The organism is Marinomonas fungiae (assembly GCF_001418205.1).
Classification (GTDB): Bacteria; Pseudomonadota; Gammaproteobacteria; order Pseudomonadales; family Marinomonadaceae; genus Marinomonas; species Marinomonas fungiae.
In genome coordinates this window covers 1-57,671 of record NZ_LIQF01000009.1, presented here as the reverse complement: position 1 = coordinate 57,671, position 57,671 = coordinate 1, and the positions used below count along the sequence as shown (strand labels likewise).

The following is a 57,671-nucleotide window of genomic DNA, read 5'->3' as shown; positions in this document are numbered from 1 at the left end:
GGTAGGTTAAGCCTGAGGTGAGTGGTGTAATGTATTTGTTATCGATTTGAGCCAAGTTACCTAAGACAATGATTTTAGAGTTTGATCCTACTCGCGTGACAATAGATTTAAGCTGAAACTGCGTTAAACCTTGCGCCTCATCGACAATGATCAAGGCATTGTTGAACGAACGGCCGCGCATAAAGTTTAGAGATTTGAACTGGATGTTGGCTTTTTGTTTGACGTAGTCAATGCTGCTGACGGCATGCTCATCGCTGCCGTGTAAGATTTCTAGGTTATCATCAAATGCTGCCAACCAAGGTGCCATTTTCTCTTCCTCGGTGCCTGGTAAAAAACCAATGTCTTCTGCCAGTGGCGGCGTAGAGCGCGCTACAATAATTTTATTGAAACGTTTTTCTTCCATGGTGACATGTAAACCATAAGCCAGTGCTAACAAGGTTTTACCAGAGCCTGCTGGGCCCGTCATAATCATCATGTCACTGTTATCATGGCGTAATAGATAAAATGCCATGGCTTGTTCTAGATTGCGTGGCGTAATGCCCCAGAAAGACTGATGCATTAAGCTTGAGCGATGGATATCGAGTAGATAAGCGTACTTGTCATCCAGATTGACAACGAAACCGGTAAATTCTTCGTCATCTATCACGAACATGTTGAGATAGAGTTCTTGTGGTAGCTCTGCTTTTTGAATCTTATGGACGGTGTGTACACCATGAGTTTCGGTATTAACCTCTGTAATGTTGTCCCAAAAGCGTCCTTCAATAGCGATATAGCCTTTGTTTAGAAGATCCACATCATCGAGGACTTTGTCCTTTCGGTAATCTTCCACACGCTCAAGTCCAGAGCCTTTGGCTTTGATACGCATATTGATGTCTTTGGTCACTAGACAGGCACTTGCGCGCGGGTTGGTGGCTTGTAGGCTCAGTGCAACATTGATAATACGGTTGTCGTTAGCGTGATGATGGTTGCCGTTTAAAAACGGTACATTGTCCATATGGGTAATTTGTTGATCGGGGAATATCGCAAGAGTGCCGTGGGCTTTGGCGACTTGCTCTGATTCTGGGCCGTGAATCGGTACCCCATCTTGCAGTTCTTTTGGCGTGGCATCATTAACGATTTTATCGATGATGTTGATGGCTAAGCGGGCCTCACGGCTAACGTCTTTATCTCTGCGATCTTTAATCTCATCCAACTCTTCTAGGACGGTCATCGGAATGACGACTTTATGCTCCGCAAAGGCATAGATAGCCATTGGGTCATGAAGTAACACGTTGGTATCTAAAACATAGATCTTTTCCATAGTACTTCTCTCCTCTATTTAGAGATAAAAATCCTTTTGCTTGGCTTGTCGATAAGAGGAATGCGGCCAAGTGGTACATATGGTGAATGCGCGAGAAGGGAAGTGGGGCTGAGGTCTCTGAGTCATTAAGTATCACGCTTCCCGAGTGGATGGAGGTGTTTCTTGTGCGCCTTGTCGTTAACTGCATTCACTAACATAAGGACAAGCAAACTCTGTATTACCTTGAGCATATTTTCAGTGTATGACAAAAAGACGACAACTGTGAAGTGCTGATACAAAATAATACATGGGCTATTAGGTGGGATAGGCTATAAAAAAAGCCCTTTAGGGTATTACCATAAAGGGCTTTTTAAACAATGTGTTAGATAACTGATTAGTCGTCTAGGAAGCTACGCAGGTGCTCAGAACGGCTTGGGTGACGTAGTTTACGTAACGCTTTTGCTTCGATCTGACGGATACGCTCACGGGTAACGTCGAACTGCTTACCCACTTCTTCAAGAGTGTGGTCAGTGTTCATATCGATACCGAAACGCATACGTAGTACTTTCGCTTCACGAGCAGTAAGACCAGCAAGAACCATAGTCGTTGATTCTTTCAAACCTTCAATCGTTGCGGTATCACTTGGTGATACTGCGCCATCGTCCTCGATGAAATCACCTAGATGTGAATCTTCGTCATCACCGATTGGGGTTTCCATAGAGATCGGTTCTTTAGCGATCTTCAGTACTTTACGGATCTTGTCTTCAGGCATGTCCATGCGAACAGCTAGTTCTTCTGGCGTCGCTTCACGACCCATTTCCTGTAGCATTTGACGAGAGATACGGTTCAACTTGTTGATCGTTTCAATCATGTGCACAGGGATACGAATAGTACGTGCTTGGTCGGCAATCGAACGGGTGATTGCCTGGCGAATCCACCAAGTTGCGTAAGTCGAGAATTTGTAACCACGACGATACTCGAACTTATCTACCGCTTTCATCAGACCGATGTTACCTTCTTGGATCAAGTCCAAGAATTGTAGACCACGGTTGGTGTATTTTTTCGCGATCGAAATAACCAGACGTAGGTTGGCTTCCACCATTTCTTTTTTCGCACGACGAGCACGTGTCTCACCGATCGAAATACGACGGTTGATCTCTTTTAATTCCGCAATTGACAAACCAGTGTCTTTTTCAATGCCGCGTAGTTTACGCTGGCAACGCATAAATTCAGCTTCGTTAGCCTGTAAGCCATCTGCGTAATTGGCACCTGAGTCAATACGTTCTTGAATCCAGTTCTGGTTGGTTTCGTTGTTTGGGAACAACTTCAAGAACTCAGTACGTGGCATATTCGCTTTACGTACACACAGTTGCATGATCAGACGCTCTTGCTCACGCAATTTGTCCATGCGTGAACGAATACGCTCAATCAGGTCATCAAAAATCTTTGGTGACAGTTTGATCGGCGCAAACATGATGCTTAGCTCTTCTTGCTTAGCTGCTACTTCTGGGTGTGCGCGGCCATGTTGCTCAAGCAATGCAGCCAGCTCACGATGAGCACGACGAATCTCGCCAAAACGAAGTGCTGTCTCTTCTGGATCTGGACCGCTTTCTGTTTCATTCTCATCGCTTTCAGAATCGCCGTCTTCTTCGTCGGTATCTGTGTCGTCGTCGCTAGCAGCGTCTTCGTCTACTACATCAACCGCTTCTTCAAGCTCTTCAAAAACAGGCTCTTCGCCATCGCCATCGATAAAGCCGCTAAAGATATCGCTCAGGCGACCTTCTTCTTCAAGGGCTTTGTCGTAGTGATCAAGCAATACTTCTACGGCGCCAGGGTAGTATGACAACGCCGCCATGACTTCACGTGTGCCTTCTTCGATGCGCTTAGCAATGGCGATCTCGCCGGCACGAGTCAATAGTTCTACAGTACCCATTTCACGCATGTACATACGTACAGGGTCGGTGGTGCGGGTTACATCACCTTCTACAGCCGCTAGGGCTGCGGCAGCTTCTTCCGCTGCGTCGTCATCTGTTGAGTCACCTTCTTCCATCAGAAGGCTTTCTTTATCAGGCGCGTATTCAGAAACCACGATGCCCATGTCATTAATCATGGCAATGATTTCTTCAACCTGCTCTGGATCAGAAAGGTCATCAGGTAGGTGGTCATTAACTTCGGCAAAAGTTAAATAACCTTGTTCTTTACCTTTGGCGATCAGCTCTTTAAGACGTGACTGTTGAGTGTCTGGCATTCGACAACCTATCGTTTAGAAATTCGTTTGGGAGATTTGCAAGCCGCGTATTATAACAAAAATCTTGGATTTTATCCAGATATTCTATTCTTTATTGGGTAATAATTAGTCAGTAATTATGACTTCTTTTTACGCAACTGTTCCATTAAAGCGCGCAGCTCTTGTTGTGCTTCAGGATTGTTAATGGCGTCATTGCCACGGTTTTTCAAGCGCTGAATACTAGAATTTAATCCCAGTGCATCAGATTGAAGATTAACTAGATCGAGAACTTCTTGTTTGGCATTGCCTAATTTCTGTTTGGTGCTGGCATCTGGATGGTTTAATAATTCGTAAATCGTGTACAGCAGTTCTTGATTGCGTTCCTGATATAAAAAATGTCCAGCATTATGGGTTGGATGCTTAACAAAATAACGCCAGACGCGACTAAAGGCTTGGCGTTCAGGTGTGTCGCCAGATAAAAGTGGGTCGGGGACGTCTATTTCTTGTGCGATGGCAGGGTGCATAAGTAAACAAAGCGTGGCATGCGCTACGCGTCCTAGCTTTGGTTGCTGTGATAAAGGAGCGAAGTGTTCTCGCTCATTAGACTGCCATTTACCTTGCCACTTGCCTTGCCACTTGCCCTGATCCTTTTTACCTTTAAATAGGCCTTTTTGACCAAATCCGGATTTGTTGCCAGTGACCGGAGCATTACCCGCATCAGGATAAGGTGTGTAGCCTGCATCCTCGTAATCATGGGGCGTATAACCGACGTCCATTTGATCATAGCCGTAATCATCGTAATGCAGTTGATCAGAGGTTTGCGGAGTGTAGCTGCTTGGCTGCGAGTGATCGTAATGGCGTGCAACGGGGGCGTTTGCCGTCAGCGTCTCAGAGCTTAATCCGGACTGTTCCGACAGCTGTTTGATTAGTAATGAGCGTAGTGTAGCTTCCGCTGGAATGCTTTGGATTAGCGCCATAGCATTTTGAGTAAACTGGGCTTCGCCTTCTTCATCTGCTAACGTCACCAATGAGCGAGCATGCTCAAACAGTACATGGGCCAGAGATGAGGAATCGTCTAATAGATTTAAGAAGCCTTCGGTGCCTTCTTTGCGCACGAGGGAATCGGGGTCTTCGCCCTCGGGTAAGAATAGGAAGCGAACCTGTTTGCCGTTTTGAATCACGGGCAAGGTAGCTTCTAGACCTCGAATCGCGGCCCCACGGCCAGCTTTATCACCGTCAAAACATAGGGTGACTTTATCCACCAGCTTGAACAATTTTTTGAAATGTTGGCTGTTGACTGATGTACCAAGGGTCGCCACCGCATTGGTAATACCGTATTGAGCCAACACAATCACGTCCATGTAGCCTTCCACCACAATGATGTGATCCAGCACAGGTGTGTTTTGTTTGGCTTCGTAGAGGCCGTAAAGCTCTAAGTTCTTATGGAATACAGGTGTTTCTGGAGAGTTGAGATATTTTGGCTTTTCGTCGCCAAACGCTCGTCCACCAAAGGCAATTACACGACCACGAGAATCTCGAATCGGGAACATAATACGATCACGGAAACGATCGTAATAATGACCTGCTTGCTCTTTTTTCTCGACCAGCATACCGCCCTGTAGCAGCTGCTCTTGATGCTCGGCACGCGTGCCTAGCTTTTTGAGAAGATTGTCCCATCCAGGGGGTGCAAAGCCTAAGCCATAAGTTTTGGCAATTTGGCCAGTTAAGCCACGTTCATTAGCTAAATAATGCCGTGCTTTGTCCTTATGCGGACTTTGGGTCAGTTGCTCTTGGAAATAGGTCGCGCACTCGCTCAAACGTTTTAGGAGTTCGCTGTTTTGCTCATAACGATCTGGTACGCCTTGCTCTCGTGGAACTTCCATGCCTGCGTCTTTGGCCAGCACTTCGATGGCTTCAACGAAGTCGAGGTGATCATGTTCCATGACAAAGGAAATGGCGTTACCACCGGCACCACAGCCAAAGCAGTAGTAAAACTGTTTGTTCGGGTTGAGGCTGAAAGAAGGGGATTTTTCGTTATGAAACGGACACAGAGCAGAGTAATTTTGCCCAGTCTTTTTTAGGGTGATGCGAGACGCTACGACATCGGTAATGTCGGTACGAGCCAATAGCTCATCAATAAATTGATCTGGAATGCGTCCCGCCATGGTCTGTGTATTAGCCTAACAATGCTTTAACTTGCTTGCTCACTACAGACATATCGCCGCGGCCTTGAACCTGTGGCTTAACGATGGCCATTACTGCACCCATTTGTTGCATGCTGGTAGCACCTGTTTCTGCAATCGCTGCTTTGACGATGTTTGTAATTTCTTCTTCGGTAAGTTGCTGCGGTAGGAATTCTGCAATGACTTCCATCTCTTTCTTCTCAACTTCCGCTAAGTCTTCACGACCACCGTCCGTGAATTGCTGGAAGGAGTCTTTGCGCTGCTTAACCATTTTATCCAGAATCGCTAATACACGGTCGTCTTCAACTTCGATGCGTTCATCTACCTCCACGCGTTTGATCTCAGCTTGGATAGAGCGAATGATGGTCACACGCTCTTTTTCTTTAGCGCGCATAGCGGTTTTAAGGGTATCGGAGATTAGTTTTTTCAATTCTGACATGGTTGTCTTCCTTAGGAATGGGCAATCGTGTTATTGAAGCAAAAAAAATCGGCTAGTTGTACAACTAGCCGATTTTTTATCGTAAAACTTTCACTCTACTGCAATCGGTATTGCTTAATGAAAAGCAATCAACAATTGCTTAGTACAAGCGTTGGAATTTCTTCTGTTCGCGAGATACTTTCTTAGCGTGACGCTTAACAGCAGCAGCTGCAGCGCGTTTGCGTAGAGTAGTTGGTTTTTCGTAGCACTCACGGCGACGAACTTCAGCTAGGATACCTGCTTTTTCGCAAGAACGCTTGAAGCGACGTAGTGCAATGTCAAATGGTTCGTTATCTTTAACTTTAACTGCTGGCATATCTATTTACCTATAAGTAATTTAGTCGTTTGTATACACAAAACGGCGCGAATCATACCGATTTTTCAACATAAAATAAATTGGTACGAGCCGTAATGTGCGGCTTTCACAGTGTGTGTACCCAAATATTGTACAAAATTCTCTTTGGGTGCCCCTGACTTAGCGATCCCTAGCTCTAATTGTAGAGTCTTAAAGGGAGAGGGACGGAAAAAATCACCTGCCTTTTAATAAACGATCAAATCGGGCCGCATGGTACAGGAATTGAACGGCCTTGTCTAATGCTTTACAAACTTACCGGCATTTCGATGCGAATAGTGCCTACGTTGTCCAAACAGTTTGAGGTACAATGCCCAGCATTAGCGAATAGCGTAGGAATACCATGAAAGTTTTAGGCTTAGAGACATCTTGTGATGAAACCGGTATCGCCATTTACGATACGGAAAAAGGTCTTCTGACGCACAAGATTTACACTCAAATTGCACAGCATGCCGAGTATGGTGGTGTTGTGCCAGAATTAGCATCGCGCGACCACGTGCGTAAAACCTTACCTTTGATTGATGAAGTGCTTGCGGATGCCAATCTAAAAAAATCGGATTTGGATGCGGTGGCTTACACATCCGGACCGGGGTTAGTAGGGGCCTTAATGGCTGGTGCTACCATTGGTCGTTCCATGGCCTACGCATTAGGCATTCCAGCTTTGGGCGTGCACCATATGGAAGGTCATTTGTTGGCGCCGATGTTAGAAGAAAAACAGCCGAAAATGCCCTTTATTGCGTTACTGGTTTCGGGGGGGCACACCCAGTTAGTGCGCGTAGATGCCATTGGACAGTACAAACTACTAGGTCAATCTTTAGACGATGCGGCGGGTGAAGCCTTTGATAAAGCCGCGAAGATGATTGGCTTGCCTTACCCAGGCGGCCCTTATATCGCTAAGCTAGCGCAAGATGGCAACCCTGATGCAGGCATTAAGTTTCCGCGACCAATGACCGATCGTCCAGGTTTGGATTTTAGCTTCAGTGGCTTGAAAACCGCATTTTTAACGGCAGTGCACGATGCTCTGGATCGTGATGCTTTTAATGATCAATTTCAGGCTGATATTGCTTTAGCGTTCGAACAAGCGATAGTAGATACCTTGGTAATTAAATGTCGCCGCGCGTTGGAACAAGAAGGCCTAAAGCAATTGATCATTGCCGGTGGTGTCAGTGCCAATAAACGTTTGCAAAGCCAGTTGGAGATTCAATTGGCAAAAATTAACTCCAGTGTATTTTATGCGCGCCCTGAGTTCTGTACCGATAACGGTGCCATGATCGCTTATGCGGGGGCTCAACGTTTGCTTGCTGGGCAGCATTCGCCGCTTAATCTATCCATCCGAGCGCGCTGGCCGCTAGCGGATTTGCCTGATATTAACGAGGAAATTTAAGTATGCAGGACATCGTTTTTATTGAAGGTCTCCACACAAAAGCTGTCATCGGTGTATACGAATGGGAAAAGGTAATCTGGCAAGAGTTGGTGTTTGATATTGAAATGGAGCACGACAATCGTGTACCAGCAGCAAATGACGACATCAATAAAACACTGGATTATGAAGCGATTTCCAATGCCATTGTGGGGTTCTGTAAAGAGCACCAATTTGAGCTAATCGAAACCTTGGCAGAGCGTTTGTGTGCGGTGCTGATTGATCGCTTTGGTCTCACCACAATCACTATGACGTTACGTAAACCCGGTGCAGTGCCTTCTGCTCGCGCTGTTGGGGTGAAAATTCGTCGTAGCGCTTAGTTTAGTTAGCCTTTTAGCAGCAGCGGATTGCTAAGCCCTTCGAGGGCTTCAATTCGCGTTTGCTTTAATGCTTGTCCCAACTCCGCACCACTGTACCCCTGCTTAATCAGCACCTGAGCGTTGATCTTAGCGATCCCCGTGCGCAGGGCTAACCAATGTTCCACATCAGTTTGTGTTAAATGGGCGAGAATACTGACCAGCTTCTCAAAAGGTTGTGGCTTTTTGATTGCCGCGACACTGGTTAACCAAGGCTCCCAAACAGTGGCGGGTAATGGCAATGGGTTTGCCTCGACAAAGAGACGGCTTTGCTCACTAAACCAGCAGAATTGATTAGGCGCGCGCAAATGCGCATTTAACTCTGCTAACGCGACAATAGGGGTGTGCGCTGTGATCAAGCTCCAGCGTGCGTGCTTGTCCCAATCTTTTGCGAACACCTGTGTTTGGTATTCCAGTTTAGGGAACAGATGGGATAAAGCGCCAACTTCGGCTAAGACATCGAAATACACATGAGCGGTTGGACTTTGTAGTGCATTTTCCGTTTCTCGCCAGACTCGTTCTGGCGTCAGGCTGTCTAGTTCACCAGAGCTCGCGATCTCTGTCATTAAAGCCTTGGTTTCTGGTGCAATCTGAAAGCCAAAGTTTGCAAAGCGGGCCATAAAACGTGCCACCCGCAATACCCGAAGAGGGTCTTCAACAAAAGCTTCCGAGACGTGACGCAGGATGCGATCTCGTAAATCTTGTTGGCCATTAAAGGGATCGATCAAACGGTCATCATTACTTTTGGCGATGGCGTTGATGGTAAGGTCGCGGCGCTCTAGGTCTTCTTCCAAACGAATATCCGGAGCAAAGTCGCAGACAAAGCCGGTATAACCGACACCTTGCTTTCGTTCTTTACGGGCTAGGGCGTATTCTTCTTTGGTCTGAGGATGTAAAAATACAGGGAACTGTTTGCCAACTTGTTGATAGCCTTGCGCCAGCATTTGCTCAGGTGTGCTACCTGTGACCACCCAATCTCGGTCCTTTACCGGAAGGCCGAGCAGTTCATCGCGAACCGCTCCACCGACTAAGAATACGCTTTGCTCGTGTTGCATCGATTAGCCTTGTTCGCACTGATCTGGGTACATGGCGCTCCACTGACTAAAGCCGCCATTTAGCGAATAAACTTCTTCAAACCCTTGGCTAGCTAAAAATTCAGCGGCGCCTTTACTGCTATTACCGTGATAGCAGCAAACGATTACAGGAACGCTTTTATTAGTGCTAGCAATAAATGCTTGAACATTATCATTGTTCAAGTTGATCGCAGAGTTCATATGGCTTGATTGAAAACTAGCTTCGTCGCGGATATCGACCACAACTGCGTTTTCAATAATTGGAAGGGCGTCATTAATATCAATACAAGAATAAGTGCTCATGGTTCTCTCAGGCTAAGTTACAGGGAGTGCTAAAGCGCTGGTTATCGTCCAGTCTCAAGGCAGTCAAGGCGCCACCCCAAACACACCCAGTATCTAATGCGTAGATGTTAGGTGTATTGGTAATGCCTTCAAGTGCTGCCCAGTGGCCAAACACCACGCGTGTTTCTTGTGGCAATTTACTTGGTTGTAAGAACCAGGGGGCGTAACCTTTACGAGCGGTCGCTGGACCTTCTTTTGATTTTAAATCCAGTTTGCTATCAGCACGACAAAAACGCATACGGGTCAGATAGTTGGTGATCGCACGTAGGCGATCCATACCAGTAAGGTCTTCTGACCACGTATCCGGCTTATTACCATACATGACCTGAAGAAATTCCTCTAGCTGGTCTGAGCGCAGCACCGATTCAACTTCGCGACTGAGGCGTAGTGTCTGCTCAATATCCCAGCATGGGGGTACGCCTGCATGGGTCATGATGACCTTAAAGTCGGGGTCATAATGGCACAGGGGTTGCTGGCGTAGCCATTCCATTAGCTCATCACGATCACTGGCTTGCAGAATGTTCAGCAGGGTATCGCCGCGCTTTAACGTTGCAAAGCCATGGGCTACCGCTAATAAATGCAAGTCGTGATTACCTAAGACCACTTTTGCTTTAGCGCCGAGTGAACTGACGAAACGCAAGGTTTGTAAACACTCTGTGCCGCGGTTGATTAGATCACCTGCGAACCAAAGGGAGTCCGCATCGGGGTCGTATTGAATTTGCTCAAGCAATTTTAACAGTGGCGTAAAGCAGCCCTGTAAGTCACCAATAACGTAGGTAGACATAGTAAACCTTAATGAACTTGATTAGGCACCGCTAACGTGAAAGGCGCGATGGGCGCATCAAATTCCGTGCCGTCATCACTTAAAAAACGGTAGCTACCATGCATCACACCAACCACGGTTTCAAGTACGGTGCCACTGCTATAATCGTATGAGTCACCCGGTGCTAGATAGGGGTATTCACCGATGACACCAGCGCCTTTTACTTCCTGTACCTTCTCATTGCCATTGGTAATGATCCAATGACGTGATAATAACTTTGCAGATTCCGTACCACAGTTGGTGATAGTGATGTGATAAGCAAACACATAACGATCGTCTTCGGGCGTTGATTGCTCTTCTAGATACTCGGTACGGACGGTGACCACGATATCGTGCTCTGACTGCATGCTTAGTCCCTTTTACTCACATGATTGGCAATATTGACAAAGTCTTCTACGTCTAAACGCTCTGGGCGCAATGATGGATCAATACCCAATGCTGCGAAGTCTTCGTCGTTCAGGACGCCCTTGTAGTTATTACGCAGAGTTTTGCGGCGTTGCTGGAAGCCAATGCGAACCATGTCTTCTAGCATCTTAAGGTCACTTGCGACAAAAGGAAGCGTCTTGTGTGGCACCATGCGTACAATCGCTGAGTCTACTTTCGGTGGTGGATCGAACGAATCTGGCCCCACGATAAATAGTGATTCAACACGGCAATAATATTGTGCCATGACGCTTAGACGTCCATATAAGTTATCCCCTGGACGTGCGGCAAGGCGATCTACGACTTCTTTTTGCAGCATAAAGTGCATGTCATCAATTTTCTCAGCAAAGCTTAATAAGTGGAAAATCAATGGTGTAGAGATATTGTATGGCAAGTTGCCGACGACACGGATGTTGCCTTCTGTGGCTAGGCTTTCGAAGTCGAACTTCATCGCGTCGGCTTCGTGTACATTCAGCTCTGGGTAACGGAATAAGTTAACGCGCAAGATCGGAATCAAGTCACGGTCAAGTTCCACCACATCCATGCGTTTGGTGACACTGATAATGCCTTCAGTTAATGCACCTTTACCCGGGCCGATCTCAACGATACGTTGGCCTTCTTTTGGGGCGATGCATGCAACGATACGGCGAATAATGCCCATATCATGTAGAAAGTTTTGGCCAAAGCGTTTACGGGCTTTGTGGGGATGTGATTTGCTCATTTAATGTCTTTTTTGGGCGTTTGTTGCCATGGTGATAGCATTTTCAATGGCAACTTTTAAGCTGCCATCACTCGCTTGTCCGGTTCCCGCAAGATCGAGAGCCGTTCCGTGATCAACGGAAGTTCGGATAATCGGTAGGCCAAGGGTGATGTTCACCGCATTGCCAAATCCGGAATACTTTAACACAGGTAGGCCTTGATCGTGATACATGGCCAACACACAGTCGGCTTGCTCTAGATATTTATTTTGGAACAAGGTGTCGGCCGGGAGTGGGCCGATCAGTTTGATGCCTTCTTGGCGAAGCTCCTCTAGGGTCGGGTTGATTACTTCGATTTCTTCACGACCCAAGTGACCGTCCTCGCCTGCATGGGGGTTTAAACCACACACAAGAATGCGCGGTTCGTCACAGCCAAAGCGCGTTTTTAGGTCGTGGTGCAAGGCACGGGTGACCGTTTTGAGCGTCTCTGGCGTGATCGCCGCAGGAATGTCTTTTAACGGTAAGTGCGTTGTCACCAAGGCCACACGCATGGCTTGGCTCGCCAGCATCATGACCACTTGCGGGCTGTTGCATAGGTCTTGGAAAAACTCCGTATGACCAGAGAAATGTACCCCCGTTTCACACAACACACCTTTATGAACTGGCGGTGTCACCACTGCATCAAAGTTGCCATCCAAGCAACCTTGGCCGGTGATACGGAGTGTTTCTAGCACATAAGGAGCATTCGCTACATTCAGCTGTCCGCATTCAACCTCGGCGCTCAATGGTGTTGGCAAGATTTGTACCTCACCCGCTTGATGATCCGTTAACTCTGAAAGGTTGTTGCAGACCTTAATGTTCAGCGCTAGACCCAGCTGTTTAGCGCGTTGGCGGAACAGCTCAGGGTCGCCCACCACCACAAGTTGCGCGGCGAAGTTATCTTGCAACGCAGACAGGATAATATCTGGGCCAATACCAGCCGGTTCACCAGAAGTGATGGCAATACGTGGACTCACATTTCTCTCCTAAAGCTTACTCGCCTTTACGATCAATAAAGGCATCTGCGCGTAATTCGGATAACCAGTTATCCAGCACAAAGTCCTGTTTTTGGGTCATAATAGCGCGCTCAGCATTGCGTCGTTTTACTTGATCACTGATGTCATTTTGACGACGGCCATCGACTTCTAAAATGTGCCAACCGAATTGTGAGCGGAATGGTTGGCTGATTTGACCAACGGCTGTTTGGTCCATTTTGCTCTCAAATTCCGGCACCATAGTTCCAGGCGTCACCCAACCTAGATCACCACCTTGAAGGGTTGAGCCTTGGTCTTCACTGTATTCGCGGGCAATGCTGGCAAAGTCAGCACCATTTTTTAGGCGGTTGTAGAGTTGCTCTGCCAAGGCTTTCGTTTGTTCGTCGTTACGGATTTCATTGGGACGAAGCAGTAGGTGGCTAACCTTCGTTTGTTTCTGGATGGCGACGTCTTTCGCACGTTTATCCACTACCCACAATAAGTGGAAACCAGCATTACTTTGCAATGGACCAATCAGTGTGCCTTGTGGTTGGGTGTTGATGGCTTGAGTGAATAAGCGCGGCAGTTCATTGGCTTTGCGCCACCCTAGATCACCACCTTGAATGGCGAATTGGCCTTCTGAATTTGCAATGGCTTGGTTGATAAAGTCTTGCTCAGAGTGAATTTGGCTAGCAATGGCTTCGATTTTTGCGCGAGCTTCCGCTACATCCGTTGCTCGCACTACAAGGTGGCGTAGGCGGAACTCGGCTTGGTTCTGCCCATTGGCCGCTTGGCCTTGCAGATAATCGTCGATTTCTTGCTCAGTAACGGAAATGCGTGATTGTGCCACTTGTTGGCGTGCTTTACTGATCAGGATTTCATTTTCAATTTGCTGACGGTAGGTGCTGTAATCGACCCCTTGGCCCGCTAGCATTCGCTTCAGCCCTTCCAAATCTGTCTGGAAGTTACCCGCCACCGTTAGAATCGCCGAATCGACTTCCTGTGAGCTGGCGCGAATACCTTGCTTACGAGCGTAGTTGACCTGCAAGGCTTCATCAATCAGTTGGGTAACGATTTGACGATGGATGGTCGTCGTCAAAACGCCACCGGGGACACGGTCTTTTACTACCTGAAAGCGCGTTCTGACGTCGCTATCTAAGATCGGACGTGAGTCCACGATTGCTGCTAAACCGTCAATTTTTACTGGCTCAGCCAATACTGGAGTTGCAGTCCATACAGCGGAAGTCACTAACAGTGAGCAAATAAGCTTCTTATACATCATTAATATCCGACCTTGCCTTGGTTCCAGTAGTCGTCCGCGATGGTGTCGATGTCCGAGTTGGTACGACCCACGCCACTTAAACTACGTAAAATAAATTGTATGAAAACACCTTCGTCAAAGAGACCGTCGTTATCACGCCAACGCTGGTAACTGAAAGTGGTTTTGATACAGCAGTTTTCATAGCCAAATCCTTCCACTTGAGCGGTCTGCTCGCGATCAACCCAGTCATAGGATTGCTGATGGAAGAAATGCCAGTTGTCATTAATTGGGATGATGGTGCCAAAACTCGATTGCTTGGTCATATCATCTTCGTTGTCATCGTATAGATATGAGAAACTAAGATTAAACACAAAGCCACTGTCTGGGGTATATTTCAGCGCACTTTGCGCAAGATCTACACGATTTTCATCAAAATCATAGTTAAAGTGATTTGCTAGGGTGAAATTGTCACCGTTGTAGGCGGCCGTGGTGAGCACCGCACTATGAGTGCTGTCATCCACTACCTCACCAGTGTTGCCATCAATGCCGACTTTACGATCTTTTAAGTAAAACACTTGACCCCCTTGTAGGGTCCAGCGATTGACGTTGTTGTCATCGTAAATGCGACTCTCTAGGCCTAGAGCTACTTGTTCAGTATCACCGATACGGTCATTACCACTGAAACGACGGTGCGAGAAAGCTTGAGCATAAGTCATTTCCATTTCGTTCGCGTCAAAGTCAGGAATGTCCGACTGTGCTTCGTAGGGCGCATACAAGTAGCTCATTTGCGGTTCAAGTGTTTGACGCCAATTGCCATTGAAACGACGCTCGAACACCACGCTGGTATCTAAGTAATAGGAAAGGTGGTTAACACTGGCGCGGTTGTTTTGATCATTATCGTAATCGTGCAGTTGGTAATCACGATATTGATGCAACATACCTGCGGTGATTTCGCCCCACTCATTGCCAAAACGGGCGTTAAAATCTTGGTTTAATACCGCGCGCTGACCATCTTGACCTTCTTTGTCTGGTTCGAAGAAGTCGGTAAATTCAATATCTGGGCGATAGCTGTATTGCGTATCAGCGTAGCGATAAGAAGCACTCACACGCGGTAGCCATTCCAATGGCTTGTCTTCCGCTGGATCCGGGGTCTGGAAGCGACGCACTTGAACGTTGGAGCTGAAGTTACCGAGGTTATAACGTGCGTAGCCACGGCGTTCGTAATGGTCTTCTTCTTGAATACTGGTGTTATTTGCTTCTGGAACACGGTTTTCGGTCGGGTTATCTTCTAAATATGCACCAACACCAAAGGAATCGGTTAGACGCTGATCCGTGGTGAATTTTCGTAGCGTCGCTTCGTCACCGTTTTCATCGTAAAAGGTCGACTGTTCGAACTGAGTTTCGCCATAACGACTTAAGTGGCGCAGCTCAATATCGATCCCTTGCCCATTTTGGTCTTTATCATCTCGATCGGCTTCACCGATTGGCAGCACAAGATTCGGAGTGATGGTGGCATCATATTCCGGTGCAAGATTAAGGTAGTAGGGGGCAGATAGAGTGAAGCTTTTGCCGCTAATGCCGAAGCTTGGGAATAAAAAGCCGGATTGTCGTCGAGTATCTAGAGGAAAGCGTAACCACGGGAAATAAAAAACTGGGATATCATGGATTCGAATCTGTACATGCTTGGCCGTACCAAAGCCGCTGTCTGGATTCAATTCAATACTCGAACCGTATAACTGCCAACTGTTCTCACCCGGCTCACAAGTGGTGTAAAAGCCTTCTTTAATAAAGATTAGGCCATCTCGGGTACGAGAGATTTCACCCGCTTCACCACGGATGCGACTTTTGTGAGACAAGAACTTGGCGTTATCAAATTGGGCAGTTTGGTTGCCGTCCATTGAGCTGATATAAGCGTTGTCACTACGAATGATTTGTCCTTCAGCGCGCAGTGAGACATCACCTTTGGCTTGATAATACTCGCCAGGAACCCCTTTAATCGAATCGGCATCTAGCTGAGACAATGGTTGGCGCAGGGTCGCAGCCCCATCCATAAACAAGGTGCCTTGCTCATCCCGATAGATCATATCGGCCAGTAAGTGAGTATTGTCGCCATCAATAACCTGCCAGCTGTCGACGTAAGCGCCACGGCAGTATTGGCTAAGAGTCGCTTGCTGTGCTTCGCTCAGCGATTCCCTCGGAACCCAATCCCACTCATTTGCCTGAGCCATAGGCAAGATGAAAAGACTTTGAAATAATAGCGCGTAAGAGCGTAAATGCTTTGGCATGCGGAGTATACTAAATCTCTATTACGTGCTAGCGCGATCAACAGCGCGGCACATGTCGGTCCATAATGTCGACAAATAATAATCTATGCGCCCCCTAGGGGGCTACCGATTCGGAGAAATATCTTTATGTGGAAATGGGTTGGGGCAATCGTTGGGATGCTGTTTATGGGCTTTTATGGCCTGATCGGCGGTTTTGTGATCGGCATGTTGATTGACCGAGCAAAAGGCACCAGCACAGGCTACCGTCGCACAGGGGCGTCTTTATTTGAACAACAACAGGTGTTTTTCCAAACCTTATTCCAATTAATGGGGCGTTTGGCGAAGTCGGATGGTCAAGTTTCTCAAGCAGAAATTGAACTAGCCAAAGCGGTAATGCAGCGTTTGCGTTTGTCCACGGATGCCCAGCGTCAAGCGCAAGATCTTTTTAATCAAGGCAAAGCTGAAAGCTTTGATGTGGATGCTGCTATTAATCGCTTTAACAGCGTTGTGGGTGGTGGCATGATGCGCCGCTCTCTGGTCGAAGTGCTGCTGCTCTCTGCCTATGCGGACGGCTATTTTTCTTTAGAAGAAAAAAATCTGTTAAGCCAAATTTGCCTGAAGCTGGGTATGTCGGAAGCGGAATACAACGCTATCCATGAGCAAATTAAACGTCAGACGCATTTTCATCAAGGCTACCAGCAACAAGCCTCAGGTCAGTCTTCTCCTGATTTACTAAAAGCGGCATACGATGTATTGGAAGTTGAGCCCAGTATGAGTGATGCTGAAATCAAAAAAGCATACCGTCGATTGATGAGTCAGAATCATCCCGACAAGTTAAGCTCTCAAGGATTGCCAGACGAAATGATTGAGCTGGCAAAAGAGCGCACGCAAGAAATTCAGTCGGCCTATGAGCTGATTAAAAAATCCCGCAAATAACTTCGCCATCATTGATCGTCTCACCTGCGTGAGGCGATCAATCTAATGGACTTTTATAAAACAGTTCTTTCTCAAATTCAGGCAGCTCTTTTCGTTGACTTTGCTGATTGATATTTTGTTTTAGAAATCCCCATACCCGTTGCACTAAGCGCTTATTTCCCGTTGGGTCATAACGGGCATCAGGCAAGGCATCAATTTGTGTGTAGGCTTCTTGTCGATTGGTGCGTTTGTTGGCTGCGGCTTGGCGCTGGCGTGCGAAACGCTCATCTTGGGGTGTACGGTTAAAGTAATAATCCAACACCGGTAAGCGTAAACGCTCTATGTTTTGTGCCAGCTCGAATTCAGACACGGGTGAAAAAGAGCGTGGCTCAATCAGTATCAAAGCCTGATTGGTGGTGCCACGCTCTGCTGTGTAACGCAAGGCATAGGCTGCACCTGAACGGTAGCCCATATAAGCGACTTGGCTGTAACCTTTATCGCGAATCAACTGTGCGGCCGCATCAATTCTGGCAAATACCGTTTCTTCATTAGGTAAGGTTGGGTTCTCTTCCGGCGCTGCGCCATCGTTTTCGCCCGTTGTGATCGTTACGGGTGTCGCACGACCGCCAATATCGGGGACTTCAATGGATAGCGTACACCAGCTATGTATCGGCAGAGCTTCACGAAGTGGCTGGATTACTTGCGGCCAATCAGGGTGGCCATGGTCACCATGAAGCATGACTAGGCAGCCTTGCGGATCACCGCTTTCAGACTCGCGGAACAAACCTAAGAAGTCTGTGCCATCGGCATTTAAGGTTTCGATTTCATGGCTGTCATTCTCACTAAGTCGAGCAATCAGCCCTGCGATACGGGTTTGCTGTGGCGTCGGCATAACCCGCGGCACATCTGCTTGGACGGTATTGCTACCAGCAGCAGTGTCCGTTTCAGGAGCGGGTGGGTCTTCGGCCCAAACATTGCCTAGCGACAGTGTCAAAAGCCATGTTGTCAGAGTTAATTTCTTCATTGAATTCAATACTTATGTCACTGGCCTTGTTAGAATATTGCGCAAACAACATTCTGTCACTGCCGGAGACAAATATGAAAGATTTTCTTATTGCACCGTCTATTTTAGCTGCGGACTTTGCTCGTTTAGGGGAAGAAGTGGACAACGTATTGGCAGCGGGTGCCGACATTGTGCACTTCGATGTTATGGACAACCACTATGTGCCGAACCTAACCATTGGTCCTATGGTATGTAAAGCGTTGCGTAACCATGGCGTGACAGCGGACATTGATGTGCACCTGATGGTGAAACCAGTAGATCGTTTGATTGGTGATTTCATTGAAGCGGGCGCAAGCTACATCACGTTCCATCCACAGGGCAGCGAGCACATCGATCGTTCTTTGCAAATGATCCGTGACGGTGGTTGTAAGTCAGGTCTAGTGTTTAACCCTGCGACACCGCTAGATGACCTGAAATACGTGATGGACAAGGTGGATATGATTCTACTGATGTCGGTGAACCCTGGTTTTGGTGGTCAGAAGTTTATCCCTGGAACTTTGGATAAATTGCGCGAAGCTCGCCGCCTGATCGATGAAATTGGCTACGACATTCGTCTTGAAGTAGACGGTGGTGTGAGCGAGAAGAATATCGCGGAATGTGCGGCAGCAGGCGCTGATACCTTCGTGGCAGGCTCGGCTATTTTTGGTAAGCCAGATTACAAAGCCGTGATTGATCAGATGCGCGCCGAGCTGGCTGGCGTGAAGCGATGAGAACACCACAACATCTAAAGCGATTGTTTGAAGGTTGGCCTGAGTTAGTTTGTTTTGACTTAGATGGCACACTGGTGGACAGTGTGCCGGACATTGCTGCGGCGCTGGACCAAAGTTTGGTGGCCCTAGGTGGAGCTCCTGCGGGTGAAGAGCGAGTGCGTGGTTGGGTTGGCTATGGCTCCGCTAAATTGGTGCAACAAGCCCTAGAGTGGGCGAATTTGCCAGAAGCACGCATTGAAGAAGGCTATAAGATTTTCTTAAAGGCGTACTTTGAGAACTTAGCGGGGCGCTCGACCTTATATGCCAATGTCGAGCCTGTTTTGAAAGCGTTTAAATATCAAAAAGTACCAGTTGCTCTCATTACCAATAAGCCAAGTTTGTTTATTAAACCGCTGTTGGATCACTTTGGTATCTCTACTTACTTTAGTTGGATGCTCGGTGGTGACTCGCTAGAAGATAAAAAACCGTCACCAGTACCGTTATTGCATTGTATGGAAGACATTGAATCAACGCCGGAAAAGTGTCTGATGATTGGCGATTCACTTGCGGATTATCGCGCTGCCAAAGCGGCGGGCTTTAAATGTGCATTGGTCACTTATGGTTACAATCATGGTGTGGATCTCACCGAGCTTGAAGCCGATATATTGGTCGATGATCTGGCTGAGCTGTTAATGTGATCTAGCGCTAGCTTTATTTGGTAATTCTAATAAATGGGCAGGTAATTGTCGTAATGGACATGACCAGCCCATTTTTTTTGGCTAGAATCCTGCACGCTTAAACTTTGAGTGATGATGTTGTCGATGTTGCAAACTTTCCTAACCCGAGCAAACGAACTTGCGCGCATTGGCCTGTTGGCCATGCTGTTGCTGACGTTTGGCCCATTGGTAGGACAGATTAGCGCTGCATCCCATCAAGCGGCAATGGCCGATTGGGTTTGTGGTGATGAGGTGGCGACGAGCGCCATGTCTCACGGACATCATGGAGCCGATCATAATCACGCTTGGTATGAGCAGTGTGAGTACTGTTCTCTCGTTCAGCACTTTCCCTTCTTAAGTGTCTACACGCCTCAATTCACCGCTGCAAATAGCTTGGTGGAGGCTGGTCCAGTCGTACCGGTTCGCAGCGCCTTTCGTAATAAGGCCTTGTTTGCCCATGCCCCCAATCGCGCGCCACCTGCTCTGATCAGTTAACCGTTTTAATTTTTTTATTAACTGAATTAGAGATGTAACAATGAAGCAATTTTTTGTGGCTGGATACGCACGTCCAGCGAATACTGCACGTCCTCAACTTATCGCACGCCGCCCATTATTGGCATTGGCACCATTAACCATCGCAGTGGCCTTTGCCAATCATGCACTGGCACAAGAAGTCGCCTTATCGAATGCTATTGTGGTCAGTGCTCCACAAATGGAAGCACCAGTGATTACTCGCGTGAATTTACAAGAAACCCCTGTCCTACAGTCCGCGACTGATGGTGCGACAGTATTGGAACAAATTCCCGGTTTTTCAGCGATTGGTAATGGGGGAACTAATGGTGACCCGACGTTCCGGGGGATGTTTGGGTCCCGTTTGGCGATTTTGACCAGTGGCGCGCAGATGGCAGGAGCCTGCCCTAATCGTATGGATAATCCAAGTGCTTACATTAGCCCCTATTCTTACGATGAAGTGGAAATTATCAAAGGTCCTCAAACGGTACTATGGGGGCCTGGGGCATCGGCAGCCACAGTGCGTTTTGAACGAGCTAAAGAAGATTTTTCTGAGCAAGACTACCGTTTAAATGCTAGCGCATTAGTGGGCAGTAATAATCGCTTTGACCGCCATATTGATGGCGTCTTGGGTAATGAAAAAGGCTACCTCCGCTTAGATGCGAATGATTCACGAGCGGATGATTACGACGATGGTAACGGCGAGGTGGTGCCTTCTGAGTGGGATAAGTGGAACACCAGTGCGGCCGTCGGCTGGACGCCGGACGAAGACACTCTGCTTGAATTAGAAGTGGGTCGTGGTGACGGTGAATCCAAATACGCGGGACGCAGCATGGACGGAACTAAGTTTTTGCGTGAAACCGCAGCGCTGCGTTTTGAGAAACAAAATCTGGGCGAAAACTGGCGCAAGCTGGAAGCGCAATTTAACTACGGCTACGCCGATCATATAATGGATAACTTCACCTTACGAGAGCCGCCAATGATGCCAATGGCGATGGAATTAGACCGCCGTACGCGTAGCGGCCGTGTGGCCTCTACATGGGACTGGAGTGATTACTCATGGATCTTAGGGGTAGATGCTAAGGAAGAAGAGCATCGTCGTGGTTTAAACATGGCGAAAACCATGACGGACTACACCAGTGAGCAAGCTGGCCTCTTTTCAGAGTTAACTTGGTTTATGAATGATACTCAGCAACTGGTATCTGGTTTGCGTTTTGATCGAGTGAGCGCCACCGATGAACTGATGACGACGGCGACAGCAGGGCAGGAGCGTTCGGATAACTTGGTCAGTGGCTTCATGCGTCTAGAAACCGATCTAAGTAGTATGCCTGCAACGACGTATGTGGGCTTGGGCTATGTGGAACGTTTCCCTGATTACTGGGAGCTAAAACCAAGTAATGCTAGCTTATCTGGTGATGTAAATGCCTTCGCTGGAGTACAACCTGAGAAAACAGCACAGATAGATTTAGGGATCAACTACCAAGTAGAGGATCTAAGCTGGTGGCTGTCAGGTTATGCGGGAGTTGTGAACGACTATATTTTGTTTGATTACTCGAATGGCACGCAAGTAGGTAATGTAGATGGTTACATTGCAGGGGCGGAAGCCGGGGCTCGTTATCAGTTGAGCGATAACTGGAGTTCAAATGGCTCGATCGCTTACGCATGGGGTGAAAATCGAGACAGCAATGAAGCGTTACCGCAAATTGCGCCACTGGAAGCGAAACTGGGTTTAACCTATGAGCAGCAAGCGTGGGCAGTAAACTCGGTTGTGCGTTTGGTCGCTAAGCAAGATCGTGTGGCACTTGATCAGGGTAACGTGGTGGGCTATGACTTCGCCGAGTCGTCTAGCTTTGCCACCTTTGATATCAATGGTGAATACCGTTTGAATCGGGTGGTGACATTGCGTGCAGGGATCGACAACTTGTTTGATCGCACTTATAGCGAACACTTGAATAAAGCGGGTAGCTCAGCGTTTGGTTATGCTGCTGATACCGCGTTTAATGAGCCTGGACGAACGGTTTGGGCCAGTGTGAACGCCTCTTTCTAAGGCATTGAGCTTTGAGCTATGAATAAAAAACGGGGCATCACTTGATGCCCCGTTTTTCTAGATGGGTGAGTGTTGTTACTGGTTGGTTTCTTCGTCACCCACTTGGGAGGTATCCGCTTGGTTTTCGTTGCCGTTTTGGCGCGAATGCTTCGCGGAAATTTTTGGCTTAGCGGCCGGCTTAGCGGTGTTGGAAATGAACTCTTCCCCTGTGTCTTGCTGTTCATTAAATAAATGCAAAGTGCGTGTCGGGAAGGCGACTTCGGCTCCATGTTGTTCAATGATTTGCATGGCTTGGAATAAGACATCTTGCTTCACTTCGTGGTACTTCGCCCAGTTGGTAGTGCGCGTGTAAGCATAGATAAAGAAGTCTAAAGACGATGGGCCGAACTGGTTAAAGTTCACCATATAGATTTCGTTGTTATCAATCTCATCGTGCTTGCCGACCATTTCTTTGATGTCATCTAGAATTTGCGCTAGCTTGCTAAAATCATTGTAACGCACACCAACGGTTTCGTTGATTCGACGATGTGACATACGAGATGGGTTTTCTACCGAAATGGTGGAAAAGGTCGCGTTTGGTACATACAGAGGGCGTTTGTCAAAGGTGCGAATACGCGTTTGACGCCAGCCGATATGTTCGACTGTTCCTTCGATATTCTTATCTGGAGAGCGGATCCAGTCGCCGACTTTAAAAGGGCGATCTAGGTATACCATCAAACCACCGAAGAAGTTTGCTAATAGGTCTTTGGCAGCAAAACCCACGGCGATACCACCGATACCACCAAAGGCTAATACACCAGAAATACTGTAGCCGAGGTTTTGTAAAATCACCAAGGCAGCGGTAATGATCACGGCTGCGCGCAATAGTTTACTAATGGCACTAGCCGTCGTGTAGTCCACGGGCTTGTTGCTGGCGCGACCAGAAATCAAAGTGGTTTCAATGCCTTTTACACAGCGCAAAAGGAACCAAGCGATGATGGCGATCACACCAATCTGACGAATCTTTACGACAATTGCGGTAAATTCTTCATCCAGTTGGTTTTCTGAAATCTGTGCCGCAATGCTAAGGCCGATCAGCCAGATAAATAACCGCAGAGGCGGCATGGCTGCCTCGACGATCATGTTGTCCCAAGGCGTACGTGTACGCTGAAGTTTGTCGTCAATACGAAGTAATAAACGACCAATAACGAAGTTTAAGGTGAGAGTGACAAACACTACGATAAACACCTTCACGATCCAGTGCATCGGGCTATCACCAAAACCCAAGTATGGCTGAATGGTTTCCCAAGTCATGCTTGTTGATCCCTTTAAAGTTTAACAAGTAACAGTTTACAAGTTGCCTTATTACAAAAGTAGTAAGGTACCCAAGCCTAAGAAGGCAATGTAACCGGCAATGTCTGTCACTGTGGTCAGAATTACCGAGCCAGATAGGGCTGGGTCGATTTTCAATTTATCTAAAACCACAGGGATTATGACGCCAGAAAGTGCAGCCATTAAGATATTAATAACGATAGCCATCGCAATCGTAAAACCGAGCATTGGGTTTTGGAACCAGAATAACACGGCTGCACCGATACAAATTGACCAGACAATACCGTTTAAACCGCCTACCTGAAGCTCTTTCTTTAACAGGGAACTGAAGTTGGCGCGGGTAATCTGACCGAGTGCCAAACCACGCACAATCAAAGTTAAGGTTTGGCTACCGGCGATACCGCCCATGGAAGCCACAATGGGCATTAATACCGCCAACGCCACGACTTGTTCAAGTGTGGCTTCAAACAACCCTATAAATGCCGACGCCATAAAGGCTGTCAGTAAGTTAATGCCCAACCAAATACCACGGGACGCAGCGCTGCGTTTTACCGGCGAGAATAAGTCCGAGTCTTCGTCGAGGCCGGTATTCGACATCTGCACCGCTTCTTGCTCAAGGCGTCGGGCTTCAAGTGCATGCCCAGCGTGAAAGCGGCCAACTAATAATTGGTTTTTATCCAGCACTGGCAATGCCGATACTTCACTCTTTTCCAGTAAATCGGCCGCTTTGATAACATCTGTTTCGGCATCAATAAAGGGGTAATCTTCTTCCATTAAACCGGAAACATGCTCATGGGGTTGAGCATTGAGTAATGCATGAAAATGCACACAGCCGACCCAGCGCCCCGTACGGTTGACTAAATAAATAGTGTCTGAGTAGGGAGCCGAAGCGCGACGAAATAAACGCATGGCTTCTGAAACACGGATGGTTTGTGCGGCCACAACTAGCTCGTGATCAACCCAACGCCCCGCTTCATCTTCCTCGTAGGTAACACCCTGTTGGTAGTATTCGCGCTGCTTTGCATCCATTTTTTGCAAAGCAATTTCGATCATTTGATCGGGAAGCGAATCCGCTATTTCAAGCAGGTCTTCTGCATCCACGTCAGAAAACAGCTCAGCGATTTCAATATCGTTAAGCTCTTTTAAGAGCAGCAAGCGTGATTCACCACGCATCTCTACTAAGATGTCGAGTCGATTAGTCTGCTTAATACTGTCCCAAACAAAGCGGCGTTGGGAGACAGGGATGGACTCTAGGGCAAGGGCGACGTCATCCGGCGGCATCGAGCTGATGGCTTTATTGATGGCGTCGTTGGAAATGTTCTCTTGAGTCAATAGCTCAATTAGTTCTGCAATCGGGTTGGACATTGGCTTGCCCCTTATACGTCTTTATTAATGCTATCAGTTTGAGCGAATTCATCTTTAGAATCAATGAAGTAAGCATCGATAAAAGCGTTGGTTTACAGGGCTTTTTCAATTCCGAGAGCTATCTCGCTCACTAATGACGGTTAATTCATCAGGATTTCTTGGACTATTAATATAGCCCAGTGTCGCATTGGCGTGTTCGCGCATAATACCTTCTGCTCGAGAACCAAAGCCATTCACCATGGCATAAAATACATGATGGTGCTGCTGGTGGGCGAACTCGAAGCGCTTGGTTTCTTTGCTCATTTGTTTCTTATCAAACGCCAAAGCGCTCGATGAGGCAAAGGGTAAATGCTCATTACGGCTCAAGGCAGCTTGTATAGCGGGATTATGAGCGGCTTCGATGACAATGTCATGAAAGCGCTTGTTCATTTGTTGATAACGTTCAAGATCGGCTTCATTTAATTGATCACCCGCCAAAATCTCATCACCAAGATCTAATAAAGTCTGTAGCTCGCTTCGATGAGCTTCGCTTAGACCTCGCTCGGCGGCTTGGCGGGCTGCCAAGCCTTCTAATACGCCACGAACCTCTACTGCCCCTATTATTTCCGCCACGGACACCGAGCGCACCTCGTATCCTCTTCCCGGTAGCTTGGTTAGCAAGCCTTCTTGCTCTAGAGCACGAAAGGCGATCCGTACTGGTGTGCGCGATACCCCGAGTTTTTCTGCGGTGGGAATTTCTGCTAGGCGTGAGCCTGCGGCCAGTTCTCCATCCAGAATCATTTGACGTAGAGTGGTAACAACATTGCTCTGTGTTTTTTGCATGAGTACAGGTGGCCTTGTTTTGGATCCAATTATGTTCTTTTAATCAAAGTATAGAGTTAAAAAAGCGTTTTAAAAGGAGGTATATCTAGTTATTGGATCCATTTTTGCGTTTTTTTTATGGGCAAATCGGTGTCATTGCCGCTATATTGGATCCATTACAAAACAAAAATAACACATTAGGAGAAAATTATGAGCCAGTTAACTTTCCCAAAAAACACGTGGTATGTGGCAGCAATGTCGGATGAAATCGGTACGGAGAAGCCGCTAGGCCGTAAGATCTGTGGCGAAAGCATCGCTTTTTACCGTCCTTCTGCCAATGAAATCGCCGCGGTGCGTGATTTCTGCCCACACCGTGGCGCAGCCATGTCACTCGGTTATGTTGAAGACGGCCTTTTAGTCTGCGGCTACCATGGTTTAAAAATGGGAGCAGACGGCAAAACCAAAGAAATGCCATTGCAGCGTGTGCAAGCCTTTCCCTGTATGAAAGCGTTTGCGGTGGAAGAGCGCTACGGCTTTATCTGGGTGTGGCCGGGTGATCAAGATCTTGCGGATCCTGATTTGATCCCAGTGCAAGAATGGGCAATCAGCGATGAGTGGGCATACGGTGGTGGCTTGTATCACATTAACTGCGACTACCGTTTAATGATTGATAACCTAATGGACTTGACCCACGAGACTTATGTTCATGCTTCAAGCATTGGTCAAAAAGAAATTGACGAATCCCCAGTGGATACCAAAGTAAATGGTGATGAAGTTATCACCAGTCGTACCATGGAAAACATCACAGCGCCGCCGTTTTGGCAAGCTGCGCTAGAAGCGAATGGTCTACCAAAAGATGCCCCTGTTGATCGCTGGCAGCGTTGTCGTTTCACACCTCCTTCTCATGTCATGATTGATGTGGGCGTTGCTTTAGAGGGTAAAGGAGGGTTTGATGCGCCGAAAGAATTCAAAGCCAGCAGCATAGTAGTAGACTTTATTACCCCTGAAACAGAGGACACTATGTGGTACTTCTGGGGCATGGCGCGTAGCTTCAAAGCAGATGATCAAGCGCTCACTGATAAAATCCGAGAAGGCCAAGGCGGTATTTTTAAGGAAGATTTGGAAGTGCTTGAATATCAACAGGCCAACCTTAAAGCCTTCCCAGACTACGACTTGTTAAAACTCAATATCGACGCCGGTGGTGTGCAGTCTCGTCGTGTGATTGAGCGTCTGATCAAAGCGGAAAGTGCAGCCAAAGTGGCTCTAAAAGACGTGCCACTACAAACAATTTCTTTCTAAGGTGACGTTATGATCGAAGTTGTTGTACTGAATAAAGTAGAAGAAGCGGCCGCAGTCGTGCGCTTAGTGCTGGGCAAAGCTAATGACAGTGCTTTGCCCCCGTTTGAAGCGGGCGCGCATATTGATATCAAGTTACCGAGTGGTCTATTGCGTCAGTATTCTTTGTGCCGTTTGCAGTCGGATCCGCGTTTTTACGAAATTGCTGTGCTCAAAGACCCGCAATCCCGTGGTGGTTCAGAAGAAGTGCATGCTTTAGATATCGGCGATGTGGTTCAGATTAGTGAACCAAAGAATCACTTTCCACTGCGTAGCAAAGAGGCTAAGTCCTTGTTGATCGCGGGTGGTATTGGCGTGACGCCATTACTACCGATGGCGCAAACCCTGCAGTGCGCAGGCACGCCGTTTGAGTTTCACTACTGTGGTAAATCGCCCCGTACAGCGGCGTTTAGTAGCATCCTAAAGCAAGCCTCGTTTGCCGATAAAATGCATTTCCATTTTAGTAGTGAGCCGCAATCTTCTGGCCGTATGGATGTTAAATCGGTGCTGAGTCAGCATGTGGCGGATTCGGACTTGTATGTCTGTGGCCCAGCTGAATTTATCGCTAGCGTGCTGGAGTACGCTGAGGCGTTAGGCTGGCCGGAAGAACGCGTGCATCGTGAATTCTTCGCCGCCCCAGCCATGGATGTGGATCACGGAGATAACCATGCTTTTCAAATCAAGCTTGCTAGCACAGGGCAGATACTTGATGTCGCGGCAAACCAATCGATTACCGATGTGTTGGATGAACACGCTATTTTTGTCCCTGTCTCCTGCTGTGAAGGGGTCTGCGGTACTTGTTTAACCAATGTAATCAGCGGTGATATCGAACATCGTGATGTCTTCTTAAGCAAGCAAGAGAAAGCCGAAGGCAAGCAAATGCTGACTTGCTGTTCCCGTGCTAAAGAAGCGGGTGGCTTGATCGAACTGGATATTTAGTTATTTGTGGAGTGAAATGAAAATGCTAGATATCTATCTAGCATTTTTAGATCTTAGTAGTTATCTCAACATGGTTTTATTTTAATTAGGGGTGGAATAGTTTTAGTATAAAAATTTTAAAGCCTACTAAGGTATTAAATTTTGACTTTTATATTTTGGATTATATAATTCGATCAAAATTGCTTCGTCAAGCTTTCGCTAATGGAATAGAAAAGGAACAGTATGGAAGGGCTTGCTTCGTCAAAAAGCTACGCTATCGCCGTATCATTGTCTGGGGTTTTTGGTGTTGTAGGTATTCATCAATTTTACCTTGGGCGTTACGCTGAAGGCGTTATTGACCTCTCTCTTTTTTGCTTCACTCTATATTTCTATTTCACAGATCAGCTTCTTCTTGCGTTGCTATTTTTTGTTATTGATGCAATACATACTTTAATTGTAACTATTATGCTTATGACTGGGTCCATCAAGGATGGAAGAGGCAAGTACGTCTACTACCCAGGGCAAGAGTTGAACTAAAAAGGACTATAACATGAATGATTTTTCCATAGAGAAAAGTAATAAAGGCTTTGTGCCAACATTGTTGCTTTGTTTCTTTTTGGGCGGTCTTGGCGCGCACCGTTTTTACGCCGGAAAAATTGTAACAGGTATTTTAATGTTGATTACCCTTGGTGGACTGGGTATTTGGACAATTGTTGATTTTGTGATGATAGCAACAGGTAACTTTAAAGACGTTTTTGGGCGTCGAATTAAGTCATAAAACGTGTCATTGAAGTTTATTGACTGACTTTATGTTGTCTTTTTTATCTTTTCTTGAAAAGGTTTCTGCATTTCACTACTCAATTGATATCTTTTAATATGAAGTTGTTGTGCGTTGGATTACTGTATTATTGAATCTGGATATGCGCACAGCAGCTATCTTTTTACAAACATTGTTGCCCTTTAAATTGATTTTTCTCTGTCCAGAGGTCTAGGATAGATTTGAACGCTTTCCTTAAAGCAGTAGTTCTACTCGTAAGACTGCATGTTCCTTCCCTTTCAATTTTTCTTCGAAATAGCGCTCATTCTGACAATCATGTAGTATTGACCGAGCTCAAATTCCCTCTTTCTAATATGCTGCCAAAAGCATGGCGGATACCATTGGGCTGATTGTCTAAAAAGCTTTATATATCAGTGGTTTAAAATCTATGGTTTTGATGATCGATAACTACGACTCATTCACCTACAATTTGGTGCAATACATTCGTGAGTTGGGTTATGACGTGGATGTGCGTCGAAATGACACCTTAACAGTGGCAGATATTGAAGCTTTGGCGCCAAGCCATATTGTGATCTCGCCTGGACCTTGTACGCCCAATGAAGCGGGCGTGTCTTTAGAAGCGATTCAATACTTTGCTGGTAAAATCCCCGTGTTAGGTATTTGCCTTGGTCACCAGAGCATTGCTCAAGTATTTGGCGGAGATGTGATTCGTGCAAAAACAGTAATGCACGGCAAAACCTCTAAGGTGTACCATAAGGGAATCGGTGTGTTCCGTGATTTGCCAAATCCTTACAACGTAACTCGCTATCACTCTTTGGTGGCGAAGCAAGAAACCTTGCCTGAATGTTTGGAAGTCACCGCGTGGACCCAAAATGAACAGGGTGAGTTGGATGAAATCATGGGCTTACGACACACAACTATGAACATTGAAGGGGTGCAGTTTCACCCCGAGTCGATTTTGACAGAGCATGGTCACGCTCTGTTAGACAACTTTTTCAAACATTAGGAGTTGGCTGGTGGATATTAAACAAGCGATTGCCAAGGTTGTGAATAAAGAAGACCTAACTGGCGATGAAATGCGTGATGTGATGATGAGCATCATGACATGCCAAACAACCGATGCGCAGATTGGCGGATTTTTAATTGGTTTGCGTATGAAAGGTGAGACGGTCGAAGAAATCATAGCGGCAGCCCAAGTAATGCGTGAACTGTCCACTAAGGTTGACCTAGGCGGCGATGAGATTGTTGATACTTGCGGTACTGGTGGCGATGGCGGCAATCTGTTTAACGTTTCCACCGCAGCCTCTTTTGCGGCAGCGGCAGCGGGTGCGCATGTAGCGAAACATGGCGGTCGCTCTGTTTCATCTAAGTCTGGCAGTGCTGATGTGCTTGAAAAAGCAGGCGTGTACTTGGGTTTAAACAGTGAACAAGTAAAACGCAGTGTGCAAGAGCTTGGTTTGGGCTTTATGTTTGCTCCCAATTACCATTCAGCGATGCAATATGCGATTGCGCCACGTAAAGAAATGGCTACTCGTACTATCTTTAATCTATTGGGTCCTTTGACTAACCCTGCTGGCGCAAAGCGCCAAGTGATGGGCGTGTTTGCCAAAGAGTGGGTGCGACCCATTGCTGAGGCTTTAAAAGCGCTGGGCAGCAGCCATGTGCTGGTGGTGCATTCTGCGGATGGGTTGGATGAAATCAGTATTTCTGATAAGACTTATGTCGCAGAATTAAAAGATGGCGAAATTTCTGAGTACGAGGTTACGCCGGAAGATTTTGGTTTGGTGCGCCAACCTTTATCGCTAGTACAAGCTGAAGACGCTGATGCGAGCTTTGAAATGCTTAAGTTTGCTTTGGAAGGCAAGGGCAAAGAAAACGCGCCCCGTGATATTGTATCTTTGAATGCTGGGGCGGCAATTTATGTGTCTGGTGTAGCAGACTCCTTAGCTGAAGGGGTGGCGATTGCAGAAGATGTAATTTGTGGCGGCTTGGCAAAAATTAAGGTGCAAGAATTAGCGAGTTTCTCTCGTTGCTACATGCCTGATACTACTGAAACAGCGAATTAAGACAGAGAGTTAATATGCAAGTCGAAACTCCAACGATTCTGAAGAATATTATCGCGCGCAAGTACGAAGAGATTGCTGAGCGCCAAGCACGTACTTCTTACGCGAACCTAGAAATTGCGGCAGCGGCAGCGAATGCACATAATCCGACGCGTGGTTTTGCCGCAGCGTTACGACGTAAGATTGGTCAAGGTAAAGCGGGCGTTATAGCTGAGATCAAAAAAGCCTCGCCAAGCAAAGGCATTATGCGTGATCCGTTTTTGCCAAAAGACATCGCGGTATCCTATGAAAAGGGTGGGGCGGCTTGTTTATCTGTTCTGACCGATCATGATTTCTTTAAAGGTCATGAAGACTACCTAGTGGAGGCTCGCGCTGCTTGTTCGTTGCCAGTCATTCGTAAGGATTTTATTGTTGATCCCTACCAAGTGATGGAGGCGCGTTCTATCGGTGCTGACTGTATTCTTCTAATTGCCGCTTGTTTGACGGGTAAAGAATTACGAGAGTTGGATCAAATGGCCCGTGATTTGTCGATGGATGTGCTTGTGGAAGTGCATAATCGTCCTGAATTAGAATTGGCGCTAGAATATACCGAGACTGAGTTGTTAGGTATTAACAACCGTGACTTGCACACTTTTGAACTAAGTTTGCAGCATACCTTTGAGTTGATGAACGATGTGCCAAAAGACCGTTTGATCGTGACTGAGAGTGGAATCCATACTCGTGACGATGTGGCGGCGATGCGTGAAAATAACATTCATGCTTTCTTAGTGGGTGAAGCCTTTATGAAAGCTGACAATCCAGGCGACAAGCTTGCGGAATTGTTTAAATAAGATTTGAGAGATTAACACCATGAAGACAAGTGTTGCTTGGCAAGAAGACGTACATTTTACGGCAGAAACGGGTACCGGTTTTAAAGTTGAGATCGATGGCAATCAAACCGCTGGTCCACGACCAATGGAGTTGATCTTGGCCGGCCTAGGTGGTTGTACATCTTACGATGTCATCAATATTCTTAAGAAGGCACGCCAAGATGTGGTGTCTTGCGTAGCGCATATTGATGCAGATCGAGCTGATTCTGTGCCATCTGTTTTTACTGAAATTCGTGTGCATTTCGTTGTCACAGGACGCAATATCAAAGAGAGTCATGTCGCTCGTGCGGTGAAATTATCCGCTGAAGAATACTGTTCAGCATCCTTGATGCTTGAACGCGGTGGCGTCAATATTGTGCACAGTTACGAAGTGGTTGAGGTTGAATAAGCTATTGCTTAATAACTGAAAAAGTATCAAAAAGGCCTCAATTTGAGGCCTTTTTTACGTTTTTAGGTAGGTAAAGTAAGTATTACTGCTGGTTAGAGCGTTTACGGAAATTACTGGGTGCGACGCCGAAGTAGTCTTTAAAACAGTTGCTAAAGTGACTTGAGCTGACAAAACCACTGGCAATAGCTACTTCGATAATTGGCTTGTTGGTCTGTTGTAACAGGCGTCGTGCATAGGTGATTCTCAGCTCAAGATAGTAACGAGATGGACTGGTTTCTAAATGGTTTTGAAATAGTCTCTCTAGCTGTCGACGCGATACGCTCGCATAGTGTAGTAGTTCTTCTAAGGTGAGGGGTTCCTCGATATTGCTACGCATTAACTCCAGTACTTTTTTCAGCGCTTCTGGGTATTTTGCGTCATCTGTAGGCTGTGTGATCGGTGTGACGGTGCTTTCAGACAGTTGGTCGCATGTTAAAATTTCTTTTACTGCGCGTGCAATACGGTTACCTTGCAAGTGCTCTACCAGAACGAGCATCATGGCTAGGGCGCTCACAGGGCCAGAACAGCTAAGGATGTGACCATCCAGGACAGAGGTTTCCTTGGCAATGACGGTATCTTGGAAATGCTCACGGACATAGGGGTGGTTGTCTGGATGAACCGCTATACGGGTCTTATTTGTCAGTCCTGCGTGGGCTAGAGCGATGGCACCATTCCATAAGCCGCCTAAGTAAGCGTTCTGTTTATGATAAGACTTTAGGTATTCAGTTAACTTATGCTGTTCTGATAATTGGCAACGATATCCACCACAAACGATTAAAACATCGAACGGTTGAGTGGCGCTCTGTAATTGTTCTTCTATACTTGTGCCCGTTGCGATTTCAATACCTAAATCGCTTACAACGGAAGATCCTGAAAGGCTAAGGGTTGCATAATCAAACAGATTTTCTGTTTGTACTAGGTTAGCTGTGACGAGCGCATCAACAGCCCCTGTAAAGGCCACCATGGAGAAATGGTTTAGTAGCACGAAACCTATCGTGATCGGTTTGTTTTCATGCTCATGAGAGATAACATGAGCGTGATTATGATCTACGTTCGATGGGCTAAAGTGTTTCTTGTGATAGGTTTGGGTCATTTGTAACTGTGATTCCTGAAAGGGGATTTCGTCAGTAATTGTGCAAGTTTAAAAGAAACGGGAATCCAAGGTAAGGCTCTTGTGCGTATTTAACGTGAAAATGTTGATGCAACCTAGTAATTTAGCACATTTGGCATGGCTGGAAATGCTGCATTTTTACTGTCGTAAATAACCATCTATATGACGCATACGAGAATGTGGCAGAAGGGTGGTTTTCATAGTATTTCTCTCGTAAATTGTTTCTTCATAAAAGTAGCAATTATTGAGAGACAGTCGCAATGACGTGAACCTTCTTTGTCGGCTTTTGGGTCGCCTAGATAAAGCAGGTTTCAGACGGATCTAACTCTGTTGTTTCAATCATTGAGATAACCAGAAGAGAAAATCAACGCAGTGAAAGAGCAAGTAAAAGCGCCTCCCGCGCCGACTACCCAGTCTATCGCTAGTATTACCACTTTGTAATGCAGTCTTAAAATAGGCTGCCATGATAAGGAGCTGACACAATGCAGCAGTATTCCGGATTTGGCTTGTTAAAGCACAGTCTAAGCCATCATGAAAATTGGCAACGGGTTTGGCGCAACCCGACACCGAAGAAAAAATACGATGTCATCATCGTTGGTGGTGGTGGTCACGGTCTAGCGACCGCTTACTACTTAGCAAAACAGTTTGGTGTAACCAATGTTGCTGTAATTGAAAAAGGCTACCTAGGTGGCGGTAATACAGCACGTAACACAACAATCGTTCGTTCTAACTACTTATGGGACGAAGCGGCTCACCTATACGAGCACGCAATGAAATTGTGGGAAGGCCTATCTCAAGATCTTAACTACAACGTGATGTTCTCTCAGCGTGGCTGTCTAAACTTAGGTCACACGCTACAAGACATGCGTGACATCGAGCGTCGTGTAAACGCAAACCGTCTAAACGGTATCGATGGTGAAGTGCTAGATGCTAAGCAAGTTCAAGAAATCGTTCCTGCGTTGGATTGTTCTGAAAATGCTCGCTACCCAGTAATTGGTGCATCTTGGCAGCCTCGTGCGGGTATCGCACGTCACGACGCTGTGGCTTGGGGCTTCGCACGTGGTGCTGACATGCACGGTGTTGACCTTATCCAACAAACAGAAGTAGTTGATTTCATCATTGAAGACGGCACTGTTGTTGGTGTGAAAACTGACCGTTACGGCGACATCAAAGCAGACCGCGTGGGTTGTGTTGTTGCTGGTCACTCTGGTGTGATGGCGGCGAAAGCTGGTTTCGAACTACCGCTTGAGTCTCACCCGCTGCAAGCATTGGTGTCTGAGCCAATCAAGCCAATCCTAGATACAGTAGTCATGTCTAACCACGTACACGGTTACGCATCTCAGTCTGACAAAGGTGACTTGGTAATCGGTGCGGGTATTGATAGTTACCTTGGTTACGGCCAACGTGGTTCTTACTCAACGATCGAACACACAATCCAAGCGATTGTTGAAATGTTCCCGATCTTCAGCCGCGTACGCATGAACCGTCAATGGGGTGGTATCGTAGATACATGTCCTGATGCATGTCCGATCATTTCGGAAACGCCTGTTAAGAACCTATTCTTCAACTGTGGTTGGGGTACTGGTGGCTTTAAAGCAACACCTGGTTCTGGCAACGTATTCGCAGCGTCTCTTGCTAAAGGCGAAATGCACGAGTTGGCTAAGCCATTCTCTATGTTCCGATTCCACAACGGCGCGCTTATCGATGAGCACGGCGCAGCTGGCGTAGCACACTAACGGGGAGTTATTTCATGTTTCTTATTTATTGCCCGCACTGTGGTGAATACCGTGAAGAAGAAGAGTTTCAAAACCGCGGTCAAGCGCACATTGCGCGTCCACTAGACCCTGATTCTTGCACTGATGAAGAATGGGGTAACTACATGTTCTTCCGTAAGAACCCTAAAGGACTTCATCACGAGCTTTGGGTTCATGCGGCTGGCTGCCGTAAGTTCTTCAACGTTACACGTAACACTGCAACGTATGAAATCAAAGAAGTTTACAAAATCGGCGAGCAGCCAAAAGTGGTTGCGTAAAGGGAGCGGATCATGTCTCAAAAAAATCGTCTACAAAGCGGTGGCCGAATTGACCGTTCTAAGCCACTTACTTTTACCTACAATGGTAAGCAACTAGAAGGTTTCGCTGGTGATACACTAGCGTCTGCACTTCTAGCAAACGGTGTTGACCTTGTTGGTCGTAGTTTCAAATACAGCCGTCCACGCGGTATCGTTGCAGCAGGCGCAGAAGAGCCAAACGCAATCATGCAGCTTGGTGCGACTGAAGCCACTCAAGTACCTAACGTACGTGCAACTCAACAAGAACTTTTCTCAGGTCTTGTTGCAGGTTCAACTAACGGTTGGCCGAACGTTGAAATGGACTTGATGGGTCTTGTTGGTAAGATCGGTGGCAAGATGATGCCTCCAGGTTTCTACTACAAAACCTTCATGTACCCACAATCTATGTGGGAAACATACGAGAAAGTGATTCGTCAAGCGGCGGGTCTAGGTCGTTCTCCAAAAGAATACGATCCAGATATCTACGACAAGATGAACCAACACTGTGACGTGATGGTTGTTGGTGCTGGCCCTGCTGGTTTGATGGCTGCGTTGACTGCGGCACGTGGCGGCGCTCGCGTTATCATCGCTGACGAGCAAAACGAATTTGGTGGCAGCCTACTAAGCAGTAAAGAAACGGTTGACGGTAAAGCGGCAGCGGCATGGGTTGCAAGTGTAACGAAAGAGCTAGAAGCAAACGAAAACGTTTTGGTTCTACCACGTTCTACTGTGAACGGTTACCACGACCACAACTTCCTAACAATCCATCAGCGTATGACTGAGCACCTAGCTGACCGTGCTCCAAATGGTCAAGTGCGCGCTCGTTACCACCGTGTACGTGCGAAATGGGTTGTGCTAGCGACGGGTGCGCACGAGCGTCCACTAGTATTCGCTAACAACGACGTACCAGGCGTTATGCTTGCAGGTGCGGTGTCTACTTACATCAACCGTTACGGTGTTGTACCAGGCAACGAACTTGTTCTGATGACGACGAACGACAATGCTTACCGTACTGCACTTGATTGGCACGATGCGGGCCGTAAAGTACAGGCGATTGTTGATACTCGTAAGAACCCAACAGGTCCTCTAGTTGAAGCAGCGCGTGAGCGTGGCATCACAGTGATGGCTGGTTCTGCGGTAATCGATGTACAAGGCAGCAAGCGTGTATCGGGTGTATCGGTTGCTTCTATCAGCGAAGATGGCTCTAAAGTAACGGGTTCTGTTAAGAAACTAAGTGCTGACACAGTTGCTTCTTCTGGTGGCTGGAGCCCAGTGGTTCACCTATCTTGTCACACTGGTTCACGTCCTCAGTGGAACGACGAAATCATCGGTTTCGTACCAGGTGCAACAGTACAGAAACAACTTACTGCAGGTGCTATTAACGGTAACTTCACAACGTCTGGTGCGCTTGAGCAAGGTAAACAAGCAGGTGCTGATGCACTTGAGAAGCTTGGTCTTAAAGCGGCTGATGTTGCTGTACCAGCAACAGTGGAAATCAAAGAATCTAAGCCAATGGCTTTGTTCCACATTCCGCACACTAAACCGACTTCACAGGCGCCTAAGCAGTTCGTTGACTACCAAAACGACGTAACAGCTTCTGGTATCGAGCTTGCTTGTCGTGAAGGTTTTGAGTCGATCGAACACGTTAAACGTTACACTGCAATGGGCTTTGGTACTGACCAAGGTAAATTGGGTAACATCAACGGTATGGCGATCGCTGCGAAGTTCTTGAACCAGTCTATTCCAGAAACGGGTACAACGATCTTCCGTCCGAACTACACGCCAATCACTTTCGGTGCGATTGCTGGCCGTGATTGTAAAGAGTTGTTCGATCCAGAGCGTTACACTGCGATGCACAAGTGGCACCTAGAGCACGGCGCTAAGTTTGAGGATGTAGGCCAATGGAAACGTCCTTGGTACTTCCCGAAAGCGGGCGAGTCAATGCAAGAAGCATTGAACCGTGAGTGTCTAGCGACTCGTGAATCTGTAGGTATCCTAGACGCTTCTACACTAGGTAAGATCGACATCCAAGGTAAGGATGCGCGTGAGTTCTTGGGTCGTGTGTACTCAAACGCTTGGGCGAAACTACCTGTTGGTAAATGTCGTTATGGCCTAATGCTGAAAGAAGACGGCATGGTATTTGACGATGGTGTTACATCTTGTCTTGGTGAAAACCACTTCTTGATGACAACAACATCTGGTGGTGCTGCGACAGTTCTAACTTGGTTGGAGCTTTACCATCAAACAGAATGGCCAGAACTAGAAGTGTACTTCACTTCTGTAACTGACCACTGGTCAACAATGACTATTTCCGGTCCAAACAGCCGTAAGCTTCTAGAAGAGCTAACTGATGCGGATGTTTCTAAGGAAGGTTTCCCTTACATGGATTGGAAACCAATGACAGTTGCAGGCGTTCCTGCTCGCGTATTCCGTATCTCGTTCACGGGTGAGTTGTCTTTCGAGATCAACGTACAAGCGAACTACGGTTTACATGTTTGGGAAAAACTGTTCGAACACGGTGCCAAATACGATCTAACGCCATACGGTACTGAAACAATGCACATCCTACGTGCAGAGAAAGGTTTCATCATCGCTGGTCAAGACACAGATGGTTCTGTACACCCTTACGATCTAGGTATGGGTTGGGCAGTATCTATGAACAAACCATTCAGCTTCATCGGTAAACGTGGTATGAAGCGTGAAGACTGTGTTCGTTCTGATCGTAAGCAACTAGTTGGTCTGAAGACTATTGATCCAAACATTGTATTGCCAGAAGGTGCACAGGGTGTATTCGATCCTACTGCGCCAATCCCAATGCCAATGGTTGGTCACGTAACCTCTAGTTACTGGTCTGCAAACTTGGGTCGTTCTATCGCGATGGGCTTCGTTAAAGGCGGCCTAGACAAGATGGGCGAAAAAGTTTACTACCCACTAGTAGATGGCCGTATTGTTGAAGCAGAAATCTGCAGCCCAATTTTCCTAGATCCAAAAGGGGAACGTCAAAATGTCTGATGTTAAAACCGAAGCAGTGACTGTATCCGTTATCAATCAGTTGCCTGATGCGTCAATCCAAGGTCAGTCTCCACTGTTTCACGCTGACCTAGCAACCATTGCTAAGAGCGGTCCAAAAACGGGTGGTGTTACATTGAAAGAAGAAGCGTTGTTGGGTCACCTAACGCTTCGCATGAACCCAGAAAATGCTGACCAGCTAAAAGCTGCTGAGAAAGTACTAGGCGTGGCTCTGCCAACTCAGCCTCTTACTTCTGCAAGCAAAGGCGATGTGGTTGTTCGTTGGATTTCTCCTGACGAGTGGTTGATCACAGTTCCAGGCTTGAAAGCATTTGAAGTTGAAACTGCGTTCCAAAAAGAAATGAAAGGTCATTTCCAAGTGGTTAACGTAAGTGGCGGTCAAACGATTGTTAAACTTTCTGGCAAATACGCTCAGTACGTGATTAAGAAGTCTTCACCGATTGATATTCACCCAAGCGAATTCCCAGTAGGTAAAGTAGTAACTTCTGTTTTTGCTAAGAGCTCAGCGATTATCCGTCGCTCTGGCGAAAATGAATTTGAGTTGGTGATTCGCCGTAGTTTCTCAGACTACCTATGGCTATGGCTACAAGACGCTAGCCGTGAATACGGTTTGGTTATTGAAGCCTAAGTAATATCCCCTCCCATTTAAGCCGACCTGCGCAAGCAGGTCGGCTTTTCTTCCAGAGAGAACTTCCTATGAAAGCAACTACAAAACCATGGATTTTCACCGCCAGCTGTCCAAGTGTTATTGGTACAGTGGATGTTGTCACACGCTTTATGGCCGAAGCCGGTAACTATATTGACGAAATCCATTCTTTTGACGACCGCGAAGCGAATCGTTTTTTCATCCGTGTTGAGTTTTACCCACAATCTGCAGACTTTACTGCAGACGAGTTCACGGCTGAATTCATGCCACGTGCTAAGCAGTTTGAGATGGATTGGGAACTAACTCCGCCAAATCATCGTCCTCGCGTTGCGATCATGGTGTCAAAGTATGATCACTGTTTAAACGATCTACTTTACCGCTACCGTACAGGTCAGCTAAATATCGAAGTACCGGTTATTATTTCTAACCACCCAGATTTAGAGTCATTGGCTCAGTGGCATAATATTCCTTACTACCACTTGCCAATTACTGCCGACACGAAGCATGAGCAAGAAGCAAAAGTTCGTGAACTGATTGAACAATACGATGCAGAGCTTGTTGTGTTGGCTCGCTACATGCAGGTATTGTCTTCTGAAATGTGTCAGTACCTAGATGGCCGTGCAATCAATATTCACCACTCTTTACTTCCTGGTTTCAAGGGCGCACGTCCTTACCACCAAGCATGGGAAAAAGGCGTGAAAATGGTCGGTGCAACGGCTCACTACGTGAATGATGACCTTGATGAAGGTCCAATCATTGCCCAAGGTATCCAAACAGTGGATCATGCGCATTATCCTGAGGATTTGGTCGCAAAAGGGCAAGATGTTGAGCGTGTTACATTGTTTAATGCGATCAAATGTCATGTTGAAAAACGCGTATTCTTAAACGGTAAGCGTACGGTAGTATTCGGTCGTTAAGACTAAATTCCTTCCAAAATTTGCTGTTCTAATTATCTGCATTTAACCATGTCGTACATAGCTAAGGTGAGGTCGAGGTAAGTTACTCGATCTTGCCTTAATATGGATATACTTATAAAAATACATCTATATATTTCCGAAATAGGAATCTTCTGGAGGCTTTATGTCTATCAGTGTGTTTGACCTTTTTAAAATCGGCATTGGTCCTTCAAGCTCCCACACTGTTGGCCCTATGTCAGCTGCGGCAGATTTTGTGGACGCTTTGACAGCGAAGCAAGCAATACAAAATACCGTACGAGTCGTCTGTGATCTGTATGGCTCATTGAGTGCAACAGGTGTAGGTCACGGTACTGACAATGCCGTCATCATGGGTTTAATGGGTGAGCGCCCAAGTCGTATTGATCCTGAATGTGTATTAGGTCGTATCGAGACACTGAAAGAAAGCAATCGCATGCAGCTAGCTGGCGGCCATGAAATTGAGTTCATTTGGGGCCGTGATATGCTTCTTTTAGAAGAAGACTTGCCGTATCACCCAAATGCCATGCGTTTGACGGCATATGATGCGTCGGAAAATGTGCTGTATCAAAATACGTATTATTCGATCGGTGGCGGCTTTGTTATCGATGAATCAGAAGCAACTGCGGATGCTCGTTTGGTGCCTCAAGTAGATGTGCCTTACAAGTTTAAGAACGCGGTAGAGCTGCTTAAGCTATGTAAAGAGCATAATCTAAGTATCAGTCAGCTGATGATGGAAAACGAAAAGGTTTTGCGGACCGAGAAAGAGGTGCGCGAAGGCTTAATGGAGATCTGGGGAGCGATGAAAGAGTGTATCGCTAACGGTCTTCACAAAGATGGCAAGTTGCCTGGTGGTCTAAATGTTCGCCGCCGAGCAATGACGCTTCATAAATCTTTGATCCGTGCCACGCGTCCCAATATCATTAGCTCGACTTTGAGTGCAATGGACTGGGTGAACCTATACGCCTTGGCGGTGAATGAAGAAAACGCCGCTGGTGGTCGTATGGTGACGGCACCTACCAATGGAGCAGCCGGTATTATTCCAGCAGTACTAATGTACTACATGGAATTTATGCAAAACCCAACCGATGAGAACGTCGTCGACTTTTTCCTAGCAGCGGCTGCGATTGGTTCGTTGTGTAAGATGAACGCGTCTATCTCAGGTGCTGAAGTGGGATGTCAAGGAGAAGTGGGTTCTGCTTGTGCAATGGCAGCAGCAGGACTTTGTGAAATTCTTGGCGGCACACCAGCACAAGTAGAGAATGCGGCAGAGATTGGTCTAGAGCATAACCTTGGTCTGACTTGTGATCCGGTAGGCGGTCTAGTTCAGGTGCCTTGTATCGAGCGTAATGCGATTGCGGCGATGAAAGCAATCAATGCAACGCAGATGGCTTTGCGTGGTGATGGTGAGCACTTTATCTCTTTGGATAAAGTGATTCGTACCATGCGTGATACAGGTAAAGACATGCAAGACAAATACAAAGAGACCTCTCGAGGCGGCTTAGCGGTCAACGCCATCGAGTGTTAATGATTGCGAGAAATGACTGCTTAGTGAATGAAAAGGCCCCTTGCGATTGTGCGCAAGGGGCCTTTCTTATTGTCATTGCTAATAAGGCTCAATGTGTGGGTCAATAAACTGCTTATAAAGATTTATTTGCTAAACGCTCTAACGCATTGAGCAGCCACTGTTTTTCCTCATCGCCATCAAGGCACTTTGCCATTTCATTTTCATAGCAGCTAACGCGTTTTACCGCATTATCAAAGAAACGACCACCTTCTGCAGTCAGAAACAAAGCGTATGAGCGTCGATCATTAACGGCAGGACGGCGTTCTAGCAAGTTTTTACTTTCTAACTTATCTACTGCAGCAACCATGGCGGAACGATCATTCCCCAATGCTTGAGCGACAGCTGTCTGAGTTAATCCAGGGTTACGCTCGACAATCGCAAGAACGGCAAATAGTCCAGGGCTAATGCCTAAGTCTTCGCAAACTTCGCCGAACTTCGCAAAGAAGTTCATCTGAGCGCGACGCAAGCGATAACCCAAAAACTCGTCTAAAACCCCAAAATCAATGTCTTGATCCGACTTTTTTGGTTGATCTTGCATGTGTTGACTTCCTAGCATGGTCAAATTTAAAGCACCGTATTGTATACCAACGGGTAAGTTTGGTGAAAGCTATAACAATTTAGTTGTTTAACCTAAATATCATAGAAAGCGTAGCGTTAAAAAGAAGGGCTCAGAAGAGCCCTTAAAGTTCGACTACTACATTCATTCACTCGTAGAACTATCCAATGGCATGAACTAGCCACAGTGTGATACCTGGGAACATTACTAAAAGCGCAACGCGGACAAAGTCAGATATCAAGAAAGGTACGACTCCCCTAAAGCACTCTTTCAATGGTAGAGAGTTGTCAAATGACTTGATGATAAATATGTTCATGCCCACGGGGGGGGTAATCAAGCCTACTTCTACGACTACCAAGGCAATAATACCGAACCAAATACCTAAGTCAGCGGCAGGGATACCAAAATCCATCGCCATAATGATTGGGAAGTAGATAGGAATAGTCAGCAATATCATGGCTAAGCTGTCCAAAAAACACCCCATGATAAGATAGGTAATCAGCATGACTACTAGAATTGTGTAAGGCGATAGGCCTGAGCTGGTCAGAACTTCAACACCAATCTCAGGCAGTTTAGACAGTGCAATAAAAACACTGAATAAGTCTGCACCCAACACAATAAAGAATATCATGGCTGAGGATACCGCAGTACGGATTAGGCTTGTTAGTAAGCCGTCCATACGCATCTTACCGTGTGTGATCGCCAGTATTAGTGTTAGAACGACACCGACTGAAGCCGCTTCCGTTGGCGTGAAGATACCAAAGTAAATACCACCTAGTACAATCAAGAAGATTAAAGTGATGTGCCAAACATCTTTAGTAGAGCGAATTTTTTGTGCCCAAGTGGTTTTCTCGCCACGTGGTCCTGTATGTGGGTACAGGCGTACATAGATAGCAATGGTTAACATGTAACCTGCTGCCGCAAGGAAACCAGGGATAAAGGCGGCGATAAACATTTTAGAAATGTTCTGTTCTGTTAGTACCGCAAAAATGATTAGCACCATAGACGGTGGAATCAAAATACCTAAAGTACCGCCAGCTGCTAGGGCGCCTGCTGCTAAGCTACCGGCATAATTTAGACGACGCATTTCCGGCAATGCCACTTTACCCATAGTCGAAGCTGTGGCTAGTGATGAACCACAGATAGCACCAAAGGCAGCACAACCAGCCACGGCAGCCATAGCGATACCGCCTTTCTGGCGACCAACCCAAGTGTTACAGGTACGGAATAACTCGGTGGTAATCCCTGAGCGTGTCGCAAGCTCGCCCATTAATAGAAATAATGGCACCACAGATAAGTCATAAGTAGAAAACTTGGCCACTGGAGCTGTACCCAAATACTCGAGTAGGGCAGGTAAGCCACCAATCATGACATAGCCAAAGGAGCCACAGACCATCATCGATAATGCGATTGGGATGCGGATACTCATGAGGATTAGCAAGATCCCCATCATTAAGAATGCTAATTCAACGTTACTCATCACCTTCTCCCGAACGGCATGTAATTAGGCGATTGATGCCACATAGGGCACAAAGGCTAAAACAGATCACACCGACAACATAAACCCACCAGATTGGTAGTTCGAGAATCATGGTTTGTTCATAATAATCTTTTGATTCCATGCCGCTAAGCACCATTCGATATGCAAAGGCTATGGATACGAACGTGAAAATAAGGTTTCCTAATTGATCCAAAAGATAAAGCGTTTTAGGCTGACAGTTGGCTGTAAACAGATCAACAATGATGTGCCCTTTGCGTAAATAACATTCGGGTAAGAATAGGAAAACAGACATGGCGAGACCTAATTCGGTCAGCTCATAATCACCTTCAACAGATTGGCCAAAAAATGTTCTGCCGATGATGCTGGCGACCGTGATGATCGCCAGCGACAGCATGATTAGACCCCCAAGGAGAGCAAAACTGCGCGCTGTACGCTTTAGCCCACCTTCAACAACATTCATTACGGATAGCTTCATGCTTAATCACCGACCAACAGTTACATAGACTCGTATTTCTTAATCAAACTTTCAGCTTTCTCAAGTAAGCGTTCAGCCTCGTAATCATCGTCATTCATATCCTCAATCCATTGCTCGCGAACGGGTGCAAGTTTTTCTTTCCAAGCATTGTACTCAGCACCTTCGATGTAATCGAAGCTGTTGCCTTGCTTCACCGCGTAAGAGCGAGCATGTTGCTCATAGTTGTCGAACAGGTTGCCGATGTGGCCAGCCAAAGCGACACCAGAGTTGTCATCAATTACTTTTTGCAGGTCTGCAGGCAAGTTAGCATAGACATCTTTGTTCATGGCAAAGATAAAGAACTGGGTGTATAGGCCACGATCACCTTTGAACTCAGTATGATGTTTCACTAACTCATAGATTTTAGTTGGCAATACAACTTCATAAGGTAGGACTGCAACGTCCAGTACGCCTTTAGAGATTGCGCTGGCCATCTCTGTTACCGGCATGAAAATGGTGTTAGCACCGTATTCTTTGAAGCCCTCGGACATGATTTTATTTGGGGCGCGCACTTTCAATCCGTCCAGATCAGCACCTGTTTGAATGGCTTTGTCTCGAGAGTGGAGCGAACCGGGTGCGTGAGTATGCATCGCAAGCAAATGAACATCTTTCATTTCATCTTGCATTTCTGTTTCAGCGTATTCTTGCAGTGCCATACTGGTGGCTTGTGCTGAGCCTGGTATGAATGGTAATTCGAATACCGTTGCTTTTGGGAAGCGACCTGGAGTGTATCCGCCGACCGTCCAAGTGATGTCTGAGATGCCTTTGCGTACCTGGTCAAATAATTGAGGTGGTTTGCCACCCAGTTGCATGGCTGGATAGATTTCAATGTCGATACGGCCATTTGACTCCGCTTCAACTTTCTCTGCCCAAGGCTCTAAAAATTTGGAGTGTGCCATCGACATCGGTGGCAGCATGTGGTGTAGCTTTAGCGTGTATTCCGCTTCAGCCATTGCGTTGATCGAAAGTACTGCACCGGCGATTAGAGTCAAACCTTTGCGTCCTAGATACTTCATTATCCACCTCACATTGTTTTTTTTATTCGTGTTTTTATGGCTTTTAGTGCGTCTCAGAGATATCAACTGATGACGATTTATACATTTTTTGCACATATTGTTGAGTATTTCAACAATCTTGGTCATAGAATTTTCCGACTGCCCATCAGAAAAAAAGATAACTCTCGTTACATTTTTAGAATAATTAACAATGGGAATCAAAATTATTTGTAAAAATAATTGTTGTGTAGTACAACAAATAAAAATCTACGTTCAGTAGCGAATTTTTCAACACCGGAACAATGCTAAAAATAGAAGGTGAAACATGAGCAAGGTGATTTCTTTAGAGCAGGCGGCTAGCCTGATCCAAGACGGTGATTCGGTCGCTTGGTCGACTATCGGTATGTCATATTTCGCAGAAGCGGTGGCAAGCCAGTTAGAAAAACGTTTCCTAGAAACGGGTCAACCAAAGAACCTAACGCTGATCCACGATTGTGGCTGTGGCGATGGTAAAGATGCTGGCATGTCCCACCTTGCCCATGATGGCTTAGTAAAACGCTTAATTTCAGGACATACCGGTCAAGCACCTAAAATGGCGGGCATGGTGGTGGAAGATAAAATCGAAGCCTACCTTTTGCCACAAGGGGTGTTAACCACCATGTGGCGTCAAATTGCCGGCAACAAACCGGGCGTGATCACCAAAGTAGGGATGGGGACTTACGTTGATCCGTTAAACAGTGGCGGTAAGGTTACCTCTAAAGCAACCGAAGATCTGGTGAAACGCATCGATATCGAAGGCGAAGAGTGGCTGCTGTACAAAAAATTCCCGCTAAACGTTGTCGTGATTCGTGCAACGACGGCGGATGAGCACGGTAATTTGTCCGTTGAAGAGGAAGCGCAGTTAGCGGAGATCCTGCCAATGGCGCAGGCCGCACGTAATAGTGGCGGTATTGTGATTGCACAAGTTAAGTATCTAGCCGAAGCGAAAACCATCAAGCCAAAAGATGTCAAAGTGCCAGGCGTGCTAGTGGATTATATTACCGTGGCGCCTGCGGAGCAGCACAAGCAAACCATTACCACTGAGTACAACCCAAGTCTTGCGGGCAATGCTCGTATTCCTCTGAATGCCATTCCTCCAGTGCCTTTTGGTGAGCGTAAGATCATTGCCCGTCGGGCGGCCATGGAGCTTTATGATAATGCCATTGTAAACCTAGGAATTGGCATGCCTGATGGTGTGGCATCCGTTGCTGCCGAAGAGAACGTTGCCAGCCGATTTATGCTGACTACCGAATTAGGCACTTACGGTGGCATTCCTGCATCGGGGGGGGACTTTGGTGCGGCATGGAACGCTGAGGCTATTATCGAGCACGAAGCGCAGTTCGACTTCTATGATGGCGGTGGCTTGGATATTGCTTTCCTAGGTTTGGCTCAGGCGGATCAAAACGGCAACTTAAACGTCAGTAAGTTTGGTCCGAAAGTGGTGGGACCTGGTGGTTTTATTAATATTTCGCAAACTGCTAAGAAAGTTGTGTTCTGCGGCACTTTGGTTAATGGCGCTAAGCTGTCTTTTGAAGGTGGCAAGGTGGCAGTGCTTGAAGAAGGTCGTACACGTAAGTTCGTTGAGCAGGTCGATCATGTCACCTTCAGTGGTGAGTTTGCTCAAGCGAATAACAAGCCGGTGTTCTTTATCACTGAACGTTGTGTTTTAGAGTTACGCAAAGAAGGTATGGTGCTTACAGAAATTGCACCGGGTCTTGACCTAGAAAAAGACGTGTTAAGCATGATGGATTTCAAGCCAATCATTGCTGAGGATCTTAAAACTATGCCTGAGGCGATCTTCCAAGAAGTTTGGGGTGGCTTAGGTGAGTACATGGCTGGTACAGCAGAATAACAATAAGGGTGACCTAAATGACGATGCAAAATGTAGAGATTCCATACGGTGCTTATTGGAGTACGCCGTTCACCAAATGGCAGGGCTCATTGCAATACCTGCATTCGATGAAATTTGCGGCACACGTTGCAAAGCAAGAGTTGGCAAAGCGCTCAATTGAGCCAGCGGTGTTTGATTCGGGTGTGCTGGGGATGACCATTAACCAATACCAATCTTTCAACGGCGCGCCTTGGCCGCTTTATGAAATTGGTGCCGTTCATACGCCCGGTCATGCTGTGAATCAAGTCTGCGCGACCGGTGCTCGTGGTTTATTTGCTGCGGCCTCGGAAGTTATGTGTGGTATGGCAAGTGTGTCTCTGCTCATGGCGGCTGACCGTTGTTCAAATGGACCGCATATTTTCTATCCAAACCCACAAGGTATCGGTGGTGCAGGTCAGTCTGAAGATCAAGTGTTCTATAACATGATGAACGACTGCGTCGGTGGTCATTCTATGATGCAAACCGGTGAAAACGTGGCTAAGCGCTTTGATATCACTCGAGAAGAATTAGACACAGTAACCTTACGTCGCTATGAACAATATCAAGACGCGCTAAAAGATGAGCAGGCGTTCCAAAAACGCTACATGACGCTCCCGTTGTCAGTGCCGACACCTAACTTCAAAAAAGAAGCCTGCGTGATCACTGGTGATGAAGGGGTGTTTCCAACCACTGCTGAGGGGCTGGCTAAGCTTAAGCCTGTGATGGAGGGTGGCGTAATCACCTACGGTAACCAGACTCACCCGGCGGACGGTAACGCCGCGATGATTGTATGTCATGGTGATAAAGCTCAAGAGCTGTCTACAAATAGTTCGATCAAGATTGAAGTGCTGGGCTTTGGTCAAGCGCGTGATGATTTGGCATACATGCCTGCGGCGCCGATTGAAGCAGCGAAGCGCGCTTTGCAGATGGCAGGTATTGGTATTGAGCAAGTGGATGCAATCAAAACTCATAACCCTTTTGCTGTGAATGATGTGGCCTTTGCGAAAGCCATGGATATTGACGTGATGAAGATGAATAACTTCGGCTGTTCTTTGATCTGGGGTCATCCTCAAGGGCCAACAGGCTTACGAGCCATGATTGAAATGATCGAAGAACTGGCGATGCGTGGTGGTGGTTATGGTCTGTTTACCGGCTGTGCTGCGGGGGATACTGGCATGGCAACAGTGTTGCGCGTGTCAGACCGTTAAATGGTAGATGTCCCATATTTAGCCACACTGCGGTGTGGCTTTTTTTTGAGAAAAACTTAAATAGTTGTGTTTGACATTTGTTTAGTAATACAACTATTATATTTTCAATTAGTAGAATTACTCTTATTAAGGCGCCTCAGCCATAAACATAAAAACAAGAGGTAAGCGAATGACAACTTATCAGTTCATCGAATTCTCAGTAGATAATGGCATTGGACATCTTCGACTGAACCGACCTGAAAAGAAAAACGCCATCAATGATTCTCTATGTCTAGAGATCGAGCATGCGTTCATTAACCTTCCTGATGACGTCAACGTTATCGTCTTCTCTGGTGCTGGCCCTGAATTCTGTGCGGGTTTAGATCTTGCTGAGCACAAAGCTCGTGAACCATTTGAAGTGGTGAAACATTCCAACATGTGGCATCGCGTATTTGGTCATATTCAAAACTCTGGCGTACCTGTGATTGCGGCTATGCAAGGCGCAGTGATTGGTGGTGGTTTGGAGTTGGCGATCTGCGCCCACATTCGAGTTACGGAAAAGGGCACCTATTACCGCCTGCCTGAAGGGCGCCACGGTATCTTCGTTGGCGGTGGTGCATCTGTAAACGTCGCTCGCGTAATCGGCACTAGCCGTATGACGGAAATGATGTTGACAGGGCGCGATGTGGATGCCGAAGAAGGCTACCGCATTGGCTTAGGTCATTACGTTGTGGAAAACGGTGCATCCTTGGATAAGGCAATGGAACTTGCCGCCAGCATCGCGAAAAACTCGAAGTATTCAAACTGGGCCATGACGACAGGCTTAGCCCACATCAGCAACATGGCTGCTGATGACGGTTTGTACACAGAATCACTGATCTGCGGTATTACGCAAACCAGTGACGAAGTGAAAGCACGTATCGAGTCGTTCCTAAATCGTAAGAAAAAATAAGTCATTCCAGGAGTCTAATCATGCAAGTTCAAGGTCGTCATTTTGTTGTCACAGGTTCGGCATCGGGCATTGGCGAAGCGGTTGCACGTCGCCTACATGGTTTAGGTGCCAGTGTTTCGTTAGCGGATATCAATGAGCAAGGCTTAAAGCGCGTCGCTGAAAGCCTAGGTGAGCGTGTGCAGTACGCGGTAACAGATATTTCTGATGAAGCGTCTGTAAAAGCTTCTTTGGATCAAGCGGTCGCTACCTTTGGTGAAATCAATGGTTTGGTGAACTGTGCTGGCATTCCAGGTGCAGAGCGTGTGGTTGGCCGTGAAGGCCCTCATTCACTAGCTGGTTTTGAGCGGGCACTACGTATCAATCTTCTAGGTACGTTCAATATGATTCGTTTGGCTGCGGACAAGATGCAGCACAACGAACCTCAGTCAACCCAAGAGCGTGGTGTCATCATTAACACCGCATCGGTTGCGGCGTTTGATGGTCAAATTGGCCAAGCCGCTTACTCAGCTTCGAAAGGTGGCGTGACAGCAATGACGTTACCAATCGCCCGCGAATTGGCTCGCTTTGGTATTCGTGTAATGACCATTGCTCCAGGTATCTTTAAAACGCCGATGATGGATGTGCTACCAGAAGAAGTACAGCAATCTTTAGGTGCAGCGGTGCCATTCCCACCACGTTTGGGCGATCCAGATGAGTTTGCCATGTTGGCGCAACAAATCATTGAGAACTGCATGTTGAACGGTGAGGTCATTCGTCTCGATGGCGCGATCCGTATGGCGGCGAAGTAGGAGATCAATGATGAGCTACCAAGCCCCATACAAAGACATGCAATGGTTGGTTGAGCAAGCTTACCAAACGCAACAACTTGGCAATCTTGAATCTCTGCAGGATTTCGACTTAGACCTTGCTAATGCCATCATGGATGAAGCGAATAAATTCGCCAGTGGCGTACTCGCACCTCTAAATATGGTCGGTGACGAAGAAGGCTGTAAATTCTCTGATGGTCAAGTAACTACGCCAACCGGTTGGAAAGATGCCTATGCTCAATTCCGCGATTCCGGTTGGATTGGTCTCGCTCTGCCAGAAGAGTTTGGTGGACAAGGCTTGCCCAAGTACATTGCTCAGCCAGTCAATGAAATGTGGTTGTCGAGCAATCTGGCATTCGTCATGTTTGCGGCGTTGGCGCAAGGTGGTTCTGAAATCCTATTGAAGTTTGCTTCTGATGAACTAAAAGCTCGTTACCTGACTCAAATTGTCACGGGTGAATGGACAGTGGCAATGGCGCTGACTGAGCCAAACGCAGGCTCTGATCTTGGTGCATTGACGACAAAAGCTATCCCACAAGCGGACGGTACTTACCAAATTAAAGGCCAAAAAATTTATATCACCTACGGTGAGCATGATATGGCCGACAACATTGTTCACCTAGTACTTGCACGTACACCAGATGCGCCAGCAGGTAGCCGCGGTATTTCTTTATTTGCGGTACCAAAATACCGTGTCAATGAAGACGGCTCTTGCGGTGAGTTCAATGATATCCGTTGTACCGGTATTGAGCACAAAACAGGTCTACACGGTAGCCCTACTTGCTCGATTAGCTATGGCGATAACGATGCCTGTGTTGGTGAATTAATTGGCAACTTAAACCAAGGTCTGGTGGCGATGTTCGTATTGATGAACGAAGCTCGCTTAAGCTGTGGTATGCAAGGTGTTGGCCTAAGTGAATTGGCGTTCCAAAAAGCGCTGCAATACTCAAAAGAGCGTGTCCAAGGTGCCGGTGCCAACGGTCAACGCGTTGCCATTATTGAACATCCAGATGTGAAGCGTATGCTGCTTAACCTTCGCTCAGAAAGCTTTGCACTGCGTTCACTGGGCTACCAAATTGCAGCCTTGATCGATGTGACCGAACAATCAGACGATGAAGAAGCGGTAAAGGCTGCAGAAAAACGTATTGCCTTGCTGACGCCTATTTTTAAAGGCTTTGCCACAGAACAAGTGAATGAATTAGCGGGCGATGCCATTCAAGTTTATGGCGGTATGGGGTTTGTTGAAGAAACCGGTATAGCGCAAGTGATGCGTGATGCACGCATTACGACTATTTATGAAGGTACCACTGGTGTGCAATCAAAAGACTTAGTACACCGTAAGATTCGTATGGATCAAGGTCAGGCAATCAGTGGACTGTTGGCAGAAATGCGTGGTGATATCGCTAAAGCACCAGACAATCTGGTGAATAAGCGTTTATCGGCTGCGGTGGACCAGCTAGCACAAGTGCTGGATACCACAGTATTAAATCCTAATGCCGATCTTGCTCAATTGGATGCGGTAGCGGTGCCATTCTTAAATGCAATGGGGGGCATCTGTTGCGCATGGCAATTGGCTCGTTTAGCGCTTACAGCGCAAGAAAGCAAAGCACAAGACGAAGCGTTCTTTGGCAATGTAGAAGCGTTAGCGGAATTTTACAGCGCATACAAACTTCCGCTTGCTCAGGCGGCTTTGACAACGGTTTCACTAGAACAAAATGGTGTAGCTGCCTATCAGTTTTAGCGTCTAACACACAAGGTGCATAGCCTTCTTTGAACGAATAAAAATAACAAGTCTCAGGAGTATAAAATGACCAGCGAATTCCATCCCATTAAGGTGGTGAGTCACTCTGTTGCGATCGAGAAACGCGATAATGGTGAGCAAATTGTAAGTTGTGAAACACCGCTTGCAGACTATGCTCGTTGTCTAACGGATCGTCTTGAATACTGGGCCGAAAAAACACCCGATGCGGTATTTGTGGCTCAGCGCGATGACGAAGGTGAATGGGACCGTTACACCTATGCAGAAGCCTTAACAAAGGTTCGTCAGCTTGCGTCTTGGTTGCTAGAACAGCCGGTTTCGCCAGAGCGTCCTATTGCTTTCCTTTCGGGAAATAGCATTGAGCATTTGCTGCTGGCGATTGCGGGTTACTACATTGGTGTACCTCATGCGCCAGTATCACCGGCGTATTCATTGGTGGCAACTGACTATGCTAAGTTAAAACATGTGGTGGAGCTGCTAACACCTGGCTTAATCGTGGTAGATAAATTAGGCCCATATGAAAAAGCCATTAGTGCTGTCGCGAATACGGATGTGCCAGTTGCGATAATGTATGGCGATACTAAAGCAGAATTAATCGCCAATCCGACCATATCCTTCTCTGATTTCTGGAACCATGAAGAGAACATTGCGATTGAAGAACGCAATGCGACTGTCACAGGAGACAGTGTCGCTAAAATCCTATTCACTTCAGGCACAACAGGTATGCCAAAAGGGGTCATGAATACACAGCGAATGCTGTGCGCGAACGCTGTTATGATTCGAGATACCATGGCTTTTCTTGCGGAAGAACCGCCAGTGATGGTGGATTGGCTTCCGTGGAATCATACTTTTGGTGGCAATCACAACGTCAGCATTGCTTTATACAATGGTGGCTCATTTTACCTAGATGATGGTAAGCCAACCGAAGCTCATTTTCACAAAACGCTTAGTAATCTTGCAGAAATTGCGCCAACAGTCTATTTCAACGTACCGAAAGGTTTCGAGTTGTTGGTGAAAAAACTGCAGCAAGACGATGAGCTAGCGCGCAAATTCTTCTCGCGTTTACAGTTTATGTTCTTTGCTGCTGCAGGTATGGCGCAACACATTTGGGACGACATTGATGCTTTGGCGATTAAACACACAGGCAAGAAGATTCCAATGTTGACTGGTCTTGGTGCTACCGAGACTGCTCCCTCTGTAACTTTTGCCTCAATTGAAGAAAGTGCTTCAGGTGTGATTGGTAATCCAGCACCAGGAGTGACCCTTAAGTTAGTTCCTAACGAAGGCAAATTGGAAGCACGTGTAAAAGCGGTAACCGTTATGCCTGGTTATTGGCGTCAACCAGAGTTGACCGCGAAGGCATTTGATGAAGAAGGTTATTACTGTCTCGGTGATGCAATTGCTTACCTAGATGAGAGCAATCCTAGCCGCGGCTTCCGCTTTGATGGCCGTGTCTCGGAAGACTTTAAACTGGACAGTGGTACTTGGGTCAGTGCAGGAACTTTGCGTGCGAAATTCATCAGTGCTTGTGCACCACTGGTACAGGATGTGGTGTTGTGTGGCACAAACCGCGCGTACATTAGTGGCTTGGTGTTTCCTGACTTCGTGCATTGCCGTAAATTAATAGAAGGTGGTGATTTGTTGACCGAGCAACAGCTGGTTGAGCATCCTGAAGTGAGGGCGGCGTTTGAAGAAAAGCTAAAAGCTTTCGAAGCTCAAGGAACCGGCTCTTCAACTGTGGTGCAACGTATTCTGTTACAACATGAAGCACCAAGTTTGAATGCACATGAAGTAACCGATAAAGGTTCCTTAAACCAACGCAATGTCCAGGAACATCGTGCGGATCAGGTGGAAGTGTTATATCAAGAGCCTCAATCTGTCAGTGTAATTAGCGTTTAATGTTATTGAAGAACGCCAATATAGAAGCGAACCTTAAAGGGTGATTGGCGTTTATTGTTATAAGAAAAGTATCTTTAGGTGACGATTATGAAAGTATTAGTCGGTGTCAAACGCGTAATAGATTACAACGTTAAAGTACGCGTAAAGTCAGATAACACAGATGTAGATCTAAGCAACACGAAAATGGCCATCAACCCATTCTGTGAAATCGCAGTGGAAGAAGCGATCCGTCTGAAAGAAGCAGGTGTTGCAACAGAAGTGATTGCCGTCAGTGTCGGGACCACAGCAAGCCAAGAACAACTGCGTACTGCGCTAGCGCTGGGTGCCGATCGTGCCATTTTGGTCGAATCAGAAGACGGTGCTGAGCCACTAAACGTTGCTAAAGCGTTCGCCAAAATCATGGAGCAAGAACAAGCGAGCTTAGTGATTCTTGGTAAACAGTCAATCGACTCGGATAACAATCAAGTCGGCCAGATGTTAGCGGCGTTAACCAAACGCCCACAAGGTACCTTTGCCTCAAAAGTTGCGGTAGATGGTGATTCAGTATCTGTCACCCGTGAAATTGACGGCGGTCTGCGTACGGTTAAGCTAGCATTGCCTGCGATCGTGACGACTGACCTTCGTTTGAATGAGCCACGTTTTGCTAAGCTGCCAGACATTATGAAGGCCAAGCGTAAGCCGCTAGAAACGAAAACATTTGCTGACTTGGGTGTGGAAGTCAAACAACACATTCAACTCGATAAGGTGGAAGCACCAGCTACACGCCAAGGTGGCGTTAAAGTTGGCTCTGTTGATGAACTTATCCAGAAACTGAAAGACGAAGCGAAGGTGATCTAATGGCTACTTTACTCATTGCAGAACATAACGGAACGGAATTGGCTCCTGCAACGCTAAGTGCTTTGACGGCTGCGCAGCAGATCGGTTCTGAAATTACGATATTGGTGGCTGGCGCAAATGCAAAAGCTGCAGCTGATGCTGCGGCTCAATGCTCGGGTGTAAGCAAAGTGTTGTTGGCAGAAGGCGACAGCCTTGCCCATGAGCTAGCCGAAAACCTAAGCGAGTTGATTGTTTCTCTTGCTGGTGATTACTCACACATCATGGCGCCTTCTAACTCAGTGAGCAAAGATACTATGCCACGTGTGTCGGCGTTACTGGATGTTGGACAGCTTTCCGATATTACCGCGGTTCTAAGTGATGCTCAGTTCCAGCGTCCAATTTACGCGGGTAACGCCATTGCAACCGTAACCTCCAAAGATGCGAAGAAAGTGATTACAGTTCGTGCTGCGGCGTTTGATAAAGCGGCAGCAACGGGCGGCTCAGCTTCGATTGAGTCTGTGGCGGCACCAGCAGAGAATACAGCAGCGACGTGGGTGGGCGATGAATTGTCTAAATCTGAGCGTCCGGAATTGACTGCGGCAGATCGCATTGTTTCAGGCGGTCGTGGCGTAGGAAGTGCTGAAAACTTTGCTTTAATTGAAGCGTTAGCTGATAAATTAGGCGCGGCTGTCGGGGCTTCTCGAGCAGCGGTCGATTCTGGCTTTGTTGCCAACGATCTACAAGTTGGTCAAACCGGTAAAATTGTCGCTCCAAGCTTGTATATGGCGTTTGGTATTTCTGGGGCGATTCAACATCTTGCCGGTATGAAAGATTCAAAAGTCATTGTTGCCGTGAATAAAGACGAAGAAGCGCCAATCTTCCAAGTCGCGGATTACGGCTTGGTAGGTGATTTGTTTGATGTTCTACCTGAACTCACTGAAAAATTATAACGATAAAGAATAGGAGTGCAGTTATGCGTGAATCGATGGAATTTGATGTAGTCATCGTTGGAGCTGGTCCATCTGGCCTATCTACTGCCATTCGTTTAAAACAGCTTAATGCTGAATTAAATGTCTGCGTATTGGAAAAGGGGTCTGAGGTCGGTGCGCATATTCTTTCTGGTGCCGTGCTAGAGCCAAGATCTCTCAATGAGCTGTTTGAAAACTGGCAGGAACTGGGCGCTCCTTTAAATACACCTGTTACAAAAGACGAGGTTTACCTATTAAAAGATGGTGAACTGAGTAAGGCGATCCCTCATTCTTTGGTACCCAACTCGATGAAGAATGATGGTAACTATATTGTTAGCGTCGGTAATCTATGTCGCTGGCTAGCAGAACAGGCAGAAGGTCTTGGCGTTGAGATCTTCCCAGGCTTTGCTGCCGCAGAAATTCTGTACCATGAAGATGGTAGTGTTAAAGGTGTCGCAACCGGTGATATGGGCGTATCCGCATCCGGTGAAAAACTGCCAACCTATATGGAAGGCATGGAGCTACATGCAACTTACACAGTGTTCTCTGAAGGTTGTCGTGGTCACCTTGGTAAGCAACTGATCCAAAAATTCTCATTGGATAAAGATGCGGATCCGCAACACTACGCCCTAGGTATTAAAGAGCTTTGGCAAATTGACCCAAGTAAACATCAGCCAGGCTTGGTGGTGCACGGTGCTGGTTGGCCATTAGAAGAGGCGAGTGGTGGCTTCTTCTTATATCACACGGATAACAACCAAGTAGTAGTGGGACTAATTGTAGATTTGAACTACAAAAACCCTTGGATGAGTCCATACGAAGAATTCCAGCGTTTGAAGCATCATCCAGTGCTTAAGCAATATTTAGAAGGTGGTGAGCGCGTTTCTTACGGTGCTCGTGCGATTACCAAAGGTGGTTGGAATGCATTGCCAACCATGACCATGCCTGGTGCTCTATTGGTAGGTTGTGATGCGGGTACGTTAAACGTAGCTAAAATCAAAGGCACCCATACCGCCATGAAATCAGGTATGTTAGCTGCCGAAGCGATCAATCAAGTGTTGGCGGATGAATCTCAAGCTATTGCTGATGCATTTAAAGAACTCTTCGATGCTTCTTGGTTAAAACAAGAGTTGTACAGTACCCGTAACTTTGCTCCTGCTATGCATAAGTTCGGTACTTTCTTGGGCGGTGCTTTTAACTACATCGATCAGAATATCCTTGGCGGAAAAATGCCGATCACCTTGCACGATACCTCGTTGGATTATGCGCAACTGCAAACGATCAGTACAGCCAAGAAAATTGATTACCCTAAACCGGATGGCAAATTAAGCTTTGATCGTCTTTCATCTGTATTCCTATCGAATACTAACCATGAAGAAGATCAACCATGCCATTTGACTCTAGCGGATGACAGCATCCCAACAGGTAGTAACCTAACTGAGTATGCCGAGCCTGCTCAACGATACTGCCCAGCGGGTGTGTATGAAATTGTTGAGCAAGAATCTGGTCCTAAATTTCAGATCAATGCACAGAACTGTCTGCACTGTAAAACCTGTGACATTAAAGACCCTGCGCAAAACATAACTTGGGTAACACCGGAAGGGACTGGTGGTCCAAACTACCCGAATATGTAATAGAGGCGTTAAGTCACTTAAAAGCCCGCTACTGAAATCAGTAGCGGGCTTTTTGCTTTTAGGGCCCTTAACCCCCTCCCAGCCTCCCCCTTGGAAAGGGGGAGAGGTTTAGTTTTTGTAGTATCTACGATATCGCATGTTCCCTCCCCTTATTAAGGGGAGGGTTAGGGTGGGGTTAGGGGCCTTGCAACCTTTATACGGCTTGTTTTGCTAGCTTTTGTCTATTTATTAATCAGTAACTATTTGATTGTGATTAATAAATAATCAATCTTGGCGTTTTCTCGCAATAATCGCATCTTTTTTAAAATTATTTCAAAAAGTGCTTGCGCTGAAAATTCTGATGCGTATTATACGCCTCCACTGACACGGCAGACCACCACGGACTGCACAGCGAACTGGAAACGGTAAGCAGTTTAAAGTGTCAACGCTCTTTAAAATAGATAATCAGATAATTTGTGTGGGCGCTTGCTGGAGACTTCTCAAAAACTTTGAAGTCTTAAACAAGTGACCATGTCAATTCGCTTTACGTTCTTTAATCTTCGGGTTGAAGAATATAGTAAAAGTCAGACGTGATTCACGAGTTTGAGCAAACTTTTTAAACTGAAGAGTTTGATCATGGCTCAGATTGAACGCTGGCGGCAGGCTTAACACATGCAAGTCGAGCGGTAGCAGGGATTAGCTTGTTCCTTTGGTGACGAGCGGCGGACGGGTGAGTAACGCGTAGGAATCTGCCTGGTAGTGGGGGACAACATGTGGAAACGCATGCTAATACCGCATACGCCCTACGGGGGAAAGGAGGGGATCTTCGGACCTTTCGCTATCAGATGAGCCTGCGTGAGATTA

The 57,671-nt window shown here is 46.7% G+C and carries 52 protein-coding genes and 1 rRNA gene (1 of these 53 running past the window's edge); 31 read left to right on the top strand and 22 right to left on the bottom strand.

Translation table 11 applies throughout. The features are described from left to right. The 5 genes from ASC49_RS13695 to rpsU all read right to left on the bottom strand — a co-directional run. Nucleotides 1-1,300: the 5' portion of a PhoH family protein gene (locus tag ASC49_RS13695; RefSeq protein ID WP_055463825.1), read on the bottom strand. It extends 98 nt beyond the left edge of the window; 1,300 of the gene's 1,398 nt are visible here — the first part of the coding sequence; it begins with the start codon at nucleotides 1,298-1,300; the stop codon falls past the left edge of the window. Between the two features lie 373 nt (nucleotides 1,301-1,673). Beyond that, nucleotides 1,674-3,527, bottom strand: a complete 1,854-nt coding sequence (gene rpoD / locus ASC49_RS13690) for an RNA polymerase sigma factor RpoD (RefSeq protein ID WP_055463824.1) — start codon at nucleotides 3,525-3,527, stop codon at nucleotides 1,674-1,676. Nucleotides 3,528-3,643: 116 nt separating this feature from the next. Then, entirely contained in the window at nucleotides 3,644-5,671 is a 2,028-nt protein-coding gene (gene dnaG / locus ASC49_RS13685) for a DNA primase (RefSeq protein WP_055463823.1), read from the bottom strand. Nucleotides 5,672-5,681: 10 nt separating this feature from the next. Next, the gene (locus ASC49_RS13680) at nucleotides 5,682-6,128 is read right to left on the bottom strand and encodes a GatB/YqeY domain-containing protein (protein ID WP_055463822.1); all 447 of its coding nucleotides are present in this window, start codon (nucleotides 6,126-6,128) and stop codon (nucleotides 5,682-5,684) included. A gap of 139 nt (nucleotides 6,129-6,267) precedes the next feature. Further along, complete coding sequence (rpsU, locus tag ASC49_RS13675; RefSeq protein ID WP_055463821.1) at nucleotides 6,268-6,483, bottom strand: 30S ribosomal protein S21; 216 nt, start codon at nucleotides 6,481-6,483, stop codon at nucleotides 6,268-6,270. A 379-nt stretch (nucleotides 6,484-6,862) separates the two neighbouring features. Here rpsU and tsaD point away from each other — a divergent pair, with 379 nt between their 5' ends. Then, complete coding sequence (gene tsaD, locus ASC49_RS13670; protein ID WP_055463820.1) at nucleotides 6,863-7,903, top strand: tRNA (adenosine(37)-N6)-threonylcarbamoyltransferase complex transferase subunit TsaD; 1,041 nt, start codon at nucleotides 6,863-6,865, stop codon at nucleotides 7,901-7,903. 2 nt (nucleotides 7,904-7,905) lie between these two features. Next, the gene (gene folB / locus ASC49_RS13665; protein ID WP_055463819.1) at nucleotides 7,906-8,259 is read left to right on the top strand and encodes a dihydroneopterin aldolase; all 354 of its coding nucleotides are present in this window, start codon (nucleotides 7,906-7,908) and stop codon (nucleotides 8,257-8,259) included. A 5-nt stretch (nucleotides 8,260-8,264) separates the two neighbouring features. Here the strand turns inward: folB and ASC49_RS20205 are convergent, their stop codons facing one another. The 8 genes from ASC49_RS20205 to ASC49_RS13625 are packed head-to-tail and all read right to left on the bottom strand — an operon-like array spanning nucleotide 8,265 to nucleotide 16,213. After that, complete coding sequence (locus ASC49_RS20205) at nucleotides 8,265-9,350, bottom strand: tRNA nucleotidyltransferase (RefSeq protein WP_055463818.1); 1,086 nt, start codon at nucleotides 9,348-9,350, stop codon at nucleotides 8,265-8,267. A gap of 3 nt (nucleotides 9,351-9,353) precedes the next feature. After that, a complete protein-coding gene (glpE, locus tag ASC49_RS13655) occupies nucleotides 9,354-9,671 on the bottom strand; it encodes a thiosulfate sulfurtransferase GlpE (protein WP_055463817.1) in 318 nt (105 codons plus the stop codon). 7 nt (nucleotides 9,672-9,678) lie between these two features. Continuing rightward, nucleotides 9,679-10,494, bottom strand: a complete 816-nt coding sequence (locus tag ASC49_RS13650) for a symmetrical bis(5'-nucleosyl)-tetraphosphatase (RefSeq protein WP_055463816.1) — start codon at nucleotides 10,492-10,494, stop codon at nucleotides 9,679-9,681. Between the two features lie 8 nt (nucleotides 10,495-10,502). Next, nucleotides 10,503-10,880: a Co2+/Mg2+ efflux protein ApaG gene (gene apaG, locus ASC49_RS13645; protein ID WP_055463815.1), complete on the bottom strand. Its 378-nt coding sequence runs from the start codon at nucleotides 10,878-10,880 to the stop codon at nucleotides 10,503-10,505. 2 nt (nucleotides 10,881-10,882) lie between these two features. Further along, nucleotides 10,883-11,677: a 16S rRNA (adenine(1518)-N(6)/adenine(1519)-N(6))-dimethyltransferase RsmA gene (gene rsmA, locus ASC49_RS13640; protein ID WP_055463814.1), complete on the bottom strand. Its 795-nt coding sequence runs from the start codon at nucleotides 11,675-11,677 to the stop codon at nucleotides 10,883-10,885. Next, entirely contained in the window at nucleotides 11,678-12,670 is a 993-nt protein-coding gene (gene pdxA, locus ASC49_RS13635) for a 4-hydroxythreonine-4-phosphate dehydrogenase PdxA (protein WP_055463813.1), read from the bottom strand. Between the two features lie 16 nt (nucleotides 12,671-12,686). Then, on the bottom strand, nucleotides 12,687-13,949 hold the full coding sequence (locus tag ASC49_RS13630; RefSeq protein ID WP_245624721.1) for a peptidylprolyl isomerase: 1,263 nt from the start codon (nucleotides 13,947-13,949) through the stop codon (nucleotides 12,687-12,689). Then, nucleotides 13,949-16,213, bottom strand: a complete 2,265-nt coding sequence (locus ASC49_RS13625; RefSeq protein ID WP_055463811.1) for an LPS-assembly protein LptD — start codon at nucleotides 16,211-16,213, stop codon at nucleotides 13,949-13,951. The genes ASC49_RS13630 and ASC49_RS13625 overlap by 1 nt, the downstream gene beginning before the upstream one ends. A 126-nt stretch (nucleotides 16,214-16,339) precedes the next feature. Here ASC49_RS13625 and djlA point away from each other — a divergent pair, with 126 nt between their 5' ends. Next, nucleotides 16,340-17,128, top strand: coding sequence for a co-chaperone DjlA (gene djlA, locus ASC49_RS13620; protein WP_055463810.1), 789 nt, complete (start codon nucleotides 16,340-16,342; stop codon nucleotides 17,126-17,128). Nucleotides 17,129-17,165: 37 nt separating this feature from the next. Here djlA and ASC49_RS13615 read toward each other — a convergent pair whose 3' ends face one another. Continuing rightward, on the bottom strand, nucleotides 17,166-18,131 hold the full coding sequence (locus ASC49_RS13615) for a DUF3530 family protein (protein ID WP_055463809.1): 966 nt from the start codon (nucleotides 18,129-18,131) through the stop codon (nucleotides 17,166-17,168). 74 nt (nucleotides 18,132-18,205) lie between these two features. Between ASC49_RS13615 and rpe the strand changes: the two genes are divergently transcribed. The 4 genes from rpe (at nucleotide 18,206) to ASC49_RS13595 (ending at nucleotide 22,132) form a co-directional block, all read left to right on the top strand. Beyond that, complete coding sequence (gene rpe, locus ASC49_RS13610) at nucleotides 18,206-18,880, top strand: ribulose-phosphate 3-epimerase (protein WP_055463808.1); 675 nt, start codon at nucleotides 18,206-18,208, stop codon at nucleotides 18,878-18,880. Further along, the gene (locus ASC49_RS13605) at nucleotides 18,877-19,557 is read left to right on the top strand and encodes a phosphoglycolate phosphatase (protein WP_055463807.1); all 681 of its coding nucleotides are present in this window, start codon (nucleotides 18,877-18,879) and stop codon (nucleotides 19,555-19,557) included. The genes rpe and ASC49_RS13605 overlap by 4 nt, the downstream gene beginning before the upstream one ends. 123 nt (nucleotides 19,558-19,680) lie before the next feature. Continuing rightward, a complete protein-coding gene (locus ASC49_RS13600) occupies nucleotides 19,681-20,070 on the top strand; it encodes a DUF2946 domain-containing protein (protein ID WP_162265215.1) in 390 nt (129 codons plus the stop codon). Between the two features lie 40 nt (nucleotides 20,071-20,110). Beyond that, on the top strand, nucleotides 20,111-22,132 hold the full coding sequence (locus tag ASC49_RS13595; RefSeq protein WP_055463805.1) for a TonB-dependent copper receptor: 2,022 nt from the start codon (nucleotides 20,111-20,113) through the stop codon (nucleotides 22,130-22,132). Nucleotides 22,133-22,207: 75 nt separating this feature from the next. On the opposite strand, the gene ASC49_RS13590 is transcribed toward ASC49_RS13595, so the two are convergent. The 3 genes from ASC49_RS13590 to ASC49_RS13580 all read right to left on the bottom strand — a co-directional run bounded on the left by ASC49_RS13590 (nucleotide 22,208) and on the right by ASC49_RS13580 (nucleotide 25,630). Further along, the gene (locus ASC49_RS13590) at nucleotides 22,208-23,425 is read right to left on the bottom strand and encodes a mechanosensitive ion channel family protein (protein ID WP_082443845.1); all 1,218 of its coding nucleotides are present in this window, start codon (nucleotides 23,423-23,425) and stop codon (nucleotides 22,208-22,210) included. Nucleotides 23,426-23,476: 51 nt separating this feature from the next. Continuing rightward, complete coding sequence (gene mgtE / locus ASC49_RS13585; RefSeq protein ID WP_055463804.1) at nucleotides 23,477-24,808, bottom strand: magnesium transporter; 1,332 nt, start codon at nucleotides 24,806-24,808, stop codon at nucleotides 23,477-23,479. 105 nt (nucleotides 24,809-24,913) lie between these two features. Further along, complete coding sequence (locus tag ASC49_RS13580; protein WP_055463803.1) at nucleotides 24,914-25,630, bottom strand: GntR family transcriptional regulator; 717 nt, start codon at nucleotides 25,628-25,630, stop codon at nucleotides 24,914-24,916. A 189-nt stretch (nucleotides 25,631-25,819) separates the two neighbouring features. Between ASC49_RS13580 and ASC49_RS13575 the strand changes: the two genes are divergently transcribed. The 8 genes from ASC49_RS13575 to ASC49_RS13540 all read left to right on the top strand — a co-directional run bounded on the left by ASC49_RS13575 (nucleotide 25,820) and on the right by ASC49_RS13540 (nucleotide 31,960). Further along, nucleotides 25,820-26,908, top strand: coding sequence for an aromatic ring-hydroxylating oxygenase subunit alpha (locus tag ASC49_RS13575; protein WP_055463802.1), 1,089 nt, complete (start codon nucleotides 25,820-25,822; stop codon nucleotides 26,906-26,908). 9 nt (nucleotides 26,909-26,917) lie between these two features. After that, nucleotides 26,918-27,883: a PDR/VanB family oxidoreductase gene (locus ASC49_RS13570; RefSeq protein ID WP_055463801.1), complete on the top strand. Its 966-nt coding sequence runs from the start codon at nucleotides 26,918-26,920 to the stop codon at nucleotides 27,881-27,883. Nucleotides 27,884-28,105: 222 nt separating this feature from the next. Next, nucleotides 28,106-28,399, top strand: coding sequence for an NINE protein (locus ASC49_RS13565; RefSeq protein ID WP_055463800.1), 294 nt, complete (start codon nucleotides 28,106-28,108; stop codon nucleotides 28,397-28,399). Between the two features lie 13 nt (nucleotides 28,400-28,412). After that, nucleotides 28,413-28,640, top strand: coding sequence for a TM2 domain-containing protein (locus ASC49_RS13560; protein ID WP_055463799.1), 228 nt, complete (start codon nucleotides 28,413-28,415; stop codon nucleotides 28,638-28,640). 427 nt (nucleotides 28,641-29,067) lie between these two features. After that, nucleotides 29,068-29,646 carry an anthranilate synthase component II gene (locus ASC49_RS13555; protein ID WP_055463798.1) on the top strand — a complete coding sequence of 193 codons (579 nt, stop codon included), beginning with the start codon at nucleotides 29,068-29,070 and terminating at the stop codon, nucleotides 29,644-29,646. Between the two features lie 10 nt (nucleotides 29,647-29,656). After that, on the top strand, nucleotides 29,657-30,706 hold the full coding sequence (gene trpD / locus ASC49_RS13550; protein ID WP_055463797.1) for an anthranilate phosphoribosyltransferase: 1,050 nt from the start codon (nucleotides 29,657-29,659) through the stop codon (nucleotides 30,704-30,706). A 14-nt stretch (nucleotides 30,707-30,720) separates the two neighbouring features. After that, entirely contained in the window at nucleotides 30,721-31,533 is an 813-nt protein-coding gene (gene trpC, locus ASC49_RS13545; RefSeq protein WP_055463796.1) for an indole-3-glycerol phosphate synthase TrpC, read from the top strand. A gap of 19 nt (nucleotides 31,534-31,552) precedes the next feature. After that, nucleotides 31,553-31,960 carry an OsmC family protein gene (locus tag ASC49_RS13540; RefSeq protein ID WP_055463795.1) on the top strand — a complete coding sequence of 136 codons (408 nt, stop codon included), beginning with the start codon at nucleotides 31,553-31,555 and terminating at the stop codon, nucleotides 31,958-31,960. Between the two features lie 82 nt (nucleotides 31,961-32,042). Here ASC49_RS13540 and ASC49_RS13535 read toward each other — a convergent pair whose 3' ends face one another. Beyond that, nucleotides 32,043-33,092 carry a GlxA family transcriptional regulator gene (locus tag ASC49_RS13535; RefSeq protein ID WP_055463794.1) on the bottom strand — a complete coding sequence of 350 codons (1,050 nt, stop codon included), beginning with the start codon at nucleotides 33,090-33,092 and terminating at the stop codon, nucleotides 32,043-32,045. A gap of 500 nt (nucleotides 33,093-33,592) precedes the next feature. Between ASC49_RS13535 and ASC49_RS13530 the strand changes: the two genes are divergently transcribed. The 6 genes from ASC49_RS13530 to ASC49_RS13505 all read left to right on the top strand — a co-directional run bounded on the left by ASC49_RS13530 (nucleotide 33,593) and on the right by ASC49_RS13505 (nucleotide 41,296). Then, on the top strand, nucleotides 33,593-34,846 hold the full coding sequence (locus tag ASC49_RS13530; RefSeq protein WP_055463793.1) for a sarcosine oxidase subunit beta family protein: 1,254 nt from the start codon (nucleotides 33,593-33,595) through the stop codon (nucleotides 34,844-34,846). 14 nt (nucleotides 34,847-34,860) lie between these two features. Next, complete coding sequence (locus tag ASC49_RS13525; protein ID WP_055463792.1) at nucleotides 34,861-35,142, top strand: sarcosine oxidase subunit delta; 282 nt, start codon at nucleotides 34,861-34,863, stop codon at nucleotides 35,140-35,142. A 12-nt stretch (nucleotides 35,143-35,154) separates the two neighbouring features. Then, nucleotides 35,155-38,172 (top strand): sarcosine oxidase subunit alpha, encoded by a 3,018-nt coding sequence (locus ASC49_RS13520; protein ID WP_055463791.1) that lies wholly within the window; start codon nucleotides 35,155-35,157, stop codon nucleotides 38,170-38,172. Further along, nucleotides 38,165-38,818, top strand: a complete 654-nt coding sequence (locus ASC49_RS13515) for a sarcosine oxidase subunit gamma (protein ID WP_055463790.1) — start codon at nucleotides 38,165-38,167, stop codon at nucleotides 38,816-38,818. Before ASC49_RS13520 ends, ASC49_RS13515 begins: the two co-directional genes overlap by 8 nt. A 68-nt stretch (nucleotides 38,819-38,886) precedes the next feature. After that, the gene (purU, locus tag ASC49_RS13510) at nucleotides 38,887-39,753 is read left to right on the top strand and encodes a formyltetrahydrofolate deformylase (RefSeq protein WP_055463789.1); all 867 of its coding nucleotides are present in this window, start codon (nucleotides 38,887-38,889) and stop codon (nucleotides 39,751-39,753) included. A 163-nt stretch (nucleotides 39,754-39,916) separates the two neighbouring features. After that, the gene (locus tag ASC49_RS13505; protein WP_055463788.1) at nucleotides 39,917-41,296 is read left to right on the top strand and encodes an L-serine ammonia-lyase; all 1,380 of its coding nucleotides are present in this window, start codon (nucleotides 39,917-39,919) and stop codon (nucleotides 41,294-41,296) included. A gap of 112 nt (nucleotides 41,297-41,408) precedes the next feature. On the opposite strand, the gene ASC49_RS13500 is transcribed toward ASC49_RS13505, so the two are convergent. The 4 genes from ASC49_RS13500 to ASC49_RS13485 form a co-directional block, all read right to left on the bottom strand. Then, a complete protein-coding gene (locus tag ASC49_RS13500) occupies nucleotides 41,409-41,873 on the bottom strand; it encodes a MarR family winged helix-turn-helix transcriptional regulator (protein ID WP_055463787.1) in 465 nt (154 codons plus the stop codon). 178 nt (nucleotides 41,874-42,051) lie between these two features. Next, nucleotides 42,052-43,371 carry a TRAP transporter large permease gene (locus ASC49_RS13495; protein ID WP_055463786.1) on the bottom strand — a complete coding sequence of 440 codons (1,320 nt, stop codon included), beginning with the start codon at nucleotides 43,369-43,371 and terminating at the stop codon, nucleotides 42,052-42,054. Next, nucleotides 43,364-43,867 carry a TRAP transporter small permease gene (locus tag ASC49_RS13490; RefSeq protein WP_055463785.1) on the bottom strand — a complete coding sequence of 168 codons (504 nt, stop codon included), beginning with the start codon at nucleotides 43,865-43,867 and terminating at the stop codon, nucleotides 43,364-43,366. Before ASC49_RS13490 ends, ASC49_RS13495 begins: the two co-directional genes overlap by 8 nt. 20 nt (nucleotides 43,868-43,887) lie before the next feature. After that, complete coding sequence (locus ASC49_RS13485; protein WP_055463784.1) at nucleotides 43,888-44,922, bottom strand: TRAP transporter substrate-binding protein; 1,035 nt, start codon at nucleotides 44,920-44,922, stop codon at nucleotides 43,888-43,890. Nucleotides 44,923-45,226: 304 nt separating this feature from the next. Here ASC49_RS13485 and ASC49_RS13480 point away from each other — a divergent pair, with 304 nt between their 5' ends. The 10 genes from ASC49_RS13480 to ASC49_RS13435 form a co-directional block, all read left to right on the top strand. Beyond that, on the top strand, nucleotides 45,227-46,792 hold the full coding sequence (locus tag ASC49_RS13480; protein WP_055463783.1) for an acyl CoA:acetate/3-ketoacid CoA transferase: 1,566 nt from the start codon (nucleotides 45,227-45,229) through the stop codon (nucleotides 46,790-46,792). Nucleotides 46,793-46,809: 17 nt separating this feature from the next. Beyond that, nucleotides 46,810-48,018 carry a thiolase family protein gene (locus ASC49_RS13475; RefSeq protein ID WP_055463782.1) on the top strand — a complete coding sequence of 403 codons (1,209 nt, stop codon included), beginning with the start codon at nucleotides 46,810-46,812 and terminating at the stop codon, nucleotides 48,016-48,018. A 169-nt stretch (nucleotides 48,019-48,187) separates the two neighbouring features. Beyond that, nucleotides 48,188-48,949, top strand: a complete 762-nt coding sequence (locus ASC49_RS13470; RefSeq protein WP_055463781.1) for a crotonase/enoyl-CoA hydratase family protein — start codon at nucleotides 48,188-48,190, stop codon at nucleotides 48,947-48,949. Nucleotides 48,950-48,969: 20 nt separating this feature from the next. Beyond that, a complete protein-coding gene (locus tag ASC49_RS13465) occupies nucleotides 48,970-49,737 on the top strand; it encodes a 3-hydroxyacyl-CoA dehydrogenase (protein ID WP_055463780.1) in 768 nt (255 codons plus the stop codon). A gap of 7 nt (nucleotides 49,738-49,744) precedes the next feature. Beyond that, the gene (locus ASC49_RS13460) at nucleotides 49,745-51,496 is read left to right on the top strand and encodes an acyl-CoA dehydrogenase (RefSeq protein ID WP_072242120.1); all 1,752 of its coding nucleotides are present in this window, start codon (nucleotides 49,745-49,747) and stop codon (nucleotides 51,494-51,496) included. A 66-nt stretch (nucleotides 51,497-51,562) separates the two neighbouring features. Next, nucleotides 51,563-53,413 (top strand): feruloyl-CoA synthase, encoded by a 1,851-nt coding sequence (locus tag ASC49_RS13455; protein ID WP_055463778.1) that lies wholly within the window; start codon nucleotides 51,563-51,565, stop codon nucleotides 53,411-53,413. A gap of 87 nt (nucleotides 53,414-53,500) precedes the next feature. Further along, the gene (locus ASC49_RS13450; RefSeq protein ID WP_055463777.1) at nucleotides 53,501-54,250 is read left to right on the top strand and encodes an electron transfer flavoprotein subunit beta/FixA family protein; all 750 of its coding nucleotides are present in this window, start codon (nucleotides 53,501-53,503) and stop codon (nucleotides 54,248-54,250) included. Further along, a complete protein-coding gene (locus tag ASC49_RS13445; protein ID WP_055463776.1) occupies nucleotides 54,250-55,179 on the top strand; it encodes an electron transfer flavoprotein subunit alpha/FixB family protein in 930 nt (309 codons plus the stop codon). Before ASC49_RS13450 ends, ASC49_RS13445 begins: the two co-directional genes overlap by 1 nt. 23 nt (nucleotides 55,180-55,202) lie before the next feature. After that, a complete protein-coding gene (locus ASC49_RS13440; protein ID WP_055463775.1) occupies nucleotides 55,203-56,828 on the top strand; it encodes an electron transfer flavoprotein-ubiquinone oxidoreductase in 1,626 nt (541 codons plus the stop codon). A 597-nt stretch (nucleotides 56,829-57,425) separates the two neighbouring features. Then, nucleotides 57,426-57,671: ribosomal RNA gene (locus ASC49_RS13435) — 16S ribosomal RNA — on the top strand; the annotation flags it as partial.

Coding starts and splice junctions, on each gene's coding strand:
- rpoD (WP_055463824.1), bottom strand. CDS start 3,527: ATGCCAGACACTCAACAGTCACGTCTTAAAGAGCTGATCGCCAAAGGT.
- dnaG (WP_055463823.1), bottom strand. CDS start 5,671: ATGGCGGGACGCATTCCAGATCAATTTATTGATGAGCTATTGGCTCGT.
- ASC49_RS13680 (WP_055463822.1), bottom strand. CDS start 6,128: ATGTCAGAATTGAAAAAACTAATCTCCGATACCCTTAAAACCGCTATG.
- rpsU (WP_055463821.1), bottom strand. CDS start 6,483: ATGCCAGCAGTTAAAGTTAAAGATAACGAACCATTTGACATTGCACTA.
- tsaD (WP_055463820.1), top strand. CDS start 6,863: ATGAAAGTTTTAGGCTTAGAGACATCTTGTGATGAAACCGGTATCGCC.
- folB (WP_055463819.1), top strand. CDS start 7,906: ATGCAGGACATCGTTTTTATTGAAGGTCTCCACACAAAAGCTGTCATC.
- ASC49_RS20205 (WP_055463818.1), bottom strand. CDS start 9,350: ATGCAACACGAGCAAAGCGTATTCTTAGTCGGTGGAGCGGTTCGCGAT.
- glpE (WP_055463817.1), bottom strand. CDS start 9,671: ATGAGCACTTATTCTTGTATTGATATTAATGACGCCCTTCCAATTATT.
- ASC49_RS13650 (WP_055463816.1), bottom strand. CDS start 10,494: ATGTCTACCTACGTTATTGGTGACTTACAGGGCTGCTTTACGCCACTG.
- apaG (WP_055463815.1), bottom strand. CDS start 10,880: ATGCAGTCAGAGCACGATATCGTGGTCACCGTCCGTACCGAGTATCTA.
- rsmA (WP_055463814.1), bottom strand. CDS start 11,677: ATGAGCAAATCACATCCCCACAAAGCCCGTAAACGCTTTGGCCAAAAC.
- ASC49_RS13630 (WP_245624721.1), bottom strand. CDS start 13,949: ATGATGTATAAGAAGCTTATTTGCTCACTGTTAGTGACTTCCGCTGTA.
- ASC49_RS13625 (WP_055463811.1), bottom strand. CDS start 16,213: ATGCCAAAGCATTTACGCTCTTACGCGCTATTATTTCAAAGTCTTTTC.
- djlA (WP_055463810.1), top strand. CDS start 16,340: ATGTGGAAATGGGTTGGGGCAATCGTTGGGATGCTGTTTATGGGCTTT.
- ASC49_RS13615 (WP_055463809.1), bottom strand. CDS start 18,131: ATGAAGAAATTAACTCTGACAACATGGCTTTTGACACTGTCGCTAGGC.
- rpe (WP_055463808.1), top strand. CDS start 18,206: ATGAAAGATTTTCTTATTGCACCGTCTATTTTAGCTGCGGACTTTGCT.
- ASC49_RS13605 (WP_055463807.1), top strand. CDS start 18,877: ATGAGAACACCACAACATCTAAAGCGATTGTTTGAAGGTTGGCCTGAG.
- ASC49_RS13600 (WP_162265215.1), top strand. CDS start 19,681: ATGTTGCAAACTTTCCTAACCCGAGCAAACGAACTTGCGCGCATTGGC.
- ASC49_RS13595 (WP_055463805.1), top strand. CDS start 20,111: ATGAAGCAATTTTTTGTGGCTGGATACGCACGTCCAGCGAATACTGCA.
- ASC49_RS13590 (WP_082443845.1), bottom strand. CDS start 23,425: ATGACTTGGGAAACCATTCAGCCATACTTGGGTTTTGGTGATAGCCCG.
- mgtE (WP_055463804.1), bottom strand. CDS start 24,808: ATGTCCAACCCGATTGCAGAACTAATTGAGCTATTGACTCAAGAGAAC.
- ASC49_RS13580 (WP_055463803.1), bottom strand. CDS start 25,630: ATGCAAAAAACACAGAGCAATGTTGTTACCACTCTACGTCAAATGATT.
- ASC49_RS13575 (WP_055463802.1), top strand. CDS start 25,820: ATGAGCCAGTTAACTTTCCCAAAAAACACGTGGTATGTGGCAGCAATG.
- ASC49_RS13570 (WP_055463801.1), top strand. CDS start 26,918: ATGATCGAAGTTGTTGTACTGAATAAAGTAGAAGAAGCGGCCGCAGTC.
- ASC49_RS13565 (WP_055463800.1), top strand. CDS start 28,106: ATGGAAGGGCTTGCTTCGTCAAAAAGCTACGCTATCGCCGTATCATTG.
- ASC49_RS13560 (WP_055463799.1), top strand. CDS start 28,413: ATGAATGATTTTTCCATAGAGAAAAGTAATAAAGGCTTTGTGCCAACA.
- ASC49_RS13555 (WP_055463798.1), top strand. CDS start 29,068: ATGGTTTTGATGATCGATAACTACGACTCATTCACCTACAATTTGGTG.
- trpC (WP_055463796.1), top strand. CDS start 30,721: ATGCAAGTCGAAACTCCAACGATTCTGAAGAATATTATCGCGCGCAAG.
- ASC49_RS13540 (WP_055463795.1), top strand. CDS start 31,553: ATGAAGACAAGTGTTGCTTGGCAAGAAGACGTACATTTTACGGCAGAA.
- ASC49_RS13535 (WP_055463794.1), bottom strand. CDS start 33,092: ATGACCCAAACCTATCACAAGAAACACTTTAGCCCATCGAACGTAGAT.
- ASC49_RS13530 (WP_055463793.1), top strand. CDS start 33,593: ATGCAGCAGTATTCCGGATTTGGCTTGTTAAAGCACAGTCTAAGCCAT.
- ASC49_RS13525 (WP_055463792.1), top strand. CDS start 34,861: ATGTTTCTTATTTATTGCCCGCACTGTGGTGAATACCGTGAAGAAGAA.
- ASC49_RS13520 (WP_055463791.1), top strand. CDS start 35,155: ATGTCTCAAAAAAATCGTCTACAAAGCGGTGGCCGAATTGACCGTTCT.
- ASC49_RS13515 (WP_055463790.1), top strand. CDS start 38,165: ATGTCTGATGTTAAAACCGAAGCAGTGACTGTATCCGTTATCAATCAG.
- purU (WP_055463789.1), top strand. CDS start 38,887: ATGAAAGCAACTACAAAACCATGGATTTTCACCGCCAGCTGTCCAAGT.
- ASC49_RS13505 (WP_055463788.1), top strand. CDS start 39,917: ATGTCTATCAGTGTGTTTGACCTTTTTAAAATCGGCATTGGTCCTTCA.
- ASC49_RS13500 (WP_055463787.1), bottom strand. CDS start 41,873: ATGCAAGATCAACCAAAAAAGTCGGATCAAGACATTGATTTTGGGGTT.
- ASC49_RS13495 (WP_055463786.1), bottom strand. CDS start 43,371: ATGAGTAACGTTGAATTAGCATTCTTAATGATGGGGATCTTGCTAATC.
- ASC49_RS13490 (WP_055463785.1), bottom strand. CDS start 43,867: ATGAAGCTATCCGTAATGAATGTTGTTGAAGGTGGGCTAAAGCGTACA.
- ASC49_RS13485 (WP_055463784.1), bottom strand. CDS start 44,922: ATGAAGTATCTAGGACGCAAAGGTTTGACTCTAATCGCCGGTGCAGTA.
- ASC49_RS13480 (WP_055463783.1), top strand. CDS start 45,227: ATGAGCAAGGTGATTTCTTTAGAGCAGGCGGCTAGCCTGATCCAAGAC.
- ASC49_RS13475 (WP_055463782.1), top strand. CDS start 46,810: ATGACGATGCAAAATGTAGAGATTCCATACGGTGCTTATTGGAGTACG.
- ASC49_RS13470 (WP_055463781.1), top strand. CDS start 48,188: ATGACAACTTATCAGTTCATCGAATTCTCAGTAGATAATGGCATTGGA.
- ASC49_RS13465 (WP_055463780.1), top strand. CDS start 48,970: ATGCAAGTTCAAGGTCGTCATTTTGTTGTCACAGGTTCGGCATCGGGC.
- ASC49_RS13460 (WP_072242120.1), top strand. CDS start 49,745: ATGATGAGCTACCAAGCCCCATACAAAGACATGCAATGGTTGGTTGAG.
- ASC49_RS13455 (WP_055463778.1), top strand. CDS start 51,563: ATGACCAGCGAATTCCATCCCATTAAGGTGGTGAGTCACTCTGTTGCG.
- ASC49_RS13450 (WP_055463777.1), top strand. CDS start 53,501: ATGAAAGTATTAGTCGGTGTCAAACGCGTAATAGATTACAACGTTAAA.
- ASC49_RS13445 (WP_055463776.1), top strand. CDS start 54,250: ATGGCTACTTTACTCATTGCAGAACATAACGGAACGGAATTGGCTCCT.
- ASC49_RS13440 (WP_055463775.1), top strand. CDS start 55,203: ATGCGTGAATCGATGGAATTTGATGTAGTCATCGTTGGAGCTGGTCCA.